The 49,833-nt window shown below is 63.3% G+C and carries 45 protein-coding genes; 5 read left to right on the forward strand and 40 right to left on the reverse strand.

Translation table 11 applies throughout. The features are described from left to right. The 27 genes from C6W55_RS15475 to C6W55_RS15605 all read right to left on the reverse strand — a co-directional run. A partial coding sequence (locus C6W55_RS15475; RefSeq protein ID WP_286893684.1) for a glycosyltransferase occupies positions 1-1,090 on the reverse strand: 1,090 nt, incomplete at its 3' end. Then, a complete protein-coding gene (locus tag C6W55_RS15480; protein ID WP_353682047.1) occupies positions 1,048-2,298 on the reverse strand; it encodes a glycosyltransferase in 1,251 nt (416 codons plus the stop codon). The genes C6W55_RS15475 and C6W55_RS15480, both read right to left, overlap by 43 nt. A 14-nt stretch (positions 2,299-2,312) precedes the next feature. After that, positions 2,313-3,470 (reverse strand): polysaccharide pyruvyl transferase family protein, encoded by a 1,158-nt coding sequence (locus C6W55_RS15485; protein WP_286893686.1) that lies wholly within the window; start codon positions 3,468-3,470, stop codon positions 2,313-2,315. A 26-nt stretch (positions 3,471-3,496) separates the two neighbouring features. Further along, a complete protein-coding gene (locus C6W55_RS15490) occupies positions 3,497-4,519 on the reverse strand; it encodes a glycosyltransferase (protein WP_286893687.1) in 1,023 nt (340 codons plus the stop codon). A 13-nt stretch (positions 4,520-4,532) separates the two neighbouring features. After that, entirely contained in the window at positions 4,533-5,765 is a 1,233-nt protein-coding gene (locus tag C6W55_RS15495) for a glycosyltransferase (protein ID WP_286893688.1), read from the reverse strand. After that, on the reverse strand, positions 5,762-6,967 hold the full coding sequence (locus tag C6W55_RS15500; RefSeq protein WP_286893690.1) for a nucleotidyltransferase domain-containing protein: 1,206 nt from the start codon (positions 6,965-6,967) through the stop codon (positions 5,762-5,764). The genes C6W55_RS15495 and C6W55_RS15500 overlap by 4 nt, the downstream gene beginning before the upstream one ends. A 190-nt stretch (positions 6,968-7,157) precedes the next feature. Next, entirely contained in the window at positions 7,158-7,913 is a 756-nt protein-coding gene (locus tag C6W55_RS15505) for a glycosyltransferase family 32 protein (protein ID WP_286893691.1), read from the reverse strand. A gap of 85 nt (positions 7,914-7,998) precedes the next feature. Beyond that, the gene (locus tag C6W55_RS15510) at positions 7,999-8,259 is read right to left on the reverse strand and encodes a hypothetical protein (protein ID WP_157373590.1); all 261 of its coding nucleotides are present in this window, start codon (positions 8,257-8,259) and stop codon (positions 7,999-8,001) included. Beyond that, a complete protein-coding gene (locus C6W55_RS15515) occupies positions 8,256-8,519 on the reverse strand; it encodes a hypothetical protein (RefSeq protein WP_286893693.1) in 264 nt (87 codons plus the stop codon). Before C6W55_RS15515 ends, C6W55_RS15510 begins: the two co-directional genes overlap by 4 nt. Positions 8,520-8,552: 33 nt before the next feature. Next, positions 8,553-9,638, reverse strand: coding sequence for an EpsG family protein (locus C6W55_RS15520; RefSeq protein ID WP_286893695.1), 1,086 nt, complete (start codon positions 9,636-9,638; stop codon positions 8,553-8,555). An 18-nt stretch (positions 9,639-9,656) separates the two neighbouring features. After that, positions 9,657-10,577, reverse strand: a complete 921-nt coding sequence (locus tag C6W55_RS15525) for a glycosyltransferase family 2 protein (RefSeq protein ID WP_213484406.1) — start codon at positions 10,575-10,577, stop codon at positions 9,657-9,659. Beyond that, a complete protein-coding gene (locus C6W55_RS15530) occupies positions 10,574-11,683 on the reverse strand; it encodes a glycosyltransferase family protein (RefSeq protein WP_286893698.1) in 1,110 nt (369 codons plus the stop codon). The genes C6W55_RS15525 and C6W55_RS15530 overlap by 4 nt, the downstream gene beginning before the upstream one ends. Further along, positions 11,683-12,846: a glycosyltransferase family 1 protein gene (locus C6W55_RS15535; protein WP_286893701.1), complete on the reverse strand. Its 1,164-nt coding sequence runs from the start codon at positions 12,844-12,846 to the stop codon at positions 11,683-11,685. The genes C6W55_RS15530 and C6W55_RS15535 overlap by 1 nt, the downstream gene beginning before the upstream one ends. After that, a complete protein-coding gene (locus tag C6W55_RS15540; protein WP_286893702.1) occupies positions 12,804-13,994 on the reverse strand; it encodes a glycosyltransferase family 4 protein in 1,191 nt (396 codons plus the stop codon). The genes C6W55_RS15535 and C6W55_RS15540 overlap by 43 nt, the downstream gene beginning before the upstream one ends. A 6-nt stretch (positions 13,995-14,000) precedes the next feature. Then, the gene (gene galU / locus C6W55_RS15545; protein ID WP_286893704.1) at positions 14,001-14,888 is read right to left on the reverse strand and encodes a UTP--glucose-1-phosphate uridylyltransferase GalU; all 888 of its coding nucleotides are present in this window, start codon (positions 14,886-14,888) and stop codon (positions 14,001-14,003) included. A gap of 32 nt (positions 14,889-14,920) precedes the next feature. Further along, entirely contained in the window at positions 14,921-16,900 is a 1,980-nt protein-coding gene (locus C6W55_RS15550; protein ID WP_286893706.1) for a polysaccharide biosynthesis protein, read from the reverse strand. 231 nt (positions 16,901-17,131) lie between these two features. Continuing rightward, positions 17,132-18,955: an ABC transporter ATP-binding protein gene (locus C6W55_RS15555; protein ID WP_286893708.1), complete on the reverse strand. Its 1,824-nt coding sequence runs from the start codon at positions 18,953-18,955 to the stop codon at positions 17,132-17,134. Further along, positions 18,952-19,461: a lasso peptide biosynthesis B2 protein gene (locus C6W55_RS15560; protein ID WP_286893709.1), complete on the reverse strand. Its 510-nt coding sequence runs from the start codon at positions 19,459-19,461 to the stop codon at positions 18,952-18,954. Before C6W55_RS15560 ends, C6W55_RS15555 begins: the two co-directional genes overlap by 4 nt. Next, positions 19,458-19,754 carry a lasso peptide biosynthesis PqqD family chaperone gene (locus C6W55_RS15565; protein WP_015255974.1) on the reverse strand — a complete coding sequence of 99 codons (297 nt, stop codon included), beginning with the start codon at positions 19,752-19,754 and terminating at the stop codon, positions 19,458-19,460. The genes C6W55_RS15560 and C6W55_RS15565 overlap by 4 nt, the downstream gene beginning before the upstream one ends. Beyond that, the gene (locus C6W55_RS15570) at positions 19,751-20,683 is read right to left on the reverse strand and encodes an HPr kinase/phosphorylase (RefSeq protein ID WP_213484413.1); all 933 of its coding nucleotides are present in this window, start codon (positions 20,681-20,683) and stop codon (positions 19,751-19,753) included. Before C6W55_RS15570 ends, C6W55_RS15565 begins: the two co-directional genes overlap by 4 nt. A gap of 81 nt (positions 20,684-20,764) precedes the next feature. Beyond that, a complete protein-coding gene (locus tag C6W55_RS15575; RefSeq protein WP_286893712.1) occupies positions 20,765-20,893 on the reverse strand; it encodes a paeninodin family lasso peptide in 129 nt (42 codons plus the stop codon). Between the two features lie 7 nt (positions 20,894-20,900). After that, positions 20,901-22,838, reverse strand: a complete 1,938-nt coding sequence (locus C6W55_RS15580) for an asparagine synthase-related protein (RefSeq protein WP_286893714.1) — start codon at positions 22,836-22,838, stop codon at positions 20,901-20,903. A 249-nt stretch (positions 22,839-23,087) separates the two neighbouring features. Beyond that, on the reverse strand, positions 23,088-24,827 hold the full coding sequence (locus C6W55_RS15585) for a hypothetical protein (protein ID WP_286893716.1): 1,740 nt from the start codon (positions 24,825-24,827) through the stop codon (positions 23,088-23,090). After that, a complete protein-coding gene (locus C6W55_RS15590) occupies positions 24,824-26,110 on the reverse strand; it encodes an efflux RND transporter periplasmic adaptor subunit (protein ID WP_213484417.1) in 1,287 nt (428 codons plus the stop codon). The genes C6W55_RS15585 and C6W55_RS15590 overlap by 4 nt, the downstream gene beginning before the upstream one ends. 13 nt (positions 26,111-26,123) lie before the next feature. Beyond that, on the reverse strand, positions 26,124-26,801 hold the full coding sequence (locus C6W55_RS15595; RefSeq protein WP_286893717.1) for a CpsD/CapB family tyrosine-protein kinase: 678 nt from the start codon (positions 26,799-26,801) through the stop codon (positions 26,124-26,126). Further along, positions 26,785-27,552: a YveK family protein gene (locus tag C6W55_RS15600; protein WP_286893719.1), complete on the reverse strand. Its 768-nt coding sequence runs from the start codon at positions 27,550-27,552 to the stop codon at positions 26,785-26,787. Before C6W55_RS15600 ends, C6W55_RS15595 begins: the two co-directional genes overlap by 17 nt. Positions 27,553-27,736: 184 nt before the next feature. Continuing rightward, the gene (locus C6W55_RS15605) at positions 27,737-27,898 is read right to left on the reverse strand and encodes an anti-repressor SinI family protein (RefSeq protein ID WP_244860535.1); all 162 of its coding nucleotides are present in this window, start codon (positions 27,896-27,898) and stop codon (positions 27,737-27,739) included. Between the two features lie 105 nt (positions 27,899-28,003). Here C6W55_RS15605 and C6W55_RS15610 point away from each other — a divergent pair, with 105 nt between their 5' ends. Beyond that, positions 28,004-28,330, forward strand: coding sequence for a helix-turn-helix domain-containing protein (locus tag C6W55_RS15610; RefSeq protein WP_286893722.1), 327 nt, complete (start codon positions 28,004-28,006; stop codon positions 28,328-28,330). A 555-nt stretch (positions 28,331-28,885) separates the two neighbouring features. On the opposite strand, the gene C6W55_RS15615 is transcribed toward C6W55_RS15610, so the two are convergent. The 3 genes from C6W55_RS15615 to C6W55_RS15625 form a co-directional block, all read right to left on the reverse strand. Beyond that, entirely contained in the window at positions 28,886-29,791 is a 906-nt protein-coding gene (locus C6W55_RS15615) for a cation diffusion facilitator family transporter (protein WP_286893724.1), read from the reverse strand. Between the two features lie 191 nt (positions 29,792-29,982). Continuing rightward, positions 29,983-31,602 carry an ABC-F family ATP-binding cassette domain-containing protein gene (locus C6W55_RS15620; protein WP_286893726.1) on the reverse strand — a complete coding sequence of 540 codons (1,620 nt, stop codon included), beginning with the start codon at positions 31,600-31,602 and terminating at the stop codon, positions 29,983-29,985. Between the two features lie 153 nt (positions 31,603-31,755). Beyond that, a complete protein-coding gene (locus C6W55_RS15625) occupies positions 31,756-32,817 on the reverse strand; it encodes a Gfo/Idh/MocA family protein (RefSeq protein WP_286893727.1) in 1,062 nt (353 codons plus the stop codon). A gap of 202 nt (positions 32,818-33,019) precedes the next feature. Between C6W55_RS15625 and C6W55_RS15630 the strand changes: the two genes are divergently transcribed. Next, positions 33,020-34,186 carry a conserved virulence factor C family protein gene (locus tag C6W55_RS15630; RefSeq protein WP_286893729.1) on the forward strand — a complete coding sequence of 389 codons (1,167 nt, stop codon included), beginning with the start codon at positions 33,020-33,022 and terminating at the stop codon, positions 34,184-34,186. A 72-nt stretch (positions 34,187-34,258) separates the two neighbouring features. Here C6W55_RS15630 and C6W55_RS15635 read toward each other — a convergent pair whose 3' ends face one another. The 4 genes from C6W55_RS15635 to ndk form a co-directional block, all read right to left on the reverse strand. Then, entirely contained in the window at positions 34,259-36,394 is a 2,136-nt protein-coding gene (locus C6W55_RS15635; RefSeq protein WP_286893731.1) for a right-handed parallel beta-helix repeat-containing protein, read from the reverse strand. Positions 36,395-36,538: 144 nt separating this feature from the next. Continuing rightward, positions 36,539-37,351, reverse strand: coding sequence for a DUF2935 domain-containing protein (locus C6W55_RS15640; RefSeq protein WP_213484423.1), 813 nt, complete (start codon positions 37,349-37,351; stop codon positions 36,539-36,541). 89 nt (positions 37,352-37,440) lie between these two features. Beyond that, positions 37,441-38,556 carry a transglutaminase domain-containing protein gene (locus tag C6W55_RS15645; RefSeq protein WP_286893733.1) on the reverse strand — a complete coding sequence of 372 codons (1,116 nt, stop codon included), beginning with the start codon at positions 38,554-38,556 and terminating at the stop codon, positions 37,441-37,443. 102 nt (positions 38,557-38,658) lie between these two features. Further along, positions 38,659-39,075 carry a nucleoside-diphosphate kinase gene (ndk, locus tag C6W55_RS15650; protein ID WP_015255991.1) on the reverse strand — a complete coding sequence of 139 codons (417 nt, stop codon included), beginning with the start codon at positions 39,073-39,075 and terminating at the stop codon, positions 38,659-38,661. A gap of 199 nt (positions 39,076-39,274) precedes the next feature. On the opposite strand from ndk, the gene C6W55_RS15655 reads away from it, so the two are divergent. Together C6W55_RS15655 and C6W55_RS15660 are read left to right on the forward strand one after the other, a co-directional pair. Continuing rightward, entirely contained in the window at positions 39,275-40,324 is a 1,050-nt protein-coding gene (locus C6W55_RS15655; protein ID WP_286893734.1) for a Gfo/Idh/MocA family protein, read from the forward strand. Further along, positions 40,321-41,085, forward strand: coding sequence for a sugar phosphate isomerase/epimerase family protein (locus C6W55_RS15660; protein ID WP_213484426.1), 765 nt, complete (start codon positions 40,321-40,323; stop codon positions 41,083-41,085). The genes C6W55_RS15655 and C6W55_RS15660 overlap by 4 nt, the downstream gene beginning before the upstream one ends. Before the next feature lie 343 nt (positions 41,086-41,428). Here the strand turns inward: C6W55_RS15660 and C6W55_RS15665 are convergent, their stop codons facing one another. The 5 genes from C6W55_RS15665 to C6W55_RS15685 form a co-directional block, all read right to left on the reverse strand. Further along, a complete protein-coding gene (locus tag C6W55_RS15665) occupies positions 41,429-42,388 on the reverse strand; it encodes a glycoside hydrolase family 43 protein (RefSeq protein WP_015255994.1) in 960 nt (319 codons plus the stop codon). 38 nt (positions 42,389-42,426) lie between these two features. Next, positions 42,427-44,016 (reverse strand): arabinan endo-1,5-alpha-L-arabinosidase AbnB, encoded by a 1,590-nt coding sequence (abnB, locus tag C6W55_RS15670; RefSeq protein ID WP_353682048.1) that lies wholly within the window; start codon positions 44,014-44,016, stop codon positions 42,427-42,429. 40 nt (positions 44,017-44,056) lie between these two features. Further along, the gene (locus C6W55_RS15675; protein ID WP_015255996.1) at positions 44,057-44,917 is read right to left on the reverse strand and encodes a carbohydrate ABC transporter permease; all 861 of its coding nucleotides are present in this window, start codon (positions 44,915-44,917) and stop codon (positions 44,057-44,059) included. Between the two features lie 13 nt (positions 44,918-44,930). Next, complete coding sequence (locus C6W55_RS15680) at positions 44,931-45,860, reverse strand: carbohydrate ABC transporter permease (protein ID WP_286893736.1); 930 nt, start codon at positions 45,858-45,860, stop codon at positions 44,931-44,933. 102 nt (positions 45,861-45,962) lie between these two features. Continuing rightward, the gene (locus tag C6W55_RS15685) at positions 45,963-47,360 is read right to left on the reverse strand and encodes an ABC transporter substrate-binding protein (protein WP_286893737.1); all 1,398 of its coding nucleotides are present in this window, start codon (positions 47,358-47,360) and stop codon (positions 45,963-45,965) included. A gap of 392 nt (positions 47,361-47,752) precedes the next feature. Here C6W55_RS15685 and C6W55_RS15690 point away from each other — a divergent pair, with 392 nt between their 5' ends. Then, positions 47,753-48,673: an ArsR/SmtB family transcription factor gene (locus C6W55_RS15690; RefSeq protein ID WP_286893738.1), complete on the forward strand. Its 921-nt coding sequence runs from the start codon at positions 47,753-47,755 to the stop codon at positions 48,671-48,673. A gap of 101 nt (positions 48,674-48,774) precedes the next feature. Here C6W55_RS15690 and ltrA read toward each other — a convergent pair. Further along, positions 48,775-49,833 (reverse strand): group II intron reverse transcriptase/maturase (ltrA, locus tag C6W55_RS15695; RefSeq protein WP_286893739.1); only part of this gene is annotated, 1,059 nt, incomplete at its 5' end.

A 49,833-nucleotide genomic window follows, 5' to 3' on the forward strand; every position in this document is an offset into this window, starting at 1 on the left:
CGGCGATCGCCCCCGGCTCCATCGCCGCGATCAGCCCGTTCTCCCCGTGCACGATCTGGCCCCCCGCCGCCCGGTAGTCGGTGACGAGGATCGGCAGGCCGAGCATTTTCGCTTCATCGACCGCAATCGGCTTCCCCTCGAACCGCGACGGCTGCACATAGATGTCCGCCTGGCGCATGTACGGGTACGGATTCGCCTTTACCCCGAGCAGGATAAATTGCTCCTCGAGCCCCCGCTCCCGGATCAACTTCGTCAGCCGCTCCCGCTCGTCGCCTTCGCCGAGCACGAACCAGCGCACCCGCCGCCCCTGCTCCGCCAGCAGCTTGCAGGCGTCGATCGCCATATCGAACCCTTTCTGCGGATGGAGACGCCCGGCGGACACGATGATTGTCTCGCCTTCCCGCCGCCCGTACAGGTCGCCTGTCTCCGCCTCCGCCATCCGCCGGATCGTTCCGGGGGAGACGATGTTGTGAATGACGCGGATTTTGTCCCGGTGCCGGGGAAAACGCATCTTCAGCACCGCCGCGCACTCCTCCGACACCGTTACGAGATGGTCCAGCCTCCCGAAGTACGGGTCGTCGAACGCCGGGTCCATGCCGAGCCGGTCGTAATCGATGTGGATCCACCCGATCTTCCGCTCCGCCTTGACCTTGTCCAGCACATAATAGATCGGCCCCCGCTCGAGGAAGCCGATCGCGCAGTCGTACCGCTTCGCCGGTGAAGGCAGGCACCAGGCCATGTACCGCCAGATCCGCTGGTCGCTTCGCGCCGGCAGCGGTTCCGTCCGGATGATCGCTCCCGCGATCAGGCGCGCAAGGGCATGGTCGGGCCGGCCCGAGCGCAGCGCCTTGCCCAGCGCCCGCTCGATCGGCATGTCGAACAGCCGGTAGGCGCACGGCTCCTCCAGCACCCGGACCTCCGGCGGCAGGCTGGCGAGAAACACCCCTTCCCGCTTGAACAGTAGCAGATCGACCTCGTACTTGTCGTAATCGAGGGCGCCGAGCAGCGAGACGAGCGCCCGTTCCGCGCCGCCGCAATGCAGATGATTCATGACGAACAAGAGGCTTGTTTTCCGCTTCCGGCCGTCCATTCCGATTCTCCTTCCAGCAGCGCTTCGAACTTGCGCACTTCGTCTTCCGTGCCGAGCGGTTCAAGCGCCAGATTCCGCCTGAGCCGCTCCGTCAGCGCCGGATCGTCCATCAGCCGCGCGATTCCCCCGGCGATCGCCCCCGGCTCCATCGCCGCGATCAGCCCGTTCTCCCCGTGCACGATCTGGCCCCCCGCCGCCCGGTAGTCGGTGACGAGGATCGGCAGGCCGAGCATTTTCGCTTCATCGACCGCAATCGGCTTCCCCTCGAACCGCGACGGCTGCACATAGATGTCCGCCTGGCGCATGTACGGGTACGGATTCGCCTTTACCCCGAGCAGGATAAATTGCTCCTCGAGCCCCCGCTCCCGGATCAACTTCGTCAGCCGCTCCCGCTCGTCGCCTTCGCCGAGCACGAACCAGCGCACCCGCCGCCCCTGCTCCGCCAGCAGCTTGCAGGCGTCGATCGCCATATCGAACCCTTTCTGCGGATGGAGACGCCCGGCGGACACGATGATCGTCTCGCCTTCCCGCCGCCCGTACAGGTCGCCCGTCTCCGCCTCCGCCATCCGCCGGATCGTTCCGGGGGAGACGATGTTGTGAATGACGCGGATTTTGTCCCGGTGCCGGGGAAAACGCATCTTCAGCACCGCTGCGCACTCCTCCGACACCGTTACGAGATGGTCCAGCCTCCCGAAGTACGGGGCGTCGAATGCCGGGTCCATGCCGAGCCGGTCGTAGTCGATATGGATCCATCCGATCTTCCGCTCCGCCTGCACCAGATCGACGCAGAAATAGGTCGACGTCTTCTCCAGGAAGCCGACGGCCGCGTCGTATCGGCCGGGGACGGCGGACGCCAGGGCCCGGCGCAGGTAACGCCAGCCGTATTGCTCGCGCACAGACGCCGTGCTCCCGATCCGGCTGCGCGCCGCATACAGGAGGCGGCTGGCCGCAAGCCCGGGGTCGCCCGCGCGCAGCGACGACAGCACGGAGCGCAGGACGGGCTGCCGGAACCGCTCGTAGCGACCGGGCCAGGGCAGCACGCGCACTTCCGGCGGCAGCAGGTCCATGAACAATCCGCCGTGATCGAGCAGGAACAGATCAACCTCGTACCGGCCGTAGTCGAGCCGGCCCAGCAAATTGACGAGGGCCTTCTCTCCGCCGCCCGCGGCGAGACTCGGCATGATGAACAGCAGCTTCTTCTTGTTCACGGCAGCCGCGCCCCTCATGCCAGATCGGCCAGATAATCGGCCGACCTGCGCGACATCGCCTGGATGCGCGGGATGACGTCCGCCAGACGGCCGCGAAGCGCCTCTTCTTCCGCGACCGCTTCCTTGAAAGCTTCGATCAGCGCGGCGGCGGGGTTCGCCGCCACGCGGGTGTCGATCACGAGCCGCTCCCGGCCGAACAGATCGCGCGCGATGCCTTTCGACTTCGCGCTGTATCCGAGCACGATCGTCGGCACGCCGCTGGAATAGGCGGCGATCGTCGCGTGCGTCCGGGCGCCGATGAAGAAGCGCATGCGCGCGATATAGCCTTTCACCTGCATGGCGTTCAGATCGCCCGGCAGAAGCAGCACCCGCCGCGACGCCTTGAATTCCTCATACAGCGGCCGCAGCGTGTCGAGGTCGCTGTTGCCGTGCTCGATCACGTGCGGCGTAAGCGCGATCGCCGAATCCGTCGTCTCCAGCACATGACGGATCAACCCGCGCACGGCCTCCAGCGCGGCCGGGTTGCGCCCCGCGACGAGCGGGCTCATGTTGACGCCGATCGTGTCGCCTTCCTTCCAGCCCGGCGGCAGCGGAAGCCGGATGCCCGGAAGCGTGAACGCCGGGTCGGCGACCAGTCGGACATTGTCCAATCCGCAGTTCCGCAGCACATCGTATGTCAGCGTCTCCCGCGCCAGAATGAGGTCGAACCGCCGCAGATCCTCCAGTTTCCGCTCGGACAGATCCTCCTCGCCGATGGAGCAGCACCAGAGCACGAGTTTGCGGCCCATCTTTTTGACCCGGCGATCGACTTCGTACCAGCCCGGTTGTTCACCGTAGCAATAGTTGTCGCCGCCGATCGACAAGCAGACGTCCGCGTCCTTGATCCGCCGGATGACGTTGAGGTGGATGCGGCCGAGCGCGTACGACTCGTCGCCCAGCAATTTGACCCGGACGGACGATACGATCCATTCCGGCGAATACTTGCGCAGCTTCCGCGCCGAACCGTCAAACACCGCCGCAACGTTCAGCCCGCGGTCCGTCTCCGGGCGCTCGGACGCCAGCAGCACTTTCGCGCCGCGAATCCGCGACTGGATAAGGGCGGCCGACGACCGGACGATCGCTTCGCATCCCCGGTTCAGACTTCCGCCGTGCGCGAACATGAGTACATTCATCCCGATCATTCCTCCCGTCCGGCTGGTCATTCTCCGCTCCGCAGCCGGCTGTAGGTAGCGGCGCAGTACAGCCCGAGCGCCGAGCGCCGCTTCATGAGCCCCAGCATGAGGCGCTCGTAGCGGCCCGCCGCGCCGCCGAACGCGGCGCGGTACACGTCCAGCGCCCGCCGCACATCGCGATGGCCGATCATCCGGCGCACCTTCCGCAGCCGCTCCGCGGGCGTCAGCCCGACGGCCGGCCGGCAGTAAACGTAGATGTACGCCAGCACGCTGCGGATCAGCTTCGCCGAGCGGCGGACCTCGAGCTCGCGCTCATCCATCAACTCCGCGTAGATCGGCGGCAGCTCCGCGCGGTACACTTCCAGCGCCCTGGCGAAGTAATCCCGGTCGAGCCATTGCCGGGTCGCGCTGCCCTCCGTTTCACGGTAGCGGTAGCCGCAGTATCGGAGATAAACGGCCGATTCCGCCGCGGCGAAAAACAGCATGTTGAACCAGCCGTCCTCGCCGAGCGCCACGCCGCGGGGAAACAAAGCGCCGGAGCGGCGCACGGCGCTCATCCGGTACAGCTTGTTGCAGACCGAGTTGCAGCGGTCCGACTCCACGAAATAGGGCAGCAGCCGGTTCGTGATGCAGGAGCGGTCGAGCGTGACGCCGGCCGGGAACGGATAGGCGGCCGGGCGGCCCGCCTCGCCTTCCGCGAACTCCGCGATCACCGCGTCGCAGCCGTGACGCTCCGCCGCACCCAGCAGCGTCTCGTAGAATTCCGGCGCGACTTCGTCATCCGCGTCGACGAAGCCGACGTAGCGGCCGGCGGCGGCCTGAAGCCCCGCGTTGCGGGCCGCGCTGACGCCGCGGTTCGGCTGGTCGATCAGCACGATCCGGTCGTCCAGCTCGGCGTGCCGCTCGATGATCCGCCGGCTGCCGTCCGTCGATCCGTCGTTCACGAAAATAAACTCGCACGCTTCCAGCGTCTGCGCGCGCAGCGAGGCGATGCAGCTTTCCAGATGCGCTTCCGCGTTGTACACCGGCACGATGACACTGACTTCCACTTTGCGGCCACCCTCACGCCATCATGTGATACAGTTTCTTGAGCTCGTCCGCGTTGCCGTAGTCGCGCCGACGCGCGCCTTCGGCGACCCGGTCGAGCGCCTCGCGGTCCCGCACCAGCCGCTCGATCGCATCCGCGAGGCCTTCCGGTCCGGACGGGCAGATGTACCCGTCGACGCCGTCCGTCACCTGGCTCGCCGCCGTCGGATAATCCGCGACAAGCACCGGCTTGCCGAGTATCTGCGCCTCGGTGACGACGACCGCCTTGCCTTCGTAGCGCGACGGCTGGACGTACAGGTCGGCCGCTTTCATGTAGGGGTACGGGTTCGCTTTTTTGCCGAGCAGCCGAAAACTGTCCCGAAGCCCCAGCTCCGCCGCCAGTTCCTTCAATTCCGCCTCCATGCTGCCGAATCCGACGATGTACCAGCGGATGTGCGCAAGCCCGCGGTCGTGCAGCAGCCGGAGCGCCCGGGCCGCCAGGTCGAAGCCTTTGGCATACGACAGCCGGCCGACGGAGACGATGCGGAACGGCTTCTCCCCCGCGCCGTCTTCCGGATCGTCCGCCATTTCGGGCGGCACGCCGCCTTCATCGGCCATGGCGCGGACGAACGACGGCGACTGGATGTTCTCGATCTCGACAACCCGGCCCTCCAGCTCCGGATACCGGCTCAGAAACGAGCGGGTGCAGGCGGGGGACACGGAGGCGAGAAAATCGAACGACTGCCACATGTTCAGATCCAGTTCACGGTCGACAGCAAGCACGGAGTAGTCCGTATGGATCCAGGCAATCTTCACGTCGGCGCGGACGTTGCGGGCCGTGTAGTCATGCGGCCATGAGAAGCTGATCGCGGCGTGGTAGCGCTCGCGGCGGCGCGGCTGGATCCGCGCCATATATTTCGAAACAAGCTGCATCTGGATGTAGCCGGCGCCGGCGTCCCGTCGGTTCACGGGATGGCGGAGCGCCTTCAGCCGCGAGCCGTATTTGCAGCCCATCCGGACGATCGCCGAGAGCAGCTGCCCGTCCTTCACGCATTCGACGATGGACTTGCGGTACGCGGCCAGCCCCCTCTCCTCGGGCAGCAGGCGGACGCGGTCCGTCAGCATCGGCAGCAGTTCGCCGGTATGCCGGAAGACGAGCAGGTCGACCTCGTACCGGTCGTAGTCGAAATGCTCCAGCATGTTGACCAGGCTCCGCTCGATTCCGCCGATCTCCATGTCGTACAGGGTGATGAGCACCCGCTTCTTCACGCCGAGTCGCCTCCCGAATGGACGGGCACCCGCATTTTCCGCCACATCCAGATGACCGGCCTGAGCGGGTAATACAGAAAATGCAGCGGCTTCGGAAGCGGCAGCGCTTCCGCGTCCGCATGGTACGGATGCAGGTAGCTGAGCCGGAACAAGAGCCGCTGGCGCATTGTCATCAGATTCAGCAGATGCCGGCTGTGATGGCGCGCCACCTCCGGCGGCAGCGGCGGGCTGTGCAGGTTGATGACGCGGCCGATGTAGAACAGCGCTTCTTCCGCCAGCTCGCGCGCCCGCGGATGGTTCGATGCCTGCCTGGCGCTTTCCGGTATCGGCGTGCCGAGCAGGCCGGCCGCAAGCTGCAAGGCCTGCCCGCCGATGTGCCCGCAATCCAGGCGCCGCATTTCGGCGGCGACCCGGTCCCAGCGCAGCGGCAGCCGCGCAATCCGGTCGATGTCGAGCAGCCAGCGGAGGCGCGACCAGCCGTGGCGGGCGCCGTGCGATGCCAGGAACAGGAACGTATCCTCCAGCCCGGGCAGGTCGACGGGCCGGCCGCCGATCATCATTGTCCGGCGGCGCGCCCACAGCGCGTCGAAGGATGGTTCCCGCGCGGGCCACGGATGCATCCGCCAGTGGAGCTCGATTTTCGAGCCGGTCTGCGGATGGACGAAGGCGTAGTGATGGTGGCGCCAGCGCCAATCGCCCAGCACGGTGCGGATGTAATCGTCCTTCACGTAGCCCAGCATCTGGAGCAGCCGGTCCGCTTCGCCGATGTCGGAAAGCGGCACGAGCAGGTCGACATCGCCCGACGGCCGGATCGCCAGATCCCCGTACAGATCGAGCGACAGCACCGGCCCTTTCAGCACGAGCATGCGGATGTCCCGATCGCGGAACAGGCTGACGATGCGGCTCGTCTCGCCGCACAGATGCAGCATGCGGAGCGTGTTGTCGCGGCACTGCGCTTCCAGCCGCTGCAGCACATGCTGCGGCATATCCGCCTGCAACCCTTGCTTGAGCCGCTTGACGACAAGCGGATAGACCCGGTGATGGACGGCAAGCGACGCGAACCGCTCCCAGTCGAACCCGTCGGACGGATCCGGTTCCGGGCAGACCGCCGGGGGACGCCGGTCGCGCAGCAGCTCGAGCATCACCTTGAGCTCCTCCGGGAACGATGACGTGTCCCAACGCGGAAACCGTTTCGAAGGCAACGCCCTCTCCTCCAGATGTTCACTATTTAGACTGGTGTAGTTCTTTATAATGAACATAACTTGACATTAACACCCATGGTCCGATCTGTCAATTCACGGCGGTTGGAACCGTAAGCCCGGTATGCCGCAGCTGCGCAGCCCCGTCGCCCCCCCCCGCTGACGAAACCACGTTCCGTCAGAAGCGCCGGGCTCACACATGCCGGCCGAACAGCTGACGCAGACCGCCGATCACCGCCGGCCCCGCCACACGGCCCACGATGCGCTTCGCCCCGGTGCGCAGCCGCACATGCGCGGGCAGCCACGACTGCGAGAAATGGTGAATCGTGTAGCTCTCGGCGGTCAGGAAGCTGCGGCCGTCGATATAATCGTACGGGCTGAAGTAGCTGCGAGGATAGACGGCCACGCCGTCCGGAAGCGTCTGGAAGCTGCCGTCCCGCTTCAGGCCGATCGCTTCGCTGAGCTGCGTCATGGCGGACGTGTTTGTCGTCATGTCGAAACTGCCGTCCGGCTGACGGAACCGCCTGCCCTCGTAATCGCGGAGCAGCGCCGCGATCCACGGATGTCCCGGCTCCGCGCCGAGCGTGCCGGACTGGAGATAGATGCCGTCCTCGAAACCGGTGAACGCGCGGTGCTTGTGCAGAGGCGCAAGCGGCCGGAGCACTTCGACGTCGGTGTCAAGGTAGATGCCGCCGTGCTTCAGCAGCGCGTGGAGCCGCACGTAATCGCTGACGAACGCGTATTTTCCCGCTTCGTACGCTTCCCGGACATACGGATGGGCGTCCACATCGAAGTTGTCTTCATTCCATTCGATCCACTCGTAATCGCCGAGATGGCGCCGCCAGCTTCGCATGCATTTCCGCACCAGCCTCGGCTTGTCCCCCCGTCCAAACCAGCAATAATGCAGCACCTTCGGAATCCGGCATCCGTCCGCCGCTTTGCCCTCCACTTGCGCCACTCCTTTCCGTACCCCCGTGCGGCAGCAGCATCATCCGTGAAAAAAAGAGGTCCGCCGCCCCGCACACTTCTCGCCTTCACGCCTGCAATCCGCCTTCCGAAATGCCGCCCCCGGCCTTTCCTCGTCTCGCCTGCCAGATCGTCTCCAGTTCCCGGACGGTGCTCCGGATGTCGTACCGGGCTGCCCGCTCCGGATCGAGCGCAAGCCCGCCGCCGCCCGCCTTGAGCCGCTCGCAGATCCGCTCCGCCCAGTAAACTTCATTCTGCCCGAGCGGAAGGAAGACGCATAGCCCGAGGTCCGCTTCGGCAGGAACCATGTCCGAGACGAAACACTTCACGCCGCAAGCCTGTGCCTCGATAAGCGCGATGCCCAGCCCTTCCCGCCTTCCGCTCCCAGTTCCCGCACTCTGCTCTCGTGAAGCTGCTCCCAATCCGTCGTGACGGCCAGCAGCACCTTCGTCTTGCTTCGATCAAGATGCTCCAGCATATTGAGGACAAATGTCCCGATTCCTTCCGCCGAGATGCCCGGCACGACGTGCAGGACAACGACCGGCCCGCCGGATACGCCCGCCGCCTCTGCCCGGCCGTCATAGGACATTGACAAGTCACCTCCGGCCTGTCACCGCAGCCGTTACAGATAATCGCTCCGATATTGGAGCCCCAGCGCCACGACGTGCTCATAGTAGAAATACATCAGATGGAGCACCAGAAGCCCGTAATAGGCCAATTTCCGATACCGTTCCGCAAACAGCGGAATGATCCACGAACACAGCACCAGACTGTACAGGCCGAAATAAATGTTGAACCGCGCGAAAATCCAGTTGTTAACCGAAATGACCATGAACAGGAACCCCAGCATCGTCATGTTGACGAAAAGATCGCTCTCGGGCCAGATGCTGCGCAGCTTGTGCCGGCCGAGGAACGCGACGAGCAGAGGAGCACCTGTGACGGCGACCCGTATGATATTCGCGCCGCCTTCGTCGAACTGCCCGTATATCGTGTAATGGCTGCCTTCAATCAGAATGAGCAAGACGCCGAAAAGTTGGTCGAATCCGATGGCGGCAAGCACGGCCAGGGCGAGCAGCAGCATCGTCGTTTTCGTCCAAGCCCGCCTCCGCACCAGAAAATAGACGCCCAGCATGATGATCGCCGTGTTGTGAAACGTCGCCGCGAGCAGAACGATCAGAAAATACCGCCGCCAGTCCCCCCGGATGAGCCAGTGCGTGCCGGCAAACAGGATGGCCGCGGCGAGATACTGGCGGATGCCGTTCATCGAAACGGTGAACATGCCGGTCGTAATGTACAGGAACAGGCTCACCTCGATCATCCGCGAATACCGGTACAGCCCCGTCACGATGAGCACATTCGTCACGAATGCCGTCACAAAAACCAAAGCCTGCGGGTCGGGGGTCAGCTTCTTCAATACGATCGACAGCACGCTGAAGCCGAAGTCGCCCTCGAAGCTGAATCCCTCGAACGTCGGATTCAGCAGATAGTAATTGAGCATGTAGAACGGTGTATCGCCGATATTGTTGCGCAGCCCGGACACGAGCACGAAACTTGCCGCGGCGGCCGCCACGAGCAGCTTGCTCGGCTTCAGTACGGGTGCCGGGCCGCCCTCCGGCGCAAGCATCCCGGGCTGCCGCGCCAGCGGCGCCATGCGGGCGAGCGCCGCGCAGACGAATACGAACAGCAGATTGAGCCACAGGACAGTCATCGCCATGCGCCTCCCGTCTCAACGACCGGCCGTCACCGGCGCCGACCTGCGGGTGCTCCGGATGTACAGAAACAGGAGCACGCCGGGCGGAATGGCGAGAAGCGTCAGCCCTTTGCGCGGCGAATCGCGCAGCATGCCGCGTCCGCCCGCCATCAGGCAGCTCGACACGTAATGCACCGCTTCGCGGAACCGCTGCTTCCAGGTCGGCGCCACCTCCATCGCCGTCCGCCGGAAGAAGGCGAATCCCCGTGGGTTGCGCCGGTATTGGTGAATCATGTTGAGGCTCGACCCGTCGGGCAAATATTCGACGCGGCAGAGCACCTCGTTCATGAGCAGCAGCGGCCGGATCCGGTCGATCAGCACGTACTTGTAACTGAGCGGGCAGTATTTTTCACCGGGAAAAACGGGATACGGCGGAACGGCCTTCACCAGATCGGTCCGGTACACCAGTTTCTTGTCCCCCCGCACCCGATGGACCGCATGCAGGCCGAACAGCGTACAGGCGGTCATGCCTTCCGGCAGCCGGTCGCCGATGATGTTCCCGTCCCGGTCCGCGTCAAGCCCAACGATGCCGGCATAATCATCGCTTCCGTATTTGCGCCAGAACGCGACGATTTTCTCCACCGCGTCTTCCGGCATGTCGTCGTCCGAATCGATACAGACGTTCAGTTCCGTGTCGATCAGCTCATAGGCCGCGTTGTGCGCGCCGTGCATCCCCTGGTTCTCCTGGTAATGGTAGCGGATCGCGATCTCGCCCTCCGCCATCCAGCCGCGCACCAGTTCGGCCGTGCTGTCCGTCGATCCGTCGTCGATGACCAGCCAGACGAAATCCTTCGACGTCTGCCGCTTCAGGCTCTCGTAGCACCGGGGCAGGACATACGCCCGGTTGAAGGTCGGCGTGAACACCGTCAGCGTCGGCTTCCCCGTATCACGGTTCATTGGACGAGCACCCCCGTCTCCTGCCGGGAAGGCTCCACGGCCGCCATCAGGCTGTTCAGCACGAGCCGGTCGGGCCGCACATGGCGCCGGTAATAGTTGTAGTTGTTCTGCATGAGATGCATCCGGAGCCGCTCGTCCCGGATCAGTCTGGCGACGGCCTCGACGCATTCCTCCGGCGTGCGGAACGACAGATAGTTGCGGTTCTCGCCGAAGACGCCCGGCACTTCGTAATGCAGCGTCTCCGTCACGATCGCCTTGGAGGCGGCCACGTATTCGGCGAACTTCCAGCCGACCGACTGATGCAGTCCCATCGTGGCGATGCAGATCGACGACCGCTTCATCCGCTTCAGGTAGGCGCGCCGGCTGACCTCCCGCCGGTCGGCGATCACGAGATCGGGATAATGTTCGGCAGCGAACGGGGTCGGCGCGACGCCGCCATGGAACAGGCTGCCGAACGCCTCCCGGCACAGGCGGATCGTGCGCGCGCGCTGCTCGTTGATGTAATGCCGCTCCTCCCGCTTCGTCTCCGGAAGATGCATGTCGGGGGAATCCCCCCGCACATCCCACATCCGCGCCATGAACAAAACACGAGGCGGTTCCTCCGGCCGCGGCTCGTCCTCGAACTTCTCGACGGTATACCAGCCGTAGTAATGCACGGTCAGCGGCAGCATCCGGATCAGCTTCTTCATCTTCTCGATCGGATGATCGAGCGGCATCGGCCAATGCGCGACGCTGCCCGGAATCGTCACCATGTAGTTCAGTCCCAGCGGGCGGATCTTTCCGCCGTGCGTGAGCCGGGCGTTGCGCACCGCGCTGAAACTGCGCTTGAAGCAGATATCGTAGCGCCGGAGCAGCGGTCCGTACAGCCGCTCGGGCTCCTCGACCAGGTTGTCGTAGCCGTCGTTCAGGTCATAGAGCAGCCGGATTTCACGGTTCAGCGTGACTTCCAGCATGTTGACGGGAATCGGCTCCGCGCACGCCCCTTTCGCCTGCCGCTCGATCACAAGCTCGATGACGCCGTGCCGCGCCAACAGTTCGAACCCGGCAATGATCTGATAGAGATGCTGTGATACTGAGCCAAGCCGCATCCGGCAATGCAACTTCATCATACGATCCTCCTCGTCTCCGTCGGACCGGACGTCTGGCGGTGGAAGGCTTGTCCGTAATAATCGGCCAGTTCAGCCGCCACAGCGCCGATATCGTAGCCCCGTCTGCGCACCTGCTCCGCCGCCTCCCTGCGCACGTGAACCGCATCCGCTATGGCCGCCGCTTCCTTGATCGCGCGAATCCAGCGATCCGCCGGAGCTTCCAGCGGAATGCGCGTCACCAGCCCGATCTTGAGGTCGGCCTCTTCCGTCACCCGATCCGAGACGACGCACGGAAGTCCCGCGCTCTGCGCCTCGATCAGCGCCACCGGCAAACCTTCGTGGAGCGACGGGAACACCATGACGTCCATGGCCGCAAGCAGCCGCGCGATGTCGCCGCGCACGCCGAGAAGACGAACACGGCTTTCAAGCGACGCCGCTTCGATTCGGCGGACGATATCCTTCTTGAGCGGTCCGTCCCCCATGAGCAGCAGCACCGCATCCGGCCGCTCCTCCGTCAGCCCGGCGAACAGATCGATCAGGAACGCATGATTTTTCGCCGGGTGAAATCGCCCGACATGGCAGACGGCGAGCTGTCCGGGAAGAAGGCCCAGTTCGGCCCGCACCGCGCGCCGGACATCCGGATCGAAGGCAAGGGCGCCGCAATCGACGGCGTTGCGGATAAGTTTCGCCTCTTCAGCGCGATGCGCGAACAGCGAGACGGCCGCCGCTTCCGAGCAGGCAAACCGGTCGGTGGCGTTCGGGTCGATCAGCCTTCCCGACGCCCATTTGTACAGCCGCGCCAGCGCGCCGCCTTCCACCTTCGTGCTGTGGCTGTGCGCGATCCGTACGGGAACGCCTGCGCGGCGGGCGGCCCTCAGCACCCAGCCGCTCATTCGGTCCATGTGCGCATGCACGATGCCGTACCGCCGCCCGTCCCCGGCAAAAAATTGATCCAGCGCCCGCACATAGCCGACGGGGCCGGCGTCGGTAATCCAGGGAATGCGGTGGATCTTTCCGCCGAGGGAACGAATCTCATCGTCGAACACGCCTTCGCGGCAGGTCAAAAAGTCGAACTGCACCCGCGTCCGATCGATGCGCCGGTACAGATTCATGATCAGCGTCTCCGCGCCGCCGCGGTTCATGTTGACGACGGCGTGAAGGACTCTTGTCTCTGCGCCCATGTACCAATCTCCATTTCACCCAGAATTGAAGCATAAATGGCACGCATCTCCGCCATTACCGTGTCCAGCCCGTACGCAGAGGACACGATCCCCCGGCCGGCGCCGCCGAACGCCGCGCGGTCGCGGGGATTCAGGAGCAGCCAACGGATGCGGTCGGCCATCTGCCGGGCATCTCCCGGCGGCACGAGCCAGCCGCTGCGGCCGTCGTTCACCAGTTCCCGGTGCCCCCGGTTCGAGGTCGCGACGACCGGCAGCCCGCAGGCCATGGCCTCCAGCACGTTCACCGGCAGCCCTTCCCGGTAGCTTGACGCAACGGCGATATCCAGCGACGGCAGCCAGTCGGCGATGTCCGGCCTGAAGCCCAGGAAATGGGTCCGGTCCCCGACGCCGAGCCGCACGGCGAGCGCCTCGCAGGCCGGGCGCAGCGGGCCGTCGCCCGCCAGGAGCAGCCTCGCCCGGGGAAATTCGTCTTTCAGAAGCGCAAGCGCTTCGATCAGCATCCGCTGATTTTTGTTCTTGTTGAATTCCGCCGCATAGAAGAGCAGCTGGTCGTCCATGCCGTAGCCGAGCCGCCGGCGCATGCCGCGGCGCGTCTCGGCATCGGCCGGCGCGAACCGCTCCAGATCGACGCCGACGCCGTGCACGCGGACGATGCGGCCGGCCGGGAAACGTCTGTCCGCCGCCTGCCGAAAGTCTTCCTCGTTGATCGTGATCAGGCAGTCGGTGAACCGGGCCAGCATCCGCTCCAGCGGGTAATAGAGCATCCAGCTCAGCTTCGGCCCCCCCGCCTGGAAGTGAAACCCGTGCGCCGTATAGAGCACCCGGGCGCCGCCGCGCCGCGCCCCGCGCGCCGCCAGCCGGGTCAGGGCGCTGGCCGTCGGCGTATGGCAATGGATGAGCCGGTAGCCGCCTTCATCGATGATCCTCCGGACCTCCCGGTAGGCTCTGACGTTCGTCAGCCTCGCCGGCGATCGGCTGAACGGCACGTCGAACCGGCGGTCCGCCCAGGGCAGGTCCAGCGGACCGGCCGCGGCCGCGTGCACTTCCCAGCCCCGGGACTTGAACCATCGCATGACGGGCTGGTGGAACCGCTCAAGGTGCTGCGCGACGGTCGCGCAGAACAGGATTCGGCCTGCGGGCTGACCCATCGATCATCACCGCGCCTGGGGGTGCAGCTGTTCCTGCAGCAGCTGCGTGAGATAGTCGAGCAGACTCTCGCGAAGATCTTGGCGCTGCAGCGCGAACTCGACCGTGGTGCGGATGAACCCCATTTTCTCGCCGACGTCGTAACGGGTGCCCTCGAACTCGAACGCGTACACCGCTTCCGTCTCGTTCAGCTTCGCGATCGCGTCGGTCAGCTGGATTTCGCCGCCGGCGCCGGGCTCGAGGCTGCCCAGAATGTCGAAGATCGTCGGGCTCAGAATATACCGCCCCATGATGGCAAGATTCGACGGCGCGGACCCCTGGGACGGCTTCTCCACCAGCCCGGCCACGCTGTAGAAGCCGTGGTCGATCGGCTTGCCGTCCACGATGCCGTAGCGGTGCACCTCGTTGTCCGCCACGGGCTTCACGCCGATGACCGACGAACGGTACCGGTCATGCTGATCCATGAGCTGGCGCAGCGCCGGACGTTCGGCACGCACGATATCGTCCCCGAGCAGCACGGCGAACGGCTCGTTGCCGATGAATTTGCGGGCGCACCAGACGGCGTGGCCGAGTCCGCGGGGCTCCTTTTGCCGGATGTAGTGGATGTCCGCCATCTGCGAAGGCTTCTGCACCTCGCTGAGCAGGTCGAGCTTGCCCTTCTCCAGCAGGTTGTACTCCAGCTCGAAGGAGTTGTCGAAATGGTCCTCGATCGCCCGCTTGCCCTTCCCCGTGACAATAATGATGTCTTCGATGCCCGACGCCACCGCTTCCTCGACGATGTACTGGATGGTCGGCTTGTCGACGATGGGCAGCATCTCCTTCGGCATCGCCTTCGTCGCGGGCAGAAAACGCGTGCCGAGTCCTGCAGCCGGAATGATCGCTTTCTTGACGCTCATGTTCGCATCCCTCCCATGTTCTGGCCAGCCCGTTATCTGACGGCGGAAGCCGCCGGCGCAAGCGACGCCGCGGATCGGCCGTCCGCCGATGCGGCTTTCGGCTGCGCGGAACCAACGCCCGATGCGAAGGAAGCGCCCGGCGCAGCCGCTGCCCCCGTTGCGGCAGCTTCCTCGTGCGACGCTTTTCCGGCCGTCTTCGCGGCCGCTGCAAAAGCCGTCTTCGTGCGTCCGTTCGCCAGCGCCAGCAGCCAGGCGCGCAGCGTCTCCCGGTCCGCCTCCGCAAAATGTTCCGCCAAATCCTCGATTTCCCGGATCGGAATGCGCTGCGATTTGCCGACGTGGATTTTCGGATACACCTGATGGTCCTGCACTTCTTCCGGATTCATCAGTTCTTCAAACAGTTTCTCGCCGGGACGGATGCCGGTGAAGCGAATGCCGATGTCCTCGACCGCGTACCCGGACATGCGGATCAGGTTGCGCGCCAGGTCGACAATTTTGACCGGCTCGCCCATGTCGAGGACGAAGATCTCGCCGCCCTTCGCCAGCGCGCCGGCCTGGATGACAAGCCTCGACGCCTCGGAAATCGTCATGAAATAGCGCACCATGTCCGGATGGGTCACCGTCACGGGGCCGCCGGCTTCGATCTGCTTGCGGAACCGCGGAATGACGCTGCCCCGGCTGCCCAGCACGTTCCCGAACCGGACGGCGACGAATTTGGTCCGGCTGATGCCGTCCATGTACTGGATATACATTTCCGCCAGACGTTTCGAGGCGCCCATGACGCTGGTCGGATTGACCGCTTTGTCCGTCGAAATCATGACGAAAATATGTACACCGTGCAAGCTCGCCGCCCGGGCCGTGTTCATCGTGCCGATCAGGTTGTTCTTCACCGCTTCTTCCGGGTTCCGCTCCATGAGCGGCACATGTTTGTGCGCAGCGGCATGGTAGACGACATCCGGCCGGTGAATTTGCATGACATGCATCATTTTCTGCGCGTCCTGGATGTCGGCGATCTCCGTTACCATTTCTATTCCGGCATCCCCGTACATATCCCTGAGTTCCATCTCGATGGAGTAGATGCTGTTCTCGCCGTGTCCGAGCAGGACGAGCTTCTTCGGCTGGAATTTCGCCACCTGCCGGCAAATTTCCGAACCGATCGAGCCGCCCGCGCCCGTGACGAGGATGGTGCGGCCCGTCACATAGCCTGAAATGCTGTCGATGTCGAGTTCGACCGGCTCCCGTCCGAGCAGGTCTTCCACTTCGACATCCCGGAGTTCGCTGACCGATACGCGCCCCGTCGCCAGATCTTCAAGTTTCGGCATGATCTGCGTCTTCGCTTCCGTCTTGGCGCACTCCTCGAAGATGCGCCGCAGCGCCTTCTTCCCGAGCGACGGGATGGCGATCACGATGTTCTCGATCCGCTTCTCCCGTGCGATCCGCTCAATCCGGTCGATGCCGCCGAGCACCGGGAGACCGAGGATGTCCAGCTTGTGCTTCGCCGGATCGTCGTCGACGAACGCGACCGGCCTCAGTTCCGACCCCGGCTGGAGCAGCTGGCGCGCCACCATCGTGCCCGCCGCGCCCGCGCCGACGATCAGTGTCCGCTTCCGGCCGTCGCCGCCGGGCATGCGCGCGCTCCGGTACAGCCGCCAGCACAGCCGCGATCCGCCGATGAACAGCATGTGCAGCATCCAGGTGACGGCCAGCAGGCGGAAGTAGATGTCTTTGACGAGCAGCTGCTGGATGATGGCAGCCGTCGCGATGGACAGCGTGACCGCCTTCGCGATGGCGATCAGCTCCCCGATGCTCGCGTATTCCCATGCTTTTTTGTAGAGCTTGTAGAAGTATGCGTACAGATGGTGCGAGAAGAGCAGGGCGAGCGAACTGACGATCAGCGGAAACGTCAGCACGTTGATCGACGCCTCGAGCAGAATGCGGCCTGCAAAAATGGCGGTGATGACGATCAAGGAATCGAGCGAGAGCAGAATGGACAACCGTCTGCGATAAGACATGTTCTTCCTCCTTACCCGTGCGGGCTTGCCTGCTTTAACGGTCCGGTTTCCTCGCCCTGGCGCGCATGGTGCGCGTCATCCGTCTCCCCGGCGTCATTCCGTTTCCCCGTCCGGCGGAAACCGCAGCTTTAAAGCAAGCAAGCGTCGAGACCGGCGACCGCGGGAGCCTTGCACGGCGCGTTCTCCCGCGATCCCGGCGACTGCGGATTCGACCGCGAACGGCGCCGTCCGCTACACGCTCGTCGCCTGCTGCCGGAGAAGCCGGTCGAACAGACCGCTCCGGTCGGCCGCCAGCGCGGCATACCTTCCGCACTGGACGATGCGGCCCTGCTCCATGACGACGACCTGGTCGGCCCCCCGGATCGTGGAGAGCCGGTGCGCGATCACGATGATCGTCATGCTGCCCCTGAGCCTCTCCAGTGAATGCAGGATGGCGGCTTCGCTCTCCGAATCGAGCGCGCTGGTCGCCTCGTCGAGGATGAGGATGCCGGGCTTGCGCAGGATGGCCCGCGCGAGCACGATGCGCTGCCGTTCGCCGCCGGAGAGCCGGATGCCCCGGTCGCCGATCGGCGTGTGGATGCCCTGCGGCAGCCGGCTGACGAACGATTCGGCCGCCGCGAACCGGAGCGCCTCATGCACCTCTTCTTCCGTCGCGTCGGGCCGCGCCATCCGCAGATTGTCCAGAATCGTCCCGCCGAAGAGGAACGGGTCCTGCGGCACATAGCCGACACTGCGCCTGAGCGCCGCCAGCCGCTCGTCCGTCAGCGGTACGTCGTCGATCCGGATCTCGCCTTCCTGCGGCCGGATGAGTCCCATGACCGCATCGACGAGCGTGCTTTTCCCTGCGCCGGAATGCCCGACGATCGCGGTCGTCGCACGGGCCGGAATGAACAGGTCGATGCCGTCGAGCGCCTTTCGGCCGCCGGCCCCTTCATAGCTGAACGCGACGCCGCTCAGCCGTATGCCGTACTCCAGTCGGAGCTGCCCGCTCTTCGCATCGGCTTCCGCGTCCGCCAGCGCCGCATCCCCGCGCGAAGCGGTCTCGCGCTCCCGCTTGCACTCCGCAAGCAACGCCTGGACGGATGCGAACGCCGGAGCGGCGGAGGCGAGCTGCTGCGCCTGCGTCTGCAGCATCGTGATCCGCGGCCACAGCCGGGCGAAGATGAGCACGATCAGCAGCAGGATGTGCGGCGGCGTGTGCAGCATGCGGACGGCAGCATAGGCGAACGCCGCGACGAGCACGGCCGATGCGATCCGGTAGCCCGCGTCCGTCGCGGACCGCAGCCGGATGTAGGCGAGCTGTTCCTGGAGCAGCCGTTCCGTGATGCCGCGAATCCACTTGCGGCCCCCGTCCGCCATGTCGTTGCTCTTGATGTCCTTCATGCCCTGCAGCCGGTCATGGACGCCGGCCAGATAGTCCTGCGCCAGTTCCGACGTCAGGCTGCCGAGCGCCCTGGCCTTGCCGATCAGCCGGCGGGAGATGAGCAGCACGGCCGCGCCGCACGCGAGCACGAGCGCCGTCAGCGCCCACGACATCGCAAGCGCGATGCCGATCTGCAGGACGGTGTAGATCAGGGCGGACGCGGCCTGCAGCACCAGCCCCATGCCATACAGCATGCGCGCGGTCTCGGTCGTCATCGCGTTCATCAGGTCGGTCCGCCGCTTGCGCAGGTAGAGACTCCACCGCGCATCCTGCAGCGCGTCGAACAGCTCGATCCGCAGGTTCCGTCCGAACCGGTTCACGATCCGCGTGCTCTGGATGGCGACATGCCGCTGCAGCGCGCTCTGCAGCACCACGGCCAGCACGAACAGGCCCAGCAGAACGGGCAGCAGGCTGTCCGCAGGCAGCGTCTTGAGCCTGCCCAGGAGCGGCGCAAGGAACGGCACCGAATCGTGCGCCCCGTCCAGGAAGCCGCTGGCGCCGAGCAGCGGAACGATCAGCAGGATGCCGGCGCCTTCGAACAGGCCCGCCAGCGCCATGCCGGCGATCACCGGGGCGAGCGGCGCGCCGGCGTATCGGCGCAGCAGCTTTACCGCATGCAGCATCGCCTTCATGGCCCGTCCAGGCTCCGCCCGAAGGCGGCATACATGCCGACGACGGTGAACCTGTTCCTCTCTTCCGCACCGGTAATAAAACGGCTTCCGCTTCGTAGCCAGGCATGGGCGGCCAGCCGGCCGGCTTCGTCCCGGCCGGTCCCGAGATAAAGCGTGTACTCGATGCCGCGCCGCTTCAACATCCGTATGACCGCCAGCGCGCGGACCAGACATTTGCATTCCCACCACGCGATACGGCTGGCGATCCGGACAGCGTCGGCGATGCGGTCGATCTGCTGTGCAAGCTCGCGCGGATGTTCCCGCCACTCGGTCTCGCTGCGGGGAATGCCGATCATCGGCGCAATCCGGCGGAACGGGAAGAGAAGCAGCAGCCGAGACCACGCAAGAGACAGCCAGGCCTCCGCAAGCAGCGCCGCCGTGTCCGGCCGGTCCAGCAGCAGCCGGACGGCGCGCGAAGCCCTGGCGGACGCCCGCGAGAGGCCGGGCATGGCCGGCGACCGCCTCACCGGCGGGTCACCTCGATCATTTTCTCGCGCTGAAGCGAGGCGAGAAATTTCAGCACATCGCGTTCGCACGTCTCCCGGTCGATGTCGTACTCCGCCGTCAAGGCGGAGACCAGATCCGGGATGGCAATGGGACTTGCGATCAGTTCCCAGATGCGGCCGCCTTGCTTGCCGAGATTGTAATACTTGCCGTTCTCCACGCTGAGCATCACTTTCTCCCCGTTCATGTCGCTGACGATCGCGCCCGGCTTCTGGACGACGATGCAGTCGGCCGCGATCAATTCCTGCTGGATCATCGGCTCACCTCCCCATCGGCATGCGTCTCTATGAGACGCGCGGATTCCCGCGCCGCGAACACCTTCGCCGGCCGCATCAGCCGATACATGCCGGTCTTCTCCGCCAGCTTAACCGCCGTCTCGAAATGCCAGGCGGCAAGCCCGGACGGCACGATCAGCGACCGCCGGAACGTGTGGCGATACAAGGTATAGCACCGCTCCAGCTTGGCAATCGGCTGAAGCTCCGGCGTCTGCCCGTCGGAATGGACGAGCTCATAGATATGTACAAGCGGCACCGGTTCCGGCCAGAACGCGCCGTCCGCCGGGACCGCGTATTTCGTCTCCCTCTCGAAGAGCGGCCTCAGCCCGCTGCCGGCAATCTGGAGCCGGTCGAGGCTGTCCTGCCAGAGCTTCTGCTGCGGGTAGGCCGGCATGACCAGCGGCGTGCCGCGCTCATCGAAGACGATGGCGGCGACGTCGTCCGTCACCAGACGGAATCCGCGTTCCAGCAGCGCCGCGGACAGCGTCGACTTGCCCGCGCCCGATTCGCCGACGATGGCGTATGCGCGCCCGTCGCGCGCCACGACGCTGCCGTGAAGCGGCAGGATGCGCCGCTGCAGCAGGAGCGCGCCCATGCACGTGCCGAGCACGTACAGGCGGATCCGGTCCTCGTCTGCTCCGCTGTAAGCATGCACTTCGATCCGGTTGCCGTTCGTGATCCGGAAAGCGGCCGTCTGCGGAACCCGGAACGAGACGATGCCTTCCGCCGCATACAGTCTGCCGCCGCCTCCGCCTTCCGCCCATTCCGGCTCCGCCTCGCCGCAGCGGACGACGGTCAGATCGGCGTCGCCGTCAGGCCGGGTGCCGTCTCCGAGTTCGGGCAGCGGGATGTCGCTGTCAATCCGGAGCCCGAAGGCCCGGTACCTATAGCCGGTATTTGTCCTGGTCACGCTTCACACTCCATCCGGGGCCGGGAACGGGCCTTATAAGCGGCACGCTTATAAGGCCGCATCCCGCTCAGGCTGCAAGGTTCAGCTGTAGTGCACTTCTTCGTCTTCATCCGGCTGTACGCCGTCCGGTTTTGCCTTACCCGGACCTGCCGCCGTCAACCGAACGTCCAGCACTTCCAGTTCGGGCGCCTGCCATTCCTTCTTGCGCATGCGGATTTCACCTCCTCCCCCGTAATCTGACAAAACGGCGGAATATGATCCCGCGCATCAGCATGCGGAAATCGAGATCGTAGGCATATTCCGGTTTCGGTGCTTCCCGCACTTTGAGCAGCGATTCCTTAAGCATCTCCAGGTCCAGGTAGTCGCGCATCGCTTCATCGTCCAGCATCTCCTGCGCCTCCCGGATAAACGCAGGCCAGGCGGCTTTCATCCGGTGAACGCCGTCGGCTCCCTGTGCGCCGCGCACCTTCTGATTGAGCCGGACCTTATCCGGCAGATAGCCCCGGGCAGCGCGGCGGATAAGCGCGCGGTCGACGCCGTCCCGCACGCACTGCTCTTCCGGCACGGACAGGCAGAAACGGACGACACGCAGATCGTTCGAAGGGTCCCGGTCCCAAACGGCGTACCTGAGCGACAGTTTCGTGGCGTACGTGCCGTTCAAGTTCCAGAAGCACGTCTGTTTGAACAGCCTCCTGCGCGCCTCATACGCGCTGCGCACGTTGCCTTGCACAGGCAATCCCTGCCGTCTGAGACGCTCGACAACGCCGGTTTCTTCGAGCAGGCGCGGGCTTGCCAGCACGGGATGCCGCATGCCGGACGCGCCGGCGCCGACCGCCCTCCGCCAGACCGACCCGAGCACCCGCCTCCGGCCGACGCCGATCCGCCGGGCGTAGCCTTCCAGCTCGCGATAGAACCGGACCAGTCTGAGGCGTTTGAGCAGCGCGGTCTGGTAATCGAGCGCCGGCCCCCAGGAGATCGTCCAGTTGCCGCGCTGACCGTTCAGCAGGACGGCGATGTCCCGCTCCGCGGCCCGCTCGAAAATCCCTTTCAGCCAGAACGAATTCTCGAAGAACTTGTAGGGCATCTCCATGACATCCAGCCAATCGTCGATATCCGAATACGGATTCCGGTCCGGAAAATCGCAGTATTCCGGGACGATGTTCCCCGCGTGCTCGACGACGGCGCTGATATACGCCCTTTCGTCCGCCATCCGGCTACGCGGCGTCCAATCCGTAAAGTCCGCCACCGGCACATAGCTGAAGGTGTACAGCGCTCTGCCCCTGGCGCGGAGTTCGCGGGCGGCGAACGCGGCGACGGATCCCGAATCCAGCCCGCCGCTGAGATGCGCGCCCACGCCGCGGTGCGTGCGGAGCCGCGCCTTCACCGCCGCGCCGAGCACGTCGCGCAGCGCTTCCTCGTATTCCGCATCCGAGCCGAGCTTCAGTTTCTCCCGAGGTTCCTCGATGCGGCAGTAGAGCTTCAGCGTCAGCCGGCCTAACGCGTCCGCAACGAGGTAATGGGCAGGCGGCAATTGTTCGATGCCTTCGTGGACCGTCATCCGACCGTCGACGGCGTCCACGGTGTACGGAAGGGCGAGGTATTCCGCAATCCATTGCCGGTTGAGCGCGCCGGGCAAATGCGGCAGTCCGAGAAGCGGAGCCATGACGGTGCTGAGCCAGACCGTTCCGCTTGACGGGTCCCGGGTAAAATAGAGCGTCCGCGCGCCCGAATAATCCCGCGCCGCATACAACCTCCTCCCGCGTTCATCCCAGATGGCGAAGGCGAAATCGCCCACCAGCCGTTCCGCCATCCCCGTTCCCCAGACATCATAAGCGAGCAGGAGCAGCTCCGGGTCCGTCAAGGCGCTGCGGCGGACGGCCTCGATCCCGAGCGCTTCGCACAGCTCCTCCCGGTTGTCGAGGATCGCGTCGGCGACGACGGCCAGCCCCCGTTCCGGATCATGCAGCGGATTGCGCTCGCCGACCGACTCGGGCGTAATCCACTGGGCGCGGCAGCCGAAGAACACGTTCGACCGCGCTTGCCATGCCTGCTCGTCGTCCGCCGGAAACCGGGACAATGCTTGCATCATGGCGGCTCCCTGCTCCATAATCGCCGGATTGTCATGTATGCCATAAATGCCGATGATCGCGCTCATACCATCCTCCGGCCGCATCATTTGTTCCTTATAGAGAACAATCACCAAAAAAAATAATAGACAAACATCGTTTTTCTCAAAAAAACATTCTGTAAAGCGAACGCACCTGCATCGTAGCACCCAATCACCCGGCTGTCAATCCATCATTCGCATCCGCGATCTGCATCCCCCGCCGCATGCGATTGGCGCGGTGCGCGATTGCCGCGCGGCCGCGGTCAATCGCATGCCTGCGGGGGAGTTTTCCGGCCTTCAGGCCGCCGGGCTCAGGGGACTGGAAGATGCCTCAAGGTGCATCGTCTTGACGAGCCGTTCAATCTCTCCGCCCGGAATCGCGAGCACTTCATACAGCCGGATGACGACTTTTTTGAACGCATCCGTAGTCTCCCGATCGCCGAGCTCGATCTTCTTCAGGCCGGATCCCAGGCGGCCGGCGCCCGCCAGCGCATACGTCTGGGACATCAGCACATGCCCGCTCGGGTCGGCCGCTTCCAGCTTGAGCCGGACGGACCGCTCGTCGAACGTCATATTGACCGCCCGCGAGATGCCGAAGTCAAGCGTGACGAGTCCGGACGGGTCAAGCGATCCGGAACGGATCTCCACCTTGAACGGATACATGTCGGCGGCACCGCCGGACTCTTCCGCATCCGCCCCGGCCAGCGGGATGCTGACCGCGCCGACCGGCAGTTGGAACGTGTCCGGACTGCCGTCCAGCAGCGTGAGCTGCGCCTGCTCGTCCGACCCGGCGGAGAGGGGCAGGGTGAACGTATAGCCGATCATCATGCCGACGCCCGGCATCAGCATTTTCTGCCGCACATCCATCCGTTCGCCCGTGTAGCTGACGCCTTCGGACGTCATCCATTCCACGCCGAAGTCCGGAATGGCCACGGAAACGCCGGATCGATTCACAAGCCTGAATTTCGCAACGGCTGTCAGGAAGCCGTCGCCCGCCTGTTCGAATCGACGCACTTCGGCCAGCGCAATGTCGACTTCGTTCGCCAGATTCGGCCTGAGCGTCGACGAGACGCGGATCGGGTCAAGAAGGTCATATGACGACTGAACGGTCTGCGTATCGGGGTGGGCGGGCGCCTTGATCTGCAGGCGGCCCGCTTCATACCGGATGGTGCCGGATGCGTCCGTGAAACTTTCCGGCGTGCTGATCGTGAAGCTCAGCCAGGCCTCCGGACTGTCCAGCCGCATGACGAAGTGCAGATAGCGCGACGATCCCGGCTGAACCGCGATCGGTCCGCTCTCCGCCCGCTGCGCGGAGTAGTAACTCTTCACGGTCTTGCCGGACACGGTGAACTCCGGAACCCAGGCCTGCCGGCTGCCCGTATTCCGCACCTGCAGCACGAGGACGGTTGTCGTGCCCTGCGGGGTGTGCCGCTCCGCGAGCCGGACGGGCGTGTAAACCAGCTCGGCGGATTCCGCCGGAATCGTGAACGACGCGCCCCATTCTTTCGACCGCTGCGCATCCTTGAACACCGTGGAGGGGCCGTACCATTCCAGACCCGCGACGGGCATGTTCAGCATGTTGGTTTCTTTCTTCGGGTAAACGTATTCGTCAACGTTCACCCATGCAAGCCGTTCAAGCGTGAAAACATCGGAACGCCCCACGGTCAGCATGTAGCTGAGTTCGGCCTTCTCCTGCGGCTGCACGATGCGCGGATTGTCGGCGGACGGCTTCAGCGTATAGACGACGCCGCCCGTCGTCACCGCGCGCAGCTCGTATCCCGGCACGGCCACGGCACGGCTGGCGGTATTGTACAGCCGGACGACCGCGCCGATTCTGACGCCCTCCGGAACGCGTTCGTTCAGCACCGTCTTCACGCCGGCCTTGAGCACGCTGTTCAGCGTATAGGGCGTATCGCTCGCCGTCCCGGCGGGCGCGGCCGAGACGGTGGTGGCGGCCGAACCCGGAGACGCGGCCAGGGCGATGATCAGCCCGGTCATGATCCATGCCGCCCAGCGTTTCCATCTTCGTCTGTTCATTCCGCTTGTCCCTCCTTGCCGCTCCGTTCAACGATCACGCGTTCCCCGTCGGTGAGCGCATTGACGCCGGTAATCGCGATGCTCTCGCCTTCGCTGACACCGGACAGCACTTCATAATAGGATGGTGTCGACCGGCCGGTCTTCACTTCGCGTTTTCTCACGATATCGTCTTCGATGACGAACACATACCGCCGGCTTCCTTCCTCGAGCACGGCGTACTGCGGCACCGCAAGCGCGGACAGTTCGGCTTCTTCCGACAATTCGACGGCTACCTTCATGCCCGGCTTGAGCCGGCCGTCGCGATTCGGCACCGTGAGTTCCAGCACATAAGCGTTCCGCTCGGGATCCGGGATGGATGACAGATAGCTCACGGGCGCTTGTCCCTGCTCTTCGCCGCCGGGCAGCACATACTTGAGCTCGGCCTTGCCCCGCACATATTGCGCGCCTTCTTCGTTCAGGTAAGCGACGATCCGCACCGGATCCACCTGCTCGATCCGCCCGACGGGCACGCCCTCCCGAACCATCATGCCTTCAATTAATGTCAGTTGCGTGATGACGCCGCCGACCGGCGCCTTGATCGTAAGCTGTTCGAGCGCCTCGCTCCGCAGCTGCAGCGCCAGCTCCGCATCAGCCAACCGGTTCTCCAGTTCCGCCATCCGGTCGGACTGGTTCAGTGACTGCAGCCGCTTGCGCGCAAGTTCCAGATCCTGACGGTAGGATTCGAGTTCCGATGCCGACCGGTCGACGTCCTCTTTCGTCGCCAGGCCGCTGTCGTAGTCGTTACGGACCTTGTTGTGCTGGCGCTGCAATTCGTTCAGTCTGATCTCCATCTTGCGAATCTCCGCCGCGAGCTCCTGCCGGCTGACCGACAGTTCCTGGCGGGCCGTCCGGAGCGCGCTGTTCGCCTGGTCGACGGCGGCCAGCGCCTGCTCATAGGCCAGATTGACCTCTTCGGAAGACAGCTGCGCGATCGGTTCGCCTTCCTCCACGGTATCGCCGAGCTTTTTGTGCAGCGTCTCGACCGTGCCGGAGATCTTCGGTTCGACATCGAACTGAATCGAGGACTCGACATCCGCCGTAATGTGAATCGGTTCCTCGATCTGCCGCACGGCCACCGTCTCGGCCCGCACGGACCGGATCTGCGGCGTTACGTCCGCCTCTTCCCGCGGGGCGGAGAACGCGTCGAGGAGCGTGCATCCCGCGGTCATCGACAGACACAGCGCGACGACCGCGGCATTACGAGCGTTGCGCGCCGCCTGCCGCATCCTTCGCTCTCGTTGCACCGGCCCAACCTCCTCATTTGCCGTAATAGTCCGAATAGGGATCCAGCGCTTTCCGATTCATTTTGTTCAAGACCGCGCCAAGCAGGTTCGCATTGGCCTGCACCAGCTCGGTTTTCGCCTTCAGGACGGCTTTCTCCCGCGCCTTGCCGCTTTCGAGCACGAGCAGCACGCCGTCGCATTTGGCGGCGAGAATCTTCGCGTCGATGGCGGCCAGAATCGGCGGCGTATCGATGATGACCATGTCGTATGCCTGCTTCAGCAGCGCGATCAGCTCCGTCATCCGTTCGGAAGCCAGCAGGTCCGAAGGATTCGGGACGCTGCGCCCCGCGCCGATGAACGCCGCGCCGACCATCGTGTCCGTCAGCACGTAAGACGGCATCATGCCGGGATCGAGCAGATAATCCGTAAGTCCCGGGCTGCGGCGCCGATCTATCACCTGATGAAGCGTCGGCTTGCGGATGTCCCCGTCGACCAGGACGACGGTGCGGCCGGCCCGCGCATAGGCGGACGCCAGGTAGAGCGCCGTGGTCGATTTGCCTTCGCCGGGGACGGCCGAGGCGACGGCGACGGCGCGGATCGGCCGGCGGCGGGAAGCGAACTCGATGTTCGCCTTGAGCGTCCGGTAGGCTTCCATGAACGGCGACACATCGTCGACCTGCAATGTCGGCGCGTCTTTATTTGACCGCGGCATAAGCTTCCTCACCGATCCTTCCCTGGGTTCCCTTGCGGCTGCGGGTGCGGCCCGAACGCAGTCTCGTCTTCGGCACCGAGGCGAGCGTCGAGACGCCGAGCACCCGCACGACATCCGCCTCGTCCTTGATCCGGTCGTCGAGCACATCGAGCAGGATGGCGATGCCGACGGACACGATCAGCGACGCCGCGAAGGCGAGAAAAATATACGTAGTGTGCTGTTCGTTCACCGGATTGGGACTCGCCGACAGCTTCGCTTCGGTCAGCAGCACGGCGGAATGGCCCGGCGAAATTTTCGGCAGCTCCGTGACGAACACGTCCGTAATCGCATTGACCATCATGACTGCCCGTTCGTACGAAAACCCGGTGACCGAAATGATCATGACGGACGTGTTGTTCAGCGCATGGACGGAGACACTGCGGATGAGCTCCTCGGTCGAGGCGTCGAGCTGCGGGTACCGCTCGACCACTTTGTCCATGATGATCGGCGTGCGGATGATCTCCTTGTACGTTTCGATCACGCCGCCTCCGGAGGACATTTGTCCGATGTTCATGACGCCCCGGCTGAACGGATCCGCCGCATCCGCGCTGTTGACATACAGTTTCGTCTGCGCCGCATAGAGCGGCACATAGGTGTTGTAACTGAAGTAAGCGGCGCCGATGGTGCATGTCAGCACGATCAGGACGATGAGCCAGAGCCTGCAACGCACGATCCGCAAGTATTCCCGCAAATCAATGTCTTCGGATTTCAAAGGTTGTCGCCTCCAGACGACCCGCCCGCTTCAGACGAACCCGATATGGGGGTCCGCCGGCCGGGCGGATCGGCGGTTTGTTCGCCGTCAAAGCAAATGTTGTTCTATATAGTGAACATGCCGGCATGCGCCGGCCAGCCGCAGCCGCCGGCTGCGCCGCCGTGCAGAGCCGAAACCCGCGCATTCACTTCGTGCGCTTAAGACGCTCCGGGTTGCGAAGAAATTCGCGAATTTCCTCAATCGTCAGACCAATCCTTCTCGCCAGCTCGATCAATGCCGCCCATTCCGGATCAAAAGTCTGCACCCCGGCATTCATGTTTTGACCAGCCTCCCCAGACTCATGCATGACGGTTTCTCCTCCGCACGCGACGGTTTGTTCGTTTTAAGAAACCATGCTATAATTCATATGACCGCTAAATCAGGAACTTTCATGCAAAGGACGAGACGGCTAATGGAAAGCATTGGAGCAAGAATCAAGGCCATCCGGACGCAGCGCCGGATGTCGCTGTCGGAATTGGCCGAAGCGGCAGGCGTGGCCAAATCCTATCTCAGCAATGTCGAACGGGGGATCCAAAACAATCCGTCCATCCAGTTTATCGAGAAGATGGCCTCCACCCTCCGCGTGCCGGTCCATGTCCTGCTGTTCGGCGAAGCGGAGCCGGAAGGCGCACTTGATCCCGAATGGACGGAGCTTGTCCGGGAAGCGATGGCGTCCGGCGTCGACAAAGAGCAGTTCCGGGAATTTCTCGAGTACCAGAAATGGCGAAAATCGCAATAGCGTCATGCCGCAAATTCCGCCGGACAGTTCACGATATCGAACAACTTGTCCCTATGATATGATACATTTCGTATCATGTCAACCCTATAACGTTCCATTTTGTATTCCACGAGTGCACGGAAATTGACGCAACAAGGCGAAAGCCTCCGAACCTGCTTGAAGCCGGGGTTTGGAGGCTTTCGATTGCAACTACTGACAACCCTTATGTGTGAAACAACGAAACTGGGACACGTCATTCGCGACGAAACAGGGCAAAAATTGCCTTGAAGCGTCAAATAAGACCGCTCAGTTTCGCAAAAATTCGATTGAGGCCGAGTTTGGCAAAATAACGCTTCTCAGTTTCGTTAGAGTTCCTCCGGTTCTTTGCCCAAGTGCGGGGACGAACACGATGAACGGCACCGCATGCCGTTGCATAAGCAGCGAAGCCGCCCGGCTCGTCCGACACCCCCAACAAAGTCACCTCTCGCCGCTAACGCTCGTCCGCGCACAGCAATAAGCCCGCAGGCGGCTCCCATGCCGCTGCGGGCGATCCAAGGCCGACCGAGCGTGCCCCGCCTACGTCCCCTCCGTCCGCGAAGCACTCGGCTCCTCGTACGGCTCGACATGGACGTGTACATTCGCGATGTTGTGCCGGCGCTCCATCCGGCGCTCGATTTCGTCGCTGATCTGATGGCTCTCGATCAGCGACAGTTCGGGATCCACCTGAATGATGACGTCGATCAGGACATTGCTGCCGTGAATGCGCGCCTTGATGTCCTTGATTCGCCGGACGCCTTTCGTCCGCTCGATCGTGCCGCGCAGCGTCTTCAGTTCCTTCTCGTCGAATCCGTCGGTCAGCGTATGCGTCGAACTGCAGAAGATGCCCCAGGCCGTCTTGAGGATGAGCAGGCCGACGACAACGGCAGCCACCGGATCGAGCCACGGCATGCCGAATTGGGAGCCGAAGATGCCCGCCGCGGCGCCAACGCTGACGAGCGCGTCGGACAGATTGTCCTTGGCCGCGGCCATCAGCGCCTGGCTGCGAATGCGCGCCGCAAGCCGCCGGTTGTAGACGTAGACGATCAACATGACGAGCGCGGCGGCCAACGCGATCCAGGCGGATGCCGGGTCCGGCGCGGCCCGATCACCTGCGATGATCGACCGCCCGGCGTCGATCAGCACCTGCAGGCCGACCATGGCCATGATGAAGGAAGCAATCAATGCGGCGATCGTCTCGGCCCGGAAATGGCCGTAAGGATGATCCTTGTCGGGCGGCTTGCGCGAGATGCGCAGACCGATGAGCACCGCCGCGGAAGCGGCGATATCCGACAGATTGTTGTAGCCGTCCGCGGTCAGCGCGCTGGAGGACAACACGTACCCGGCGGCCAGCTTGATGCCCGAGAGCAGGAGATAGGCCGCGATGCTCGCCCATGCCCCCCGCTCGCCGGCTCGAATGTTTTGATACGGGTCCAGCCCGGGCACCTCCGTTCCATCGTTTCATCCACAACAGCAGTATGATAACCGACCGGTTCCGTGTGGGTCCAGAGAAACAGTTTTGACACGGTGCGCGACTTTATGTATAAATGCAACAGTCTGTCCCTCTTCCACAGTCCGCGGCCAAGCGGAAAGCCGCCGGGCGGCATCCCCGACGGCTTCGTCGCATCCAACCTGTCTTATGCGGAATAGGCCTGCTCCCGCAGCGCCTTGACTTCGTCGCTCTCGAGATATTCCTCGTACGTCATGAGCCGGTCGATGACGCCGCGCGGCGTGATTTCGAGAATCCGGTTCGCGATCGTCGACACGAACTGACGGTCATGCGAGGTAAAGATCATCGTCCCGTCGAAATCGATCAGCGCGTTGTTGAGCGACGTGATCGACTCGAGGTCCAGGTGGTTCGTCGGTTCGTCCATCAGCAGCACGTTCGCGCCGGACAGCATCATCCGGGCCAGCATGCAGCGCACCTTCTCGCCGCCGGAGAGGACGCTCGCTTTCTTCAGCGCTTCGTCGCCGGAGAACAGCATCCGTCCGAGGAAGCCGCGGATGAACGTCTCGTCCTGCTCCTTCGAGAACTGCCGCAGCCAATCGACGAGATTGAGATCGACGCCGTCGAAGTATTTCGAGTTGTCCTTCGGGAAATACGCGCGCGTCGTCGTCACGCCCCACTGATACGTGCCCGCATCCGGTTCAAGCTCGCCCATCAGAATTTGCATGAGCACCGTCTTCCAGAGCGAATCCGGCCCGACGAGCGCGATCTTGTCGCCCTTGTTCACCGTCAGCGTCAGGTTGTCGATCACCTTCACGCCGTCGATCGACTTCGTCAGCCCTTCGATGAGAAGCAGCTGCTTGCCCGCCTCGCGTTCCGGCTTGAACTGGATGAACGGATATTTCCGGTTCGACGGCTTGATGTCGTCGAGCGTAATTTTCTCGAGCAGCTTCTTCCGCGCGGTCGCCTGTCTCGCCTTCGACTTGTTCGCGCTGAACCGCTGGATGAACGCCTGCAGCTCCTTGATCTTCTCTTCCTTCTTCTTGTTCTGTTCGCGCATGAGCTGCAGCGCCAGCTGGCTCGACTCGTACCAGAAGTCGTAGTTGCCGACATAGAGCTGAATCTTGCCGTAGTCGATGTCCGCGATGTGCGTACAGACCGTATTCAGGAAATGCCGGTCGTGGGAGACGACGATGACCGTTCCCTCATAATTCAGCAGAAAATCTTCCAGCCACTCGATCGACTGCCGGTCCAGGTGGTTCGTCGGTTCGTCCAGCAGCAGAATCTGCGGGTTGCCGAAAAGCGCCTGCGCCAGCAGGACGCGCACCTTCTGGTTGCCGTCCAGTTCCTTCATCAGCTTGTCGTGCAGCTCGTTCGGAATGCCGAGCCCGTTCAGCAGGGAAGCCGCTTCCGACTCCGCTTCCCAGCCGTTCATCTCGGCGAACTCCGCCTCGAGCTCACCGGCCCGCATGCCGTCCTCGTCGCTGAAGTCCGGCTTCGCGTAGAGCGCTTCCTTCTCCTTCATCACGTCGTACAGCCGCTTGTACCCCATGATGACCGTGTCGAGCACCTTGAACTCGTCGTACTCGAAGTGGTTCTGCTTGAGCACGGCGATCCGCTCGCCCGGCGTCACGTGCACTTCGCCGCTCGTCGGTTCGATCTCGCCGGACAGAATTTTCAGGAACGTCGACTTCCCCGCGCCGTTCGCGCCGATGAGGCCGTAGCAGTTGCCCGGCGTGAACTTGATATTGACATCCTCGAAAAGCGCGCGCTTCCCGTAACGAAGCGTAACGCCGCTCGTGCTGATCATCGAATCACTTCCCCGTCCTTGCCCCTGTAATGAGTACATCCTCCCGCATTATAGCACAGAAGCCGACGGGCGGCCATTGAGCGCGCCTGAATTCGCAATGAAGCGAAGCCCCCGAAGCGGCCTGGCGCCCGGGGGCTTCCTCGTTCATGCGTGTCAATCCCAGTTCAGCTTCACTTCGCTGCCCGTGCGGGAAGATTCGTAGATCGCGCTCAAAATGCGGTTATTCACATAGCCGGACAGCGCCGGCGCGATCGGCTCCTTCCCTTCGCGGACGCAGTCGACGAAATGCCGGCTCAGCAGGAGCCGATCCTCTTCGCCTTCCATGGGCTTGAGCTCCTCTTCGACGACCTCGCCGCCTGCGTGCCTCACGATCGTGCCGCGGTTGCCGATCAGGGCGATGCCCGCTTCGGTGCCCATCAGGTGTACGAACGGTTCTTCCGGCAAGCCGGCGGAATGGGCCGCCCAGCTCACTTCGAGCGACAGCGTCGCGCCGTTGTCCAGCTTGATGAGCGCCGTCGCGAGATCCTCGACGTCGTAGTAGCCGTTCCAGTCCGGCGTTCCCCAGCTGCCGATCCCTTCGCGGCGCGGGCCGAATTCGGCGTAAGTCGTGCCGAAGACGGAGACCGGTTTCGGATTGCCCATCAAATGCAGCGTCAGGTCGAGCATATGGACGCCGATGTCGATGAGCGGTCCGCCGCCGGCTTCGTCCATGCGCGTGAACCAGCTTCCCCAGCCGGGGATGCCTTTCCTGCGCAGCCAGCCGGTCTTCGCGTTGTAGATCCGGCCCAGCTCGCCCGCGTCAACCTTCGCCTTGGCGGCGCGGGCGATGCCCGACCAGCGCATCTGATGCGCCATCATGAGCACGCGGCCTGTCCGGCGCTGCGTATCGAGGATCGATCTGGCCGCTTCCTCGCTGATGGCCATCGGCTTCTCCAGCAGCACATGCTTGCCCTGCTCCATCGCCTGGATCGCGAGCGGCGCATGGAACCGGTTCGGGACGCCGATGACGACGGCGTCGATCGACGAATCGTCGAGCAGCGCCTGCGGCGTCTCGTAGGCCTTCACGCCGTGCTCCTGCGCCCGGCGCTCGGCGGCAGGCAGCGAGGCGTCGGCCACCCCGGCGATCTCCACGTTCTCCAGTTTTCCGAACACATTCAAATGCACATTTCCGATCATCCCGGCGCCGATGACGCCGATGCGGACGGTGTCTGCCATTTACGGTTGTCCTCCTCGGTATCGTATGTCTGTCTCGTCTCAGTATAGACCTGCGGGCGGCGGCATCCAAGATGCGCTTTTGGCTTCCTTATGTGCTTTTTTTGGCGTCATATTTGGTTCGGGAGCGAAGATCGGCTACTATAGTATCAGCAATATCCGTCAGAAATGTCATTCAGGCGGCGATGCAAGGAGGAGATTCCGCATGAAGCTGTTGTCCGTGGAACCGACGCCCAGCCCGAATTCGATGAAATTGAACGTCGACGAACGGTGGCCGGCCGGCCGCCGCGCCGCGTACACGCCGGACAAGGCGGACGAAGCGCCCGAGCCGCTGCGGAGCCTGCTGAAGATCGACGGCGTCAAAGGCGTGTTCCGCACCGCCGACTTCATCGCGCTCGACCGCAAGCCGGGCGCCGACTGGCCGCGCATTCTGGCCGAGGCGGCGAAGCTGTTCGAGACGGCGGAAGGCGCGGCCGGGACCGCACCCGCGCCGGCCGGACCGGACGCCGCGTTCGGCGAACTGCACGTCCTGGTGCAGGTGTACCGCGGCATCCCGATGCAGGTCCGCGTCCGCATCGGCGACCGCGAGGCGGCCCGCCTGGGGCTGCCGGAGAAATTCTCGGCAGCCGTCCATGAAGCGGCCGGTTCGACGCTGATTATGGAGCGCCATCTGGAGGAATACGGCATCCGCTACGGGGAGCCGGAGGAGATCGCCGCCGAAGTCGCGGCGGAACTCGACGCCGCCTATACGGATGAGCGGTTGCGCGAGCTGATTGAAGCCGCGAAAGCGGCGGGGCCGGCCGCGGCCGGGACCCCGGCCCAGCCGCGCGAGCGGCGGCCGCTCACCGCGGAGGAGCTTGCCGAAGCGCTCGACGCGCCGGACTGGCAGACGCGCTATGCGGCGCTGGAGCGGACGCAGCCGGAGCCCGGCATGCTGCCGTTGCTCGCCAAGGCGCTGCGCGACGACAACGTGTCGGTCCGGCGGCTAGCGGTCGTCTACCTCGGCGATCTTCGTTCGCCGGAGGCGCTGCCCCTGCTGGTGGAGGCGCTGCGCGACCGGTCGCCCGCCGTCCGCCGCACCGCGGGCGACACGCTGTCGGACCTCGGCGACCCCGCCGCGATGCCGGCGATGATCGAGGCGCTGCGCGATCCGAACAAGCTCGTCCGCTGGCGGGCCGCCCGATACTTGTTTGAAATCGGGGACGAATCGGCGCTGCCGGCGCTGCGCGAAGCGGCGGAGGACGAGGAGTTCGAAGTCCGGCTGCAGGCGAAGATGGCGCTCGAGCGGATCGAGCGCGGCGAAGAAGCCGCCGGCACGGTCTGGCAGCAAATGACCGCCGCCCGGCGGGAGCGGTCCGACACGCAGCCATAACGAAAGGGGGCGGCCCGCGGCTGCCGCGCGCCCGCCGGGTCTTCTTCATGCCCCCGTCACCTGGGCATCACATTATTTCGTCAACTCCTGATTGCCGGACTGCACGTCGTCAGCCTTCAGGAACAGCTTCGCGTTGTACAGCGTGTTGTCCTTCACGATATACGGCGGAGCGCCGACTCCCGCGTAGATCGTCGATATGCCCCTCGCCGCGATATTCGCCTCGATGACATTGTTCTGGATGACCGCCTTGAGCACATCGGCCGGGTCGTTCCGCTGCCAGTAGTCGTTGATCTTCACGAGCTCGAGTTCCGCACGTTTGAGCGCGTTCGCTTTTACCGTATTGTTCTCGAACACGAACGATTTCGCCGCTCCCACGAAGACGCCGTGGCTGTCCCCGTCGAGGATGACGGACGAATTCCGGATCGTCACGTCCGAGCCCGGATCATAGATGGCGAGCGGAACGATCGGCGACTTGAACGTGCAGTTCTCGAACACGTATGTTCCGGGGGCCGAAATCGCCAGCTCGCGCTTGTTCTCCGGCGCGCTTTCAAAATAGCACCCGTTGTACGTTCCGCGCGGCAGCGTGCCGCCGCTGTGGCCGACCACCCGCAGGTTCGTGAACTCATTGCCCGTCGTGTTGCCGGCGTTGATCACACCGAGCCGCGATTCGCCGATAATCGTCATGTTCGTGACGCGGATCGGATTCACCCAGATGCCGAACCCGCTGTCCGCCCGCTTCGTATGCACCATCGTGACATTCTTGACTTCCACGCCGAACGGCCGGCTGCTGCTGATGGTGAACGACGAATCCGTAAATTTCATGCCGTCGATGGTCACATTCGGCCCTTCGATGAAGGTGTACGAATCGTTCATCTGGTTGCCGACGAGCGTTACATCGTGATAAATCACAAGCCGCGTGCCGTCGAAATGGTTGTTCTTGACGAGCGCGCCCGTGAACGGCGACGACACCGCCAGCCCGATCTTGCCCCGCGACGCAAGATGGTTGCCTTCCACAACCGCGTTGTTGCCATCGTACAGGATGACGTCATAGGCGGCATTGTTATAGAACTCGTTGTTCCGGATTTGAATGTTCGTATTGAGAAAACCGTTCTCGCCGTAACCGCCTTCGACATCGATGCCGGACTGGGGCGCAACCCCGTTAATGTCGTGAATGACGTTATGCTCGATCACCACATTGTCCGCTCCGCCGATCGTGATGCCCTGGCGGCGGTTGTGATGCAGTTCCGAATTTCGGACGATGACGTTCTCCGACGGCACCCTCGACCAGACCTCGATGTACGAGCCGTTGCTGTCGGCCCGCTCGAACACCAGATGGAACGATGCCGCTCCGGCGGGGATTTGGATCCGTTGCCGCACCTTCGCGTTCAGCTTCGGGCCGATCAGGTTGCCGTCCGCATCATAGAAATAAAGTTCGAAATCGGCGGGCAGGTTGATGTTGTTCGACAGTTCGAAGCAGGGGTCTGTTTTGAACCTCTCGTGGTTCAGCGGCACCGGCGTAATCGTCCGGATCCGCCCTTCGGCTGCCGTCGGCTTGCCGTCCGAATCGAAGGCGCCGGGGACGAAACTGCTCCCATACAGGTCCCTCACCATCTGGCCGCTGCCGCCGATCACGATCCCGTCTCCGGTGAAGTTGTACACCTCGACGCCCTCAATCGTCAGATTGCGCGCGCCAAGCGCCACAATGCCGTAGCCGCCCTCGTGCGTGCCGGACGAGTACGGGTGATCCTTGCGGCTGTAATCGTGCTGGTCCCGGTCGCCGACAAACTTTCCGCCTCTGATCGTCACATTGTTCACGCCACGGCCGATGTAAAGCAGTTCGTAGATTTCGGAGTCATTCGGTTCCTTTACCAGTTCGGCGCCGTCTTCGAGCACGAACGTCATGTCCGGCACCATGTTGATCCGCGCGTCCGGGCCGGGCTGCCCTTTCGCGCTCTTCTTGATCATGTAGGTCCCGGGTGGAACGATGAATGTCGTATATCCTTGATCATGCGCCCACTGGAGCGCATCGTTGAATCCTTTCGTCGTCTCTTCCGGATGCGTGCCATCCGTATGGATGTCGAATTTGCCGGGCACCAGCCGATAGACGGAATCTTCCGTCTGCGCGGACGTCGAGCCGTCCGCCGTGACTGATGCAGCGGCGAAGATCAGCACAGCTGCCAGCAGCAATCTGCCGACCAATCGCCTCATCGCGATCACTCCTTCCTCGCCCCGTTTCAGTATATTGCGATTTGCGGGACAAGGAATGGGTATATCGCACGGTTCTTCTAAAAATAGGCAGACAAGCCCCTGATTCGCGCCTAATCGACACATATCGCGCGAGGCGCTTTTCCGTCACGCGAGCCTCGGTCTTGCCGGATTGCAGCCCGGTTCGGGAACGAGGCCGTAAGCGGCCAGTTTCGTCAGATAGTAACACTCCTCGCGGAACATGTGGTCCGGCATGAGCGGATGAATCCGGTCCAGGAGCTTCGGTCCGATCTGCAGCTCCTCGATCTCCTGCAGGAAGCGCATGAACAGCTTCATCTCAAGGTCGATGTCGGAATGGAATTTCTGGAAGGCGGGGAACGTCCGGAGCGAAGTCCGCAGATATCCCGCCATTTCAACCGCTTTCAGGAAAAACGCGCCGAACTCCTGCTGGAACGCCCGGCTTTTCTCGATCCAGCGCCGCTCGACGGGGTCCATGTCAAAGGACAGCTCAGCCGCATGGCCGATCGCATCCTGCAGCCAGACCATGTCGTAGTGCAGCGGATGCTGGCGCGGCACCGGGCGCCCGGCCAGCAATTCTTCGAGAATGTGCTCGTATTCCTCCAGTTCGTTCACCATATGGTTCAGGAAGGTCGGCGTGAACAGCAGGTCGACCTTGCCGAGCAGCAGCCGCTCGAGCAGGCTGAGCTTGAATTGCTTGAGCTCCCGGGTCGCATCCATCGCCTCCCGGTTCAGCGCCGCCAGCCGCGCCTCCGCATCCTGCATCCGGGCGGCCGCCAGCAGCGCGTCGAACCGCGAAATGAACGATTCCGCCTGCCGTACGTCATCCTTCTCGGCCGGCGACAGCGCCATCAGGATGAATCGGGCGTGGTCTCCCAGTATCTGCAGCCAGAACCGATGTTCGAACAGCGGCCCTTCCTCTGCAAGGCTCGCCATGTTCATGGACTTCTCCGCTCCTTTCCGGCTTCATGCTAACCGTAAGGAGTATATGCCCGCGGGCGGGCCGCCAGAACGAAGGCAAGCTCCGCTGCCTACCGGATCAGCGACACTTCGACCAGCACGGCCCCGTCATCCCCGAACGGCAAGATGGATGCCTCGTACGCGCGGATGCCGGCCGCTTTGATTTCCGCCGCCGCCTTCTGAAGATCGGTCCGCACGGCGTCGCCGCGCAAATAACGCACCTTGAAGCCGTCCGCGCCGGATGCCGCCGCTTCCTCCATCTTGCGCCTGAGCTCGTCCGCCGTCGCCGCCGTATGCTCCGGACGCAGCCATTTCCAGCCGAGCGCCGCTTCCAGCGACTCGTAGAAGCCCGCCCGCGCCGGATCGGTCTGCTTCGCTTCCCTGACCGCCGCCTCATACGGGGTGTCCGCGCGCGGATATTCCCGCGTCCAGGTGTGGTCCTTGCGCATCTCTTCATCCGTCTTCAGGTAATAGTCGTAGGACACCGCGCCGCCCCGGTCCGGCACCGGGTCGTCCCAGGTCACGTCCAGGTGGTACCACCGGCCGCCCACGCGCACGAGATTCCAGGCATGGTCGCTTTCGGGAACGGCCCCTTCCACAATCCGCGCAGGGATGCCCGCCGCGTTGAACATTTTGTAGGCGAGCAGCGCATAGCCTTGGCAGACGGCCTTGCCGGTCCGCAGCGCTTCGTATGCGGTGTAGCGGTTCAGCCCGACGTCGTAGGCCAGACGCAGCACGATCCAGTCGTGAATCACCTTCACCCGCTGATGGTCGTTCATTTCGGGCGTGATGAGCCGGTCGAGCACTTCCCGCACCTGCCGGTCCACTTCCGCCGTCTGCGCAAGCGTCTCCCGGTAATTCAGCGTCAGCCGGATGTGCGACCGCCCGCTGAGCTTGCGGATCGAGTAGAAGTAGGAATCCACGATGTACGACGTGTAATCGTCCCGCTTCAGCGCGTCCATGATGACGTCCTTGATGCGGCCCGACAGTTCCTGGCCGTCGCCGGTATAGTCGATCTGCACAGACTCCCGGCGCTCAAGCAGCGCGGCGGCGACGGCGGTCTCCAGCTGGTGCAGGTCGGCTGCCGCCTCGGCAGCGGAGGCCGGCCCGGGACGGAGGCCGACCGTCAGCAGAGACCATATGGCGATCGCGCAGATGGCAATACGGAATGACGTGCTGCGGTTCACTGGCATGACCCTCCGGGAAATGGCGTTTGGCATTTTGGCCCAAGTATAACCATAACGGCCGGACCTTAAGCCCCCGCCTTCACGCCTTCCGCTCCCGCAACTTCACGCCTGCGGACCGAAGAACCGCCGGATCTCGCGCTCTGCGCTCTCGTCGGAATCGGAACCGTGGATGACGTTCGCTTCGACCGACCTCGCGTAGTCGCCGCGGATCGTGCCGGGCGCGGCATTCGCCGGATTCGTCGCGCCGATCATCGCCCGGGCCAGCTGCACGGCCCCCTCCCCTTCGAGAATCATCGCGAAGACCGGGCCGGACGTAATATAGTCGACCAACTCTCCGAAGAACGGCTTGCCCTTGTGCTGGGCGTAATGCTCCTCCGCCGTCTCCCTGCTGATGCGCATCATCCGCGCTTCCGCCAGCTTAAACCCGCGGCGTTCGAAGCGCGACACAATCTCGCCGACCAGCCCTCTCTCCACGCCATCCGGCTTGATCATGACGAATGTCCGCTTGCCGTTTTCCATGACGCATGCCCTCCTTCGCCGATTTAATTTCCCCATTATAGGCATCTTCTTCAGCGAAGGATGTGATTCCGCTCACGGCATCAAATGGATCCAGTTTAACTTCGCTTGCGTGCATTGAGCTTCCGGACCGGCCATCCCATAATGAAAGGGGATACAACATCTCAACAAACATCATCTCAACAAACGGAGGGATGGCTGGTTGAACACGAATGCAACGTTCCGCGTCGCCTTCATCGGATGCGGCAAGCGCGCCCACGAGCACGCCCACGGTGTCAAGGCCGACGGCCGGCTTGAGGTCGTCGCGCTGGCCGACATTTCGGAGGATTCGGCCAATGCCCTGAACGAAGCCTTCGGATTCGGCGCCGCCGTTTATACGGATTACCGGCGGATGCTGGACGAGGTGAAACCCGATATCGCCATCATCTGTCTCTGGACGCCGCTGCATCTGCCGGTGTTCCGGGACTGCGCGGAGGCGGGCGTCCGGGCCGTGCTGTCCGAGAAGCCGATGGCGCCCGGATGGGGCGAATGTCTCGAGATGGCCCGCATCGCAGAGGAGACCGGCTGCCAGCTGACGTTCTCCCTGCAGCGCCGGTTCGCGCGCGGCAACCAGACGGTGCGCCGGCTCATCCGGGAAGGCCGGATCGGCCGCGTGGTGCGGATGGATCTGTACTCCCCGCCCAATCTGCTCGACTGCGGCATCCATACGTTCGACCAAGCGATGAGCTTCATGGACGAGACGCCGGCGAAATGGGTGCTCGGCGCTGTCGATGCCAGCGAGACGCTGAACTGGTTCAACGTGCCGTCCGAATCCGTCGCGGCGGGCCTCGTCGTCTTCCGCAACGGCGTGCGGGCGAACATCCAGGCAGGCGGACCCGACATGGATATCTGGGGCGGCGTGCGCGTCATCGGCACGGAAGGATTCCTCGAGGTGATGTGGGATGGCGAGATCAAGGGCGGCGCCGTCTATGCCGATCCGTCCTGGAAGCCGGAAGTGGAAGTGACGCCGCATGCCGAGCAGGTGGCGGGCTACGTTCGCCATGCGGTCGACTGCCTGATCTCGGGGGAAGAACCGGAGGTGTCCTATAAAAAAGCGTTGCGCGCGTCGGAGATCATTTACGCCTTCTACGAGTCGGTGCGGCGCAACGCGCGGGTGGAACTGCCGCTTGAAGGGGTAACGGACAATCCGTTCATCACCATGCTGCAGAAGGGCCGGTTCACGGCGCCTGCGGAAGGAGGGAAATCCTCATGACGCGGCCGAAGCTGGGACTGATCGGCATCATCCACGAAGAGGCGAACCAGGATTTCTGGGGCACCATGGAACGCATCGCGGCGATCGGCTACGAGGGGATCGAGGGCGGCGCGAAGCTGCTCGAAGGCGATGCGAAGGCGAATGTCGCCCGGTTCCGCTCGCTCGGGCTGCAGGTGGCGACGCACAGCGTAAGCAAGGATCTGCTCGCGGACGGGAAGGAGCTGGACCGCATTATCCGGGAGGCTCATCTGATGGAGACGAAGGACGTCACGCTTTGGTGGGCGCCCGCCGATTCGCGCGATCAGCTGCTGCGCGACGCGGAGCTGTACAACGCGGCCGGCGCGCGGCTGGCCGCCGAAGGCCTCAGGTTCTGCTACCATAACCACGCCCACGAGTTCAGGAACACGTTCAACGGCGTGTATGCCCTGGATATTCTGGCGGAGCATACCGATCCGAAGGCGGTTTATTTCCGCCTGGACGTCGCGTGGATCACGCTCGGCGGCGCCGACCCGGCGCATATTCTGCGCAAGATGGCGGGCCGCGTGCCGGCGGTTCACCTGAAGGATGTCTACGGCACCGACGAGATCGGCAAATGGACCGCGCTCGGCACCGGCGTCGTCGACATCCGCGGCTCGATCGAGGCGGCGCGGGAGATCGGCGCCGAGTGGATGACGGTCGAGCAGGACCAGCTCCGCCACCTGTCCGGGCTCGACACGGCGTGGTTCAGCTATATGTATTTGAAGGAGTCGGAATTGATTTAGTTTTTCGCGAACGTCAGGCGGGTGCGGTGATGCGGGAGAACCTCGTTGCTGCGCCCTTTTTTTCAGGTTGGTGTCGCTGGTTCTCGTATCCGCACGCGGTCCATGCACTCCTTTAGCGTAATTTCCACGTTACAGCTCCCTCGCACGCGGCCCACGCGCCCCTGTAACGCGCTATCCACGTTACCCCGTACACGGTCCATGCACCCCTGTAATGTGCTATCCACGTTACAGCTCCTCCGCGCGCGGACCATGCACCCCTGTAACGTGCTATCCACGTTACAGCACCGCCACGTGCCCACAAAAAGAAGCTGCAGCGCGCCATCCACGCCGCAGCTCCAGCCACTTACCCGAACACCGGCCTGCCGTCCGCATCCCACGCCAGCTTCCGCACGAACGTGTGCCGGTTCGGATCGTACAGCGGATCGCCGACGATCTCCTTATACGTCCGCGCGTGGAACACGAGCAGATCGCCGCCGTCCTCCGCGACGGTGAAACTGTTGTGCCCCGGCCCGTACAGGCCGCGCGCCTCGTCCGTCGCCAGCACCGGCACCGGCGACTTCGTCCAGACGGACGGGTCCGTGAGATCGGCGTCCTCCGGCGCCTCGAGCAACCCCATGCAATAGTGGTGATCCGTCGCGCTCGCCGAATACGTCACAAACACACGCCCGTTCCGCTTCAACACGGCTGGCCCCTCATTCACGTAGAACCCGATCCGCTCCCATTCGTATTCCGGCTTCGTCAGCATGACACCGGGCGCGGCGAGCGTCCACGGATTCGCCATCGGGGCGATGTACAGATTGGAGTTGCCCGCGATCGCGGGATCTTTCTGCGCCCAGACGAGATAGCGCGTCCCCCGGTGTTCAAACGTCGTCGCGTCAAGTGAAAAGGTCTCCCACATCGTGCGGATCTGCCCCTTCTCGACCCACTCGCCTTCGAGCGGATTCGCCGACGCGTTCTCGAGCACGTACATCCGGTGATCGAACAGCCCGTCATTCGTCTCGGTCGTCCGCGCCGCGGCGAAATAGATGTACCATTTGCCGTCGATGTGGTGAATCTCCGGCGCCCAGATGTTCGCGCTCATCGGCCCGGATGGATGCCGCCGCCAGACGACGGCCGGTTCGGCCGACGCCAGCCCGGCAATCGTGCGCGCCCGGCGCACTTCGATCCGGTCATATTCGGGCACGGACGCCGTGAAGTAGTACCAACCGTCCGAATGCCGGTACACCCACGGATCGGCCCGCTGCAGAATGAGCGGCTGAACGCCCGACGTATCCGCAATTCCGGTTCCGACAGTATGATCCATCGCTCTCTCCCTCTCCCTTGTTCATGTAAAATGCCATTCTATTCATCCCGCGGAGGTTCCGGCCTCCGCGCGCCCCACAACGCGATGCCCTTTCCCGACAGCGCGCTGAACGTCTCCGTGAACGCTTCCGCTTCCGGGTCCCAGGCCCGCAGCCAGACGCCATCGTAATCTTCGCCGCTCAACGTGAGCCGGATCTTGCCTCCATCCCCGGCGGTCCACCGGCCGGACACGCTGCCGCTGATCGTGCCGTCCGCCTCCAGCCGGATCGGCACAGACTCCTTCACTTCAGCAGAGATGTCCTTGCCGTGGTTCACCAGCTCGTAGTCGCCGGCAATCCGCTCCGGATCGGCATCCTCCGGCCGCTCCCCGCCGTACCGGAACGGCACGACAACCGGCCATCCCTGCTCGTTGAACACCATCTGATGCACCCGGATCTCATGCCGCTCCCCGCTGTACGGAAAACGCGAATGGAAAATCAGGTAGTACCGCCCGGTCTCCTCGTCGTACCAGGCCGAATTGTGCCCCGGAGACACATAGCCGAACTCGCGGAACGCCCCGTGCGGATCGCGCCACCGGTGATTGCCCATCAGCTTCACCCCGAACGGCTCGATCGACGCGTCGTCGAACAGCGGCTTCGCCGGATCGGCCTTCACCTCGGCCATGTCGACCCCTTCCGCGTCGACGAACGGACCGTCCGGATGTTTCGACCGCGCGACCCGGATGTTGTAGCCGCCGAAGGAGTCCAATCCGCCGAACGACAGGAACAGATAATAGTATTCCGTGTCCGGGCTGTACAGCATATACGGCCCCTCGATCCGGCTGTGGTTGCCGCCGACGAGCTTCTTGCCGTACCCCTGCCCCGGTAGCGGCTTGCCCGTCGTCTCGTCCATTTCCAGGATGAAAATGCCGCCCGAATACGAACCGTACACCATCCACAGCTTGCCGTCCTTGTCAAAAAACACATGCGGGTCGACGACGTTCGGATGGACCCGCGCGTCATACACCGTTCCGTCCTCGCTCGGCTCCCCCCACATGCCGGATTTCAAAATGATGCCGATATCCCGGTATGGTCCCTCGATCGAATCGGCGACGGCGACTCCCATGGCGGAGCGCGGCGAGTCTCCCCGGCACGCGTTGTAGTACATGTAGTACTTGCCGTCCGGCAGCCGGATGACGTCCGCCGCCCACAGCGTGTCACTCTCCGCCCATTCCAGCGTCTCGCGCAGCTCCTCCCTCACGTTCGGAATGAGCGGGTTGCCGTCCGAGACGCCGGACGCGATCAATTCCCAGCGCATCAGATCGGGCGATTTCGCTGCCGCCAGGTGCGAGCCGAACACATAGAACATGCCGTTTTCATCGCGCACAATGGACGGGTCGTGCACGGACGCTTCATGGAACACGGGAACCCACGCCTCCTTCCCGCCGCCTTTTTCGCCGAATGCACCGCATCCCGTCAAAAACGCCCCCGCGGCCACCAGTACGGCCAACGCACCGCCAGCCGCACGCACCATCCGCCGCCTCCCCGGCTCATCGCCGCGGCTCGAGCCGCGCCTCCGCAACCGACGCTGTCCTTCCAGCGGTATTCGCCGGCGCAGCAGCCTGCCGACGACGATAGACAGTGCAGTCATTCATCCATATCTCCTTCACAACATGATCGTCCAATCCCCATCAAGCCTTGATCCCCGTTAGCGCGATGCCTTCAATGAAGAAGCGCTGCGCGAACGCGAACAGCACGAGCGTCGGAATGAGCGCGACAACAGCGCCGGCCATGACCAGCGTCCACTCCGTCCCGTAGTACGAGGAGAACGAAGCCAGCTCAAGCTGCAGCGTATAGCGCTCCGGCGAGTTCAGATAGATGAGCGGTCCGAGATAATCGTTGTAGCCCGCGTTGAACGACAGAATGCCCTGCGTGATGAGCGCCGGTTTCGTCAGGGGAACGATGATGCGCAGGAAAATGCCGGGCGGGCTCATGCCGTCGATTTTCGCCGCGTCCTCCAGTTCGTCCGGCAGCGTCTTGATGAACTGCCTCAGGAAGAAAATGACCATCGGCGCGCCGAACATGCCGGGAATGATGAGCGGCTTCCAGCTGTCCGTCCAGCCAAACGTCTTGAACATGATGAACGCCGGAATCATCATGACCGCGCCCGGCACGACCATCGTGCCGATGAGCAGCATGAACAGCTTGTCGCGCCCGGGAAAGCGAAGCTTCGCGAAGGCGTAAGCCGACATCGCGCAGACGAACAGGCCGATGATCAGCGTCGGGACGACGACGATCATCGTGTTGAAGAAGCCACGGATCAGGTGCGCCTCCTCGAAAATGATGCGGTAATTCTCCCAGGCCAGCCGCGAACCGATCCACTCCGGCGGGTAGGCGTACAGTTCGCCGTCCGGTTTCAGCGATGTCGCGAGCATCCACAGGAACGGAACCGCCATGATGACGCCGCCGAGGCCGAGCAGCATGTAGGCTGCCAGATCGGCCAGCCGCTTTGCGGCCCCGCGCTTCCGTCTGCCCGCCGCAATCACAGCCATCGCCCATCCCTCCTCAGTTGTAATGGACCCATCGTTTCGAGAACACGAAATTGATCACGATGATCAGCATGATGATGATGCCGAGGATCCAGGCGAGAGCGGAAGCATACCCCATCTCGCTGTACTGGAACGCGACGGTGTACAGATAGTACACGATCGTCGTCGTCGAATAGTTCGGCCCGCCGCCGGTCAGAAGCTGGAACCGTGGGAAGTCCTGCAGCGCGCCGATGAGCGACGTAATCAGAATGAAGAACGTGACCGGAGAGATGCCGGGGACCGTGATGTGGATGAACTTCTGCCAGCCGTTCGCGCCGTCGACCGTCGCCGCTTCATACAGCGAAGTCGGCACGTTGCCGAGCGCCGCCAGGTACAGAATGATGCTGACGCCGAGGCCGCCCCACACCCCCTGGATGATCATGGCGGGCATCGCCCATGTCTGGTCGATCAGCCAGGCCGGCGCGTCGATGCCGATGACGCCGAGGTAGTAGTTGAGCAACCCGAAATCCGCGTTGAAAATCCACCGCCACACCATCGCCAGCGCCACGACCGAGCAGATCGTCGGCAGGAAGAACAACATGCGGAAGAAATGGCGCCCGCGCAGCTTCCGGTCCAGCAGCAGCGCCGCGAACAGGGCGGCGATCATGCCGAGCGGCACGCCGAGCGCGGCGTAGAACGTGTTCCAGAGTGTCTTCCAGACGAGCGGGTCGTCCGTGAGCGCCCTTCGGTAATTGTCGAAGCCGATGAATTCCGCCGGCTGGCCGAAGTTGAAGTTCGTCATGCTCATGTAGAGCGAGTTCAGCAGCGGATACAGCAGAAAGACGGCGACGCCGATGAACGGCGGCGTGATGAACAGATAGCCCCAGCGCATCTCGCTGCGGAACAGCGAGTGCCGCCTCCGTTTCTTCGGACGCGTCTTCACGGCGGCTGAAGTCTGCGCTTCCATCCGGATCGTTCCCTCCGTTTCCGTAGGTGTTGTGCGCGATGCGGACGTGCGGCGCGGATGCCGCGCCGCAGCGTCCCCGTCACGCGCCGCGTGCTTCTGCGCTTACTCGAACAGCTCCGGATTGCCTTCCCTCAGCGCCTTCTCGACTTCCGGCTTGATCCGGGCGAAGAACTCGGCCGCCGTCTCCTTGCCGTTCCAGAATTCGCCGAGATACTGGTTCAATGTATCCAGCCACTTGCCGTTCGGCAGATACGTCCACGGACCCGGCTGCTGGGCTTCGCCCGCCTTGACGAACACCTCGGGATGCGCCGGCTTCTGCCCCGGTTGCGTGTACACTTCGTCGTCGGCCATCGACTTGAAGTTCGGAATCTGGAAGCCGAGTTCGGTCATCTTCGTCTGGCCTTCGATGCCGGTGAAAAATTCAATCAGCTTGAAGGCTTCGTCCGGATATTTCGTCTTCGCGTTGACGCCGAGACCGACCGATCCGGACCAGCCGCTGAGCCAGGTGCCGTTGTTCGAAGGAATCGGCGCGACATCCCAGTCGAATTTCAGCTTGCGGTAAGTCGGCACCATCCATCGGCCGCCCGTGATCGTCGCCAGCCTGCCGGCCTCGAACATCTGGCCGTCGTTCATCGACTGCAGCGCCCGGGAGTCGGGCACGACCTTGTGCACATGCGTCAGATCATAGATGAACTGCATCGCTTCGGCGGCAGCCGGCTCGTTCAGCGTGAATGTCTTCCGGTCTTCGCTCAGAATCGTGCCGCCGTTCGACCAGACGAACCCTTCCCACCAGATCGGGCCGGCGCCGTAGATGTCGATCTTCCCGTCGCCGTTCTCGTCCACGGTCAGCTTTTTCCACATCTCGAGCGCCTCGTCCCAGGTCATCGGCTGATCCGGGCTCGGGTGCGGCACGCCCAGCTTGTCGAAAATTTCCTTGTTGTAATACATGACCGTCGGACCGATGTCCTTTGGCAGCGCGTAGTAGGCGCCGGTGCCCGTCTTCTTGCCGTCGTAGCGGTAGCGGTTCAGCCCCTGCTCCCACATATCGTTCAGGTCGAGCTTCGTGCTCGCCATCACGTAGTCGGTGATGTCCAGGAACGCGCCCTGCTTCACCCAGCGCGGAAAATCGCCGTCGCTCGTGAAGATGACGTCGGGCGCGCTGTTCCCCGCGATCATCGTGTTCATCTTCGTCGTATAGTCGTTCGGGATATGGATGAACTTGACCTTGATGTCCGGGTACGCTTTCTCGAATTCCTTGAGCACCGCCTCGAACACCGCGCGCTCATCCGGCGCGCCCCAGGACGAGATCGAAATCTCGACCTTGCCGCCGGACGCCCCGCTTCCGCCGCCGTCAGAACCGTCCGTGCCGGCATTCGCGCTGCCACCGCCATTGGCGCCGCTGCCGCCCGAACTGCCGTTTCCTCCTCCGCTGCTGCCGCCGCACGCCGTCACGACCAGACAGACGGCAAGCATCAGCACGAACAACCATTTTGACCTCATGTCGGAAAACAACCTCCTTGAGCCTGCATGATTTCGGATAAAGACGCCCCCATAATAGCGCTTACATTTTCGGCAAACGATTACCGCCTGACCATGCTGCAGACACCCCCGGCCGGTCTCACCCCCTGCGGACAACGCCCGTCGATCCTGGCATACCGCCGTCTGACCGGCGAATAGTTCACATTGATGTTAAATATTTCGCTTTTAATTGATTTACTTAGGATGATAACGGGGGGGTTTGCGATTGTCAATTGGTTTTTATAAAACATTTTATATTTATATAAAATTATTCTCCTCACAAAACAAAAATTCGACCGTATTCGCATCCACTTGCCAGAGCTGAACACGGTACGGTATAGTTAATACAAAACTGAAATATTGGATGAGATCGCATGGAAACCATCGTATCGGAAAGCAATCTCCCCCTGTTCGAAGCACTGGCCAGCAACGTCCGGATCAAGATCATCGAACTGCTCGCGCAGGAGCCGATGATCATGAAGGATCTGGCGTCGGCGCTCGGCCTCAGCAACTCCATCATTACGATGCATGTGAAGAAGCTCGAGCGCGCCAATCTGGTTCGCACCGAAATGATTCCCGGCAAGGGCGCATCCCAGAAGCTGTGCACGCTGGTCGCCGACCGGATCGAGCTCGTGTTCCCGAGCAAGGGCCGCATCCCGCGCAACTTCCACATCGTCAACATCCCGATCGGCCACTACACCGACTTCGATGTCAAGCCGACCTGCGGCCTGGCGACGAAGTATCAGATCATCGGCGACGGCTTCGACGATCCGCGGTATTTTCTCCACCCCGAGCGGGTCGACGCGAAAATTCTCTGGTTCTCGAAGGGTTACATCACGTACAAGATTCCGAATTATCTGAAGCCGGAAGAGGAACCGGAGGAATTGGAGATCACGATGGAGATCGCATCGGAGGCGCCGCTGTCGAACGTCCACTGGCCGTCCGACATTTCGTTCGAGTTCAACGGGCGTCCGATCGGCAAATGGACGAGTCCGGGCGACTTCGGCGGCACCCGGGGCAAATATACGCCCGAGTGGTGGAACATCGAAATGAACCAATACGGCATCCTCGTCCATATCCGGATCAACGGCGACGGCACATTCATTGAGGGGACGAAGGTGTCCGACTACACGATCCATGATGTCGACATCCGCCGGATGCAATGGGACCTGAAGCTGGAAGTGAAGGAAGACGCGAAGCACATCGGCGGCCTGACGATCTACGGCGCCGGATTCGGCAACTACTATCAGGACATTGTCTGCAAACTGACCTATGTGGAACCGAAGAAGGAATAAGCGGCGCGCGGACGTTCCTGCAATCGAGTAGGAGGGGGCGGCTAGCCCCCGACCTCTCACACCACCGTACATGCGGGTCCGCATACGGCGGTTCCGTAAGGTTAACAAAGTTCCAGGTAACGAGAAAGCAGACTTTTCAGCCCTTTCGCTTCCCAGTAGGAAGTCGGAAGGGCATTGTTTGTGTTACGGGACATTTCCCACGGACCACGGCGTGAGTTCGCCATCATTCGAGCCGCCCATTCGGGCACGCCGAGTGCACGGAGATTACGCAATCTGGTCTTGGGTCTCTTCCATTGTTTCCACAGACACATGCGCAGTCGCCTGCGAATCCATGCGTCGAGGTTACCACAGTGGTTCTTGGCGGCAGCCAGACGGAAATAACCGATCCATCCCATCATGTAGCGGTTCAGTCGGTTAATCCGTTCTTCCATCGTCAGCGGGCGCGAGCGGTCCGTTATCTCCCGGACTTTCTTCTTGAAACGCTGAATCGTCTTGGGTGCCAACCGGACCGTTGCCTGCTTGTTCGACAGGAAGCTGAAGCCGAGGAACTTTCGGTTCCACGGCCGGTCTACCGCGCTTTTGTCCCGATTCACTTTCAGTTTCAGCTTTCCTTCCACAAATCGGATCACCGATTCCATGACCCGTTCCCCGGCACGCTTGCTGGCCACGAAGATGTTGCAATCGTCCGCATATCGGACGAAGTGCAGTCCTCGTCTGGTCAGTTCTTTGTCCAAATCGTCCAGCAGGATGTTGGCAAGAAGCGGACTGAGCGGGCCGCCTTGCGGCGTACCTTCTTCCGACCGCACGACCACACCCCCGGTCATGACCCCGGCGTTCAGGTAGGCGCGAATCAGCTTGAGTACGCGCTTGTCGTCTATCCTCCGCGCGACTCTCGCCATCAGGATGTCGTGGTTCACACGGTCGAAGAACTTCTCCAGATCCATGTCCACGACCCAGCGGAGGCCGCTTTGGATATACTGCTGCGCTTGCCTTACCGCATCATGCGCGCGCTTCCCCGGCCGGAAGCCGTAGCTGTGCCATGAGAAATGCGGGTCAAAGATCGGCTCCATCACTTGCAGAAGCGCTTGCTGGAGAAGACGGTCCATCGCGGTCGGGATGCCGAGCAGCCGTACGCCGCCTCCGGGTTTGGGGATTTCCAC

The sequence above is a fragment of the Thermobacillus sp. genome (assembly GCF_003390775.1).
In the GTDB taxonomy this organism is placed as follows: Bacteria; Bacillota; Bacilli; order Paenibacillales; family Paenibacillaceae; genus Thermobacillus; species Thermobacillus xylanilyticus.

What these genes read in the sequence shown, in the direction of transcription:
- C6W55_RS15610 (WP_286893722.1), top strand. Translation starts at nt 28,004, where the DNA reads ATGGAAAGCATTGGAGCAAGAATCAAGGCCATCCGGACGCAGCGCCGG.
- C6W55_RS15555 (WP_286893708.1), bottom strand. Translation starts at nt 18,955, where the DNA reads ATGAAGGCGATGCTGCATGCGGTAAAGCTGCTGCGCCGATACGCCGGC.
- C6W55_RS15540 (WP_286893702.1), bottom strand. Translation starts at nt 13,994, where the DNA reads ATGGGTCAGCCCGCAGGCCGAATCCTGTTCTGCGCGACCGTCGCGCAG.
- C6W55_RS15585 (WP_286893716.1), bottom strand. Translation starts at nt 24,827, where the DNA reads ATGAACAGACGAAGATGGAAACGCTGGGCGGCATGGATCATGACCGGG.
- C6W55_RS15515 (WP_286893693.1), bottom strand. Translation starts at nt 8,519, where the DNA reads ATGTCCTATGACGGCCGGGCAGAGGCGGCGGGCGTATCCGGCGGGCCG.
- C6W55_RS15625 (WP_286893727.1), bottom strand. Translation starts at nt 32,817, where the DNA reads ATGGCAGACACCGTCCGCATCGGCGTCATCGGCGCCGGGATGATCGGA.
- C6W55_RS15550 (WP_286893706.1), bottom strand. Translation starts at nt 16,900, where the DNA reads ATGTCTTATCGCAGACGGTTGTCCATTCTGCTCTCGCTCGATTCCTTG.
- C6W55_RS15580 (WP_286893714.1), bottom strand. Translation starts at nt 22,838, where the DNA reads ATGAGCGCGATCATCGGCATTTATGGCATACATGACAATCCGGCGATT.
- C6W55_RS15525 (WP_213484406.1), bottom strand. Translation starts at nt 10,577, where the DNA reads ATGAACCGTGATACGGGGAAGCCGACGCTGACGGTGTTCACGCCGACC.
- C6W55_RS15640 (WP_213484423.1), bottom strand. Translation starts at nt 37,351, where the DNA reads ATGAACATGGCGAGCCTTGCAGAGGAAGGGCCGCTGTTCGAACATCGG.
- C6W55_RS15575 (WP_286893712.1), bottom strand. Translation starts at nt 20,893, where the DNA reads ATGCGCAAGAAGGAATGGCAGGCGCCCGAACTGGAAGTGCTGGACGTT.
- C6W55_RS15565 (WP_015255974.1), bottom strand. Translation starts at nt 19,754, where the DNA reads ATGATCCAGCAGGAATTGATCGCGGCCGACTGCATCGTCGTCCAGAAG.
- C6W55_RS15595 (WP_286893717.1), bottom strand. Translation starts at nt 26,801, where the DNA reads ATGCCGCGGTCAAATAAAGACGCGCCGACATTGCAGGTCGACGATGTG.
- C6W55_RS15605 (WP_244860535.1), bottom strand. Translation starts at nt 27,898, where the DNA reads ATGCATGAGTCTGGGGAGGCTGGTCAAAACATGAATGCCGGGGTGCAG.
- C6W55_RS15680 (WP_286893736.1), bottom strand. Translation starts at nt 45,860, where the DNA reads ATGGAAGCGCAGACTTCAGCCGCCGTGAAGACGCGTCCGAAGAAACGG.
- C6W55_RS15635 (WP_286893731.1), bottom strand. Translation starts at nt 36,394, where the DNA reads ATGAGGCGATTGGTCGGCAGATTGCTGCTGGCAGCTGTGCTGATCTTC.
- galU (WP_286893704.1), bottom strand. Translation starts at nt 14,888, where the DNA reads ATGAGCGTCAAGAAAGCGATCATTCCGGCTGCAGGACTCGGCACGCGT.
- C6W55_RS15620 (WP_286893726.1), bottom strand. Translation starts at nt 31,602, where the DNA reads ATGATCAGCACGAGCGGCGTTACGCTTCGTTACGGGAAGCGCGCGCTT.
- C6W55_RS15530 (WP_286893698.1), bottom strand. Translation starts at nt 11,683, where the DNA reads ATGAAGTTGCATTGCCGGATGCGGCTTGGCTCAGTATCACAGCATCTC.
- C6W55_RS15685 (WP_286893737.1), bottom strand. Translation starts at nt 47,360, where the DNA reads ATGAGGTCAAAATGGTTGTTCGTGCTGATGCTTGCCGTCTGTCTGGTC.
- C6W55_RS15660 (WP_213484426.1), top strand. Translation starts at nt 40,321, where the DNA reads ATGACGCGGCCGAAGCTGGGACTGATCGGCATCATCCACGAAGAGGCG.
- C6W55_RS15630 (WP_286893729.1), top strand. Translation starts at nt 33,020, where the DNA reads ATGAAGCTGTTGTCCGTGGAACCGACGCCCAGCCCGAATTCGATGAAA.
- C6W55_RS15675 (WP_015255996.1), bottom strand. Translation starts at nt 44,917, where the DNA reads ATGGCTGTGATTGCGGCGGGCAGACGGAAGCGCGGGGCCGCAAAGCGG.
- C6W55_RS15535 (WP_286893701.1), bottom strand. Translation starts at nt 12,846, where the DNA reads ATGGGCGCAGAGACAAGAGTCCTTCACGCCGTCGTCAACATGAACCGC.
- C6W55_RS15520 (WP_286893695.1), bottom strand. Translation starts at nt 9,638, where the DNA reads ATGACTGTCCTGTGGCTCAATCTGCTGTTCGTATTCGTCTGCGCGGCG.
- C6W55_RS15690 (WP_286893738.1), top strand. Translation starts at nt 47,753, where the DNA reads ATGGAAACCATCGTATCGGAAAGCAATCTCCCCCTGTTCGAAGCACTG.
- C6W55_RS15665 (WP_015255994.1), bottom strand. Translation starts at nt 42,388, where the DNA reads ATGGATCATACTGTCGGAACCGGAATTGCGGATACGTCGGGCGTTCAG.
- abnB (WP_353682048.1), bottom strand. Translation starts at nt 44,016, where the DNA reads ATGACTGCACTGTCTATCGTCGTCGGCAGGCTGCTGCGCCGGCGAATA.
- ndk (WP_015255991.1), bottom strand. Translation starts at nt 39,075, where the DNA reads ATGGAAAACGGCAAGCGGACATTCGTCATGATCAAGCCGGATGGCGTG.
- C6W55_RS15485 (WP_286893686.1), bottom strand. Translation starts at nt 3,470, where the DNA reads ATGAATGTACTCATGTTCGCGCACGGCGGAAGTCTGAACCGGGGATGC.